65 protein-coding genes (2 of these 65 cut by a window edge) are annotated in these 54,032 nt (G+C 64.1%); 54 read left to right on the top strand and 11 right to left on the bottom strand.

The annotated features are described in order from the left end of the window. The 7 genes from fghA to rpoS form a co-directional block, all read left to right on the top strand. Positions 1-94 carry the 3' portion of an S-formylglutathione hydrolase gene (gene fghA / locus NGM28_RS14535; RefSeq protein WP_252090576.1) on the top strand. The gene continues 755 nt to the left of window position 1, outside the view, so the window shows 94 of its 849 coding nt (coding positions 756-849); its start codon lies beyond the left edge, outside the window; its stop codon occupies positions 92-94. Positions 95-300: 206 nt separating this feature from the next. Then, positions 301-774: a 2-C-methyl-D-erythritol 2,4-cyclodiphosphate synthase gene (gene ispF / locus NGM28_RS14540; RefSeq protein ID WP_240063827.1), complete on the top strand. Its 474-nt coding sequence runs from the start codon at positions 301-303 to the stop codon at positions 772-774. Next, on the top strand, positions 771-1,829 hold the full coding sequence (gene truD, locus NGM28_RS14545) for a tRNA pseudouridine(13) synthase TruD (RefSeq protein WP_252090577.1): 1,059 nt from the start codon (positions 771-773) through the stop codon (positions 1,827-1,829). Before ispF ends, truD begins: the two co-directional genes overlap by 4 nt. After that, positions 1,817-2,566: a 5'/3'-nucleotidase SurE gene (gene surE / locus NGM28_RS14550; RefSeq protein ID WP_252090578.1), complete on the top strand. Its 750-nt coding sequence runs from the start codon at positions 1,817-1,819 to the stop codon at positions 2,564-2,566. The genes truD and surE overlap by 13 nt, the downstream gene beginning before the upstream one ends. A 38-nt stretch (positions 2,567-2,604) precedes the next feature. Beyond that, positions 2,605-3,243, top strand: a complete 639-nt coding sequence (locus tag NGM28_RS14555; RefSeq protein WP_162042960.1) for a protein-L-isoaspartate(D-aspartate) O-methyltransferase — start codon at positions 2,605-2,607, stop codon at positions 3,241-3,243. Between the two features lie 179 nt (positions 3,244-3,422). Then, the gene (locus tag NGM28_RS14560) at positions 3,423-4,277 is read left to right on the top strand and encodes a peptidoglycan DD-metalloendopeptidase family protein (RefSeq protein ID WP_240063865.1); all 855 of its coding nucleotides are present in this window, start codon (positions 3,423-3,425) and stop codon (positions 4,275-4,277) included. A 105-nt stretch (positions 4,278-4,382) separates the two neighbouring features. Continuing rightward, entirely contained in the window at positions 4,383-5,390 is a 1,008-nt protein-coding gene (gene rpoS / locus NGM28_RS14565) for an RNA polymerase sigma factor RpoS (protein ID WP_011535249.1), read from the top strand. Positions 5,391-5,862: 472 nt separating this feature from the next. On the opposite strand, the gene fdxA is transcribed toward rpoS, so the two are convergent. Continuing rightward, positions 5,863-6,186: a ferredoxin FdxA gene (gene fdxA / locus NGM28_RS14570; RefSeq protein ID WP_213657984.1), complete on the bottom strand. Its 324-nt coding sequence runs from the start codon at positions 6,184-6,186 to the stop codon at positions 5,863-5,865. 139 nt (positions 6,187-6,325) lie between these two features. Next, entirely contained in the window at positions 6,326-8,899 is a 2,574-nt protein-coding gene (gene mutS / locus NGM28_RS14575) for a DNA mismatch repair protein MutS (protein ID WP_240063824.1), read from the bottom strand. A gap of 177 nt (positions 8,900-9,076) precedes the next feature. Between mutS and NGM28_RS14580 the strand changes: the two genes are divergently transcribed. From NGM28_RS14580 to recX, 41 genes are all read left to right on the top strand, one after another. Beyond that, on the top strand, positions 9,077-9,823 hold the full coding sequence (locus NGM28_RS14580) for a LexA family transcriptional regulator (protein ID WP_213661231.1): 747 nt from the start codon (positions 9,077-9,079) through the stop codon (positions 9,821-9,823). A 467-nt stretch (positions 9,824-10,290) separates the two neighbouring features. Then, complete coding sequence (locus NGM28_RS14585; RefSeq protein ID WP_240063823.1) at positions 10,291-10,644, top strand: phage holin family protein; 354 nt, start codon at positions 10,291-10,293, stop codon at positions 10,642-10,644. Positions 10,645-10,658: 14 nt separating this feature from the next. After that, a complete protein-coding gene (locus NGM28_RS14590) occupies positions 10,659-10,841 on the top strand; it encodes a hypothetical protein (protein ID WP_217849496.1) in 183 nt (60 codons plus the stop codon). 86 nt (positions 10,842-10,927) lie between these two features. Next, positions 10,928-11,419: a phage tail tube protein gene (locus NGM28_RS14595; protein ID WP_240063821.1), complete on the top strand. Its 492-nt coding sequence runs from the start codon at positions 10,928-10,930 to the stop codon at positions 11,417-11,419. Positions 11,420-11,433: 14 nt separating this feature from the next. Next, the gene (locus NGM28_RS14600; protein WP_240063820.1) at positions 11,434-11,784 is read left to right on the top strand and encodes a phage tail assembly chaperone family protein, TAC; all 351 of its coding nucleotides are present in this window, start codon (positions 11,434-11,436) and stop codon (positions 11,782-11,784) included. Between the two features lie 29 nt (positions 11,785-11,813). Further along, a complete protein-coding gene (locus NGM28_RS14605; protein ID WP_213657980.1) occupies positions 11,814-12,068 on the top strand; it encodes a hypothetical protein in 255 nt (84 codons plus the stop codon). Between the two features lie 65 nt (positions 12,069-12,133). Beyond that, positions 12,134-13,384, top strand: coding sequence for a phage tail tape measure protein (locus NGM28_RS14610; protein WP_252090579.1), 1,251 nt, complete (start codon positions 12,134-12,136; stop codon positions 13,382-13,384). A 15-nt stretch (positions 13,385-13,399) separates the two neighbouring features. Further along, a complete protein-coding gene (locus NGM28_RS14615; protein WP_240063818.1) occupies positions 13,400-13,732 on the top strand; it encodes a phage tail protein in 333 nt (110 codons plus the stop codon). 18 nt (positions 13,733-13,750) lie between these two features. Continuing rightward, positions 13,751-14,500: a phage minor tail protein L gene (locus NGM28_RS14620; protein ID WP_252090580.1), complete on the top strand. Its 750-nt coding sequence runs from the start codon at positions 13,751-13,753 to the stop codon at positions 14,498-14,500. 3 nt (positions 14,501-14,503) lie between these two features. Further along, positions 14,504-15,268, top strand: a complete 765-nt coding sequence (locus tag NGM28_RS14625; RefSeq protein WP_240063816.1) for a C40 family peptidase — start codon at positions 14,504-14,506, stop codon at positions 15,266-15,268. A 65-nt stretch (positions 15,269-15,333) separates the two neighbouring features. Further along, positions 15,334-15,945 (top strand): tail assembly protein, encoded by a 612-nt coding sequence (locus NGM28_RS14630; protein ID WP_240063815.1) that lies wholly within the window; start codon positions 15,334-15,336, stop codon positions 15,943-15,945. 22 nt (positions 15,946-15,967) lie between these two features. Then, positions 15,968-16,978, top strand: coding sequence for a hypothetical protein (locus NGM28_RS14635; protein WP_240063814.1), 1,011 nt, complete (start codon positions 15,968-15,970; stop codon positions 16,976-16,978). Beyond that, a complete protein-coding gene (locus NGM28_RS14640) occupies positions 16,978-17,310 on the top strand; it encodes a hypothetical protein (RefSeq protein WP_240063813.1) in 333 nt (110 codons plus the stop codon). Before NGM28_RS14635 ends, NGM28_RS14640 begins: the two co-directional genes overlap by 1 nt. Continuing rightward, positions 17,300-17,512 carry a hypothetical protein gene (locus NGM28_RS14645; protein ID WP_252090581.1) on the top strand — a complete coding sequence of 71 codons (213 nt, stop codon included), beginning with the start codon at positions 17,300-17,302 and terminating at the stop codon, positions 17,510-17,512. Before NGM28_RS14640 ends, NGM28_RS14645 begins: the two co-directional genes overlap by 11 nt. A 58-nt stretch (positions 17,513-17,570) precedes the next feature. Beyond that, positions 17,571-21,548: a TipJ family phage tail tip protein gene (locus NGM28_RS14650; protein ID WP_252090582.1), complete on the top strand. Its 3,978-nt coding sequence runs from the start codon at positions 17,571-17,573 to the stop codon at positions 21,546-21,548. Further along, complete coding sequence (locus NGM28_RS14655; RefSeq protein ID WP_252090583.1) at positions 21,548-21,931, top strand: hypothetical protein; 384 nt, start codon at positions 21,548-21,550, stop codon at positions 21,929-21,931. The genes NGM28_RS14650 and NGM28_RS14655 overlap by 1 nt, the downstream gene beginning before the upstream one ends. A gap of 13 nt (positions 21,932-21,944) precedes the next feature. Beyond that, on the top strand, positions 21,945-22,103 hold the full coding sequence (locus NGM28_RS14660) for a hypothetical protein (RefSeq protein ID WP_252090584.1): 159 nt from the start codon (positions 21,945-21,947) through the stop codon (positions 22,101-22,103). Between the two features lie 48 nt (positions 22,104-22,151). Next, positions 22,152-23,141, top strand: coding sequence for a hypothetical protein (locus NGM28_RS14665; protein WP_252090585.1), 990 nt, complete (start codon positions 22,152-22,154; stop codon positions 23,139-23,141). 7 nt (positions 23,142-23,148) lie between these two features. Next, on the top strand, positions 23,149-23,493 hold the full coding sequence (locus NGM28_RS14670; RefSeq protein WP_252090586.1) for a hypothetical protein: 345 nt from the start codon (positions 23,149-23,151) through the stop codon (positions 23,491-23,493). Between the two features lie 119 nt (positions 23,494-23,612). Beyond that, positions 23,613-24,110, top strand: a complete 498-nt coding sequence (locus NGM28_RS14675; protein WP_252090587.1) for a hypothetical protein — start codon at positions 23,613-23,615, stop codon at positions 24,108-24,110. Beyond that, positions 24,107-24,664 (top strand): phage baseplate assembly protein V, encoded by a 558-nt coding sequence (locus NGM28_RS14680; protein ID WP_252090588.1) that lies wholly within the window; start codon positions 24,107-24,109, stop codon positions 24,662-24,664. Before NGM28_RS14675 ends, NGM28_RS14680 begins: the two co-directional genes overlap by 4 nt. An 82-nt stretch (positions 24,665-24,746) precedes the next feature. After that, positions 24,747-25,073, top strand: coding sequence for a GPW/gp25 family protein (locus tag NGM28_RS14685; RefSeq protein ID WP_240063804.1), 327 nt, complete (start codon positions 24,747-24,749; stop codon positions 25,071-25,073). After that, positions 25,070-25,951 (top strand): baseplate assembly protein, encoded by an 882-nt coding sequence (locus NGM28_RS14690; protein WP_240063803.1) that lies wholly within the window; start codon positions 25,070-25,072, stop codon positions 25,949-25,951. Before NGM28_RS14685 ends, NGM28_RS14690 begins: the two co-directional genes overlap by 4 nt. Position 25,952: 1 nt before the next feature. Next, positions 25,953-26,564, top strand: a complete 612-nt coding sequence (locus NGM28_RS14695; protein ID WP_011535220.1) for a phage tail protein I — start codon at positions 25,953-25,955, stop codon at positions 26,562-26,564. Beyond that, positions 26,557-29,106 carry a phage tail protein gene (locus NGM28_RS14700; protein ID WP_252090589.1) on the top strand — a complete coding sequence of 850 codons (2,550 nt, stop codon included), beginning with the start codon at positions 26,557-26,559 and terminating at the stop codon, positions 29,104-29,106. The genes NGM28_RS14695 and NGM28_RS14700 overlap by 8 nt, the downstream gene beginning before the upstream one ends. After that, positions 29,103-29,489: a phage tail assembly chaperone gene (locus NGM28_RS14705; protein WP_252090590.1), complete on the top strand. Its 387-nt coding sequence runs from the start codon at positions 29,103-29,105 to the stop codon at positions 29,487-29,489. The genes NGM28_RS14700 and NGM28_RS14705 overlap by 4 nt, the downstream gene beginning before the upstream one ends. After that, entirely contained in the window at positions 29,486-30,445 is a 960-nt protein-coding gene (locus NGM28_RS14710; RefSeq protein WP_252090591.1) for a glycine-rich domain-containing protein, read from the top strand. Before NGM28_RS14705 ends, NGM28_RS14710 begins: the two co-directional genes overlap by 4 nt. Positions 30,446-30,455: 10 nt before the next feature. Next, positions 30,456-30,848: a tail fiber assembly protein gene (locus tag NGM28_RS14715; protein ID WP_252090592.1), complete on the top strand. Its 393-nt coding sequence runs from the start codon at positions 30,456-30,458 to the stop codon at positions 30,846-30,848. A 97-nt stretch (positions 30,849-30,945) separates the two neighbouring features. After that, a complete protein-coding gene (locus NGM28_RS14720; RefSeq protein WP_240063798.1) occupies positions 30,946-32,112 on the top strand; it encodes a phage tail sheath subtilisin-like domain-containing protein in 1,167 nt (388 codons plus the stop codon). Positions 32,113-32,125: 13 nt separating this feature from the next. Further along, positions 32,126-32,635 carry a phage major tail tube protein gene (locus tag NGM28_RS14725; RefSeq protein WP_213657961.1) on the top strand — a complete coding sequence of 170 codons (510 nt, stop codon included), beginning with the start codon at positions 32,126-32,128 and terminating at the stop codon, positions 32,633-32,635. Positions 32,636-32,647: 12 nt separating this feature from the next. Then, positions 32,648-32,950, top strand: coding sequence for a phage tail assembly protein (locus NGM28_RS14730; RefSeq protein WP_213657960.1), 303 nt, complete (start codon positions 32,648-32,650; stop codon positions 32,948-32,950). Positions 32,951-33,075: 125 nt separating this feature from the next. Then, positions 33,076-35,385: a hypothetical protein gene (locus NGM28_RS14735; RefSeq protein WP_252090593.1), complete on the top strand. Its 2,310-nt coding sequence runs from the start codon at positions 33,076-33,078 to the stop codon at positions 35,383-35,385. 9 nt (positions 35,386-35,394) lie between these two features. Beyond that, complete coding sequence (locus tag NGM28_RS14740) at positions 35,395-36,240, top strand: phage tail protein (RefSeq protein WP_213657958.1); 846 nt, start codon at positions 35,395-35,397, stop codon at positions 36,238-36,240. Further along, the gene (locus NGM28_RS14745) at positions 36,215-36,421 is read left to right on the top strand and encodes a tail protein X (protein ID WP_252090594.1); all 207 of its coding nucleotides are present in this window, start codon (positions 36,215-36,217) and stop codon (positions 36,419-36,421) included. Before NGM28_RS14740 ends, NGM28_RS14745 begins: the two co-directional genes overlap by 26 nt. Positions 36,422-36,440: 19 nt before the next feature. After that, positions 36,441-37,475 (top strand): phage late control D family protein, encoded by a 1,035-nt coding sequence (locus tag NGM28_RS14750; RefSeq protein WP_252090595.1) that lies wholly within the window; start codon positions 36,441-36,443, stop codon positions 37,473-37,475. A gap of 136 nt (positions 37,476-37,611) precedes the next feature. Next, positions 37,612-37,821: a zinc finger domain-containing protein gene (locus NGM28_RS14755; protein ID WP_240063795.1), complete on the top strand. Its 210-nt coding sequence runs from the start codon at positions 37,612-37,614 to the stop codon at positions 37,819-37,821. Then, positions 37,808-38,359 carry a glycoside hydrolase family 19 protein gene (locus NGM28_RS14760; RefSeq protein ID WP_252090596.1) on the top strand — a complete coding sequence of 184 codons (552 nt, stop codon included), beginning with the start codon at positions 37,808-37,810 and terminating at the stop codon, positions 38,357-38,359. Before NGM28_RS14755 ends, NGM28_RS14760 begins: the two co-directional genes overlap by 14 nt. Next, a complete protein-coding gene (locus NGM28_RS14765) occupies positions 38,353-38,853 on the top strand; it encodes a lysis system i-spanin subunit Rz (RefSeq protein ID WP_240063793.1) in 501 nt (166 codons plus the stop codon). Before NGM28_RS14760 ends, NGM28_RS14765 begins: the two co-directional genes overlap by 7 nt. A gap of 41 nt (positions 38,854-38,894) precedes the next feature. Further along, entirely contained in the window at positions 38,895-39,377 is a 483-nt protein-coding gene (locus NGM28_RS14770; protein ID WP_252090597.1) for a CinA family protein, read from the top strand. Positions 39,378-39,481: 104 nt separating this feature from the next. Continuing rightward, positions 39,482-40,549, top strand: coding sequence for a recombinase RecA (recA, locus tag NGM28_RS14775; protein WP_240063791.1), 1,068 nt, complete (start codon positions 39,482-39,484; stop codon positions 40,547-40,549). A gap of 8 nt (positions 40,550-40,557) precedes the next feature. After that, a complete protein-coding gene (gene recX / locus NGM28_RS14780; protein ID WP_240063790.1) occupies positions 40,558-41,025 on the top strand; it encodes a recombination regulator RecX in 468 nt (155 codons plus the stop codon). Positions 41,026-41,076: 51 nt separating this feature from the next. Here the strand turns inward: recX and NGM28_RS14785 are convergent, their stop codons facing one another. Beyond that, a complete protein-coding gene (locus tag NGM28_RS14785) occupies positions 41,077-42,195 on the bottom strand; it encodes an LOG family protein (protein WP_252090598.1) in 1,119 nt (372 codons plus the stop codon). Positions 42,196-42,501: 306 nt separating this feature from the next. Here NGM28_RS14785 and NGM28_RS14790 point away from each other — a divergent pair, with 306 nt between their 5' ends. Then, positions 42,502-42,708: a hypothetical protein gene (locus tag NGM28_RS14790; RefSeq protein ID WP_240063788.1), complete on the top strand. Its 207-nt coding sequence runs from the start codon at positions 42,502-42,504 to the stop codon at positions 42,706-42,708. Between the two features lies 1 nt (position 42,709). Here the strand turns inward: NGM28_RS14790 and NGM28_RS14795 are convergent, their stop codons facing one another. After that, positions 42,710-43,132 (bottom strand): quorum-sensing-regulated virulence factor family protein, encoded by a 423-nt coding sequence (locus NGM28_RS14795; RefSeq protein WP_240063787.1) that lies wholly within the window; start codon positions 43,130-43,132, stop codon positions 42,710-42,712. 214 nt (positions 43,133-43,346) lie between these two features. Here NGM28_RS14795 and NGM28_RS14800 point away from each other — a divergent pair, with 214 nt between their 5' ends. The 3 genes from NGM28_RS14800 (at position 43,347) to NGM28_RS14810 (ending at position 45,406) form a co-directional block, all read left to right on the top strand. Next, positions 43,347-44,057 (top strand): tRNA-uridine aminocarboxypropyltransferase, encoded by a 711-nt coding sequence (locus NGM28_RS14800; RefSeq protein WP_252090599.1) that lies wholly within the window; start codon positions 43,347-43,349, stop codon positions 44,055-44,057. A gap of 257 nt (positions 44,058-44,314) precedes the next feature. Then, positions 44,315-44,965, top strand: a complete 651-nt coding sequence (erdR, locus tag NGM28_RS14805; protein WP_213657945.1) for a response regulator transcription factor ErdR — start codon at positions 44,315-44,317, stop codon at positions 44,963-44,965. 75 nt (positions 44,966-45,040) lie between these two features. Then, entirely contained in the window at positions 45,041-45,406 is a 366-nt protein-coding gene (locus NGM28_RS14810; RefSeq protein ID WP_011535182.1) for a diacylglycerol kinase, read from the top strand. A 3-nt stretch (positions 45,407-45,409) separates the two neighbouring features. Here the strand turns inward: NGM28_RS14810 and finR are convergent, their stop codons facing one another. Next, the gene (gene finR / locus NGM28_RS14815; protein WP_252090600.1) at positions 45,410-46,336 is read right to left on the bottom strand and encodes a LysR family transcriptional regulator FinR; all 927 of its coding nucleotides are present in this window, start codon (positions 46,334-46,336) and stop codon (positions 45,410-45,412) included. A 120-nt stretch (positions 46,337-46,456) separates the two neighbouring features. Here finR and fpr point away from each other — a divergent pair, with 120 nt between their 5' ends. Beyond that, positions 46,457-47,236 carry a ferredoxin-NADP reductase gene (fpr, locus tag NGM28_RS14820; RefSeq protein ID WP_110738446.1) on the top strand — a complete coding sequence of 260 codons (780 nt, stop codon included), beginning with the start codon at positions 46,457-46,459 and terminating at the stop codon, positions 47,234-47,236. A gap of 135 nt (positions 47,237-47,371) precedes the next feature. Here the strand turns inward: fpr and tsaA are convergent, their stop codons facing one another. The 5 genes from tsaA to rimO all read right to left on the bottom strand — a co-directional run bounded on the left by tsaA (position 47,372) and on the right by rimO (position 51,293). Next, positions 47,372-48,067, bottom strand: a complete 696-nt coding sequence (tsaA, locus tag NGM28_RS14825; RefSeq protein WP_240063784.1) for a tRNA (N6-threonylcarbamoyladenosine(37)-N6)-methyltransferase TrmO — start codon at positions 48,065-48,067, stop codon at positions 47,372-47,374. 6 nt (positions 48,068-48,073) lie between these two features. Further along, on the bottom strand, positions 48,074-48,535 hold the full coding sequence (locus tag NGM28_RS14830; protein WP_240063783.1) for a YehS family protein: 462 nt from the start codon (positions 48,533-48,535) through the stop codon (positions 48,074-48,076). A gap of 50 nt (positions 48,536-48,585) precedes the next feature. Then, positions 48,586-49,296, bottom strand: a complete 711-nt coding sequence (locus NGM28_RS14835; RefSeq protein ID WP_252090601.1) for an rRNA pseudouridine synthase — start codon at positions 49,294-49,296, stop codon at positions 48,586-48,588. A 121-nt stretch (positions 49,297-49,417) separates the two neighbouring features. After that, positions 49,418-49,876 carry a GNAT family N-acetyltransferase gene (locus tag NGM28_RS14840; RefSeq protein ID WP_240063781.1) on the bottom strand — a complete coding sequence of 153 codons (459 nt, stop codon included), beginning with the start codon at positions 49,874-49,876 and terminating at the stop codon, positions 49,418-49,420. Positions 49,877-49,961: 85 nt separating this feature from the next. After that, on the bottom strand, positions 49,962-51,293 hold the full coding sequence (rimO, locus tag NGM28_RS14845) for a 30S ribosomal protein S12 methylthiotransferase RimO (protein WP_240063780.1): 1,332 nt from the start codon (positions 51,291-51,293) through the stop codon (positions 49,962-49,964). 235 nt (positions 51,294-51,528) lie between these two features. Between rimO and NGM28_RS14850 the strand changes: the two genes are divergently transcribed. Further along, on the top strand, positions 51,529-53,439 hold the full coding sequence (locus NGM28_RS14850; RefSeq protein ID WP_213657938.1) for a potassium transporter Kup: 1,911 nt from the start codon (positions 51,529-51,531) through the stop codon (positions 53,437-53,439). 85 nt (positions 53,440-53,524) lie between these two features. Here NGM28_RS14850 and NGM28_RS14855 read toward each other — a convergent pair whose 3' ends face one another. Continuing rightward, positions 53,525-54,032: the end of a virulence factor family protein gene (locus NGM28_RS14855; RefSeq protein ID WP_252090602.1), read on the bottom strand. 785 nt of this gene lie beyond the right edge of the window; 508 of the gene's 1,293 nt are visible here — the last part of the coding sequence; its start codon lies beyond the right edge, outside the window; the stop codon is at positions 53,525-53,527.

The following is a 54,032-nucleotide window of genomic DNA, read 5'->3' on the forward strand; positions in this document are numbered from 1 at the left end:
GCTGCAACCGGGGTATGACCACAGCTACTACTTCATCGCCAGCTTTATCGATGAGCACCTGCGTCATCATGCGGTGGCATTGGGCAGGCTGTAGCCCAAGGCCGAGGCGTGCCACGGCCCCGTAGGAGCCAGCCTTGCTGGCGAAGCCGGCGACGCGGTGGCTGGCACCGGCTCTGCCGGTGTTCGCCGGCAAGGCCGGCTCCTACGGGATCCAGTCGTCATCGACAGCCCCAAACACATCCGCCCAAGCCCCTGCAAAGCAGGTAGAATCACGCCCTGACTCAATCAGGGCGATTTTCTATGCGTATTGGCCACGGCTACGATGTCCACCGCTTCTGCGACGGTGATTTCATTACCCTGGGCGGGGTGCGTATCCCCCACAAATACGGCCTGCTGGCCCATTCCGACGGCGACGTGCTGCTGCACGCCCTGAGCGACGCCCTGCTCGGTGCCGCGGCGCTGGGTGACATCGGCAAGCATTTCCCCGACACCGACCCGCAGTTCAAGGGCGCCGACAGCCGCGCGTTGCTGCGTCACGTGGTCGGTATCGTCCGCGACAAGGGCTGGAAGGTCGGCAACGTCGACGCCACCATCGTCGCCCAGGCGCCGAAAATGGCCCCGCATATCGAGACCATGCGCCAGCAGATTGCCGCCGACCTGCAGGTCGAGCTCGATCAGGTCAACGTCAAGGCTACCACCGAAGAGAAACTGGGCTTCACCGGTCGCGAGGAGGGCATCGCCGTGCATGCGGTCGCCCTGTTGCTGCCAGCATGACCGAATTGGAACTGCTGGGGCCGCGCGCCTCGGGCGAAGCGTTGGGTACTGCGGTGCTCAAGGCGGTTGCCGAGGATTTCCAGGTCGATGAAGTCCTCGACATTCCGCTGTCCGGCCAGGGCGAGCACCTGTGGCTGTGGGTCGAGAAGCGCGACCTCAACACCGAGGAAGCCGCCCGCCGCCTGGCCCGTGCCGCCGGTGTGCCGGTGCGCTCGATCAGCTATGCCGGCCTGAAGGATCGCCAGGCCCTGACCCGGCAGTGGTTCAGCCTGCATCTGCCAGGCAAGGCCGACCCCGACTTGTCCCGCGCTGAAGACGAAACCTTGCGGGTGCTCAAGCAGGTGCGCCACCAGCGCAAGCTGCAACGCGGCGCGCACTCGGCCAACGGTTTCACCTTGCGTCTGACCGGGCTGCAGGCCGACCACTCGGCGCTCGATGCGCGTCTTGAACAGCTCAAGCAGCACGGTGTGCCCAACTACTTCGGTGCCCAGCGCTTCGGCCACGGCGGCGGCAATGTCCACGACGCCCACGACTGGGCGGCGCGCCAGGCCCTGCCGGAGCAACGCAATGTCCGCTCGCGGCTGCTCTCCGCCGCGCGCAGCTACCTGTTCAACCAGGTGCTGGCGGCGCGTGTCGCCGATGGCTCCTGGCAACGCGCCCTGGTCGGCGACCTGCTGGCCTTCACCGATAGTCGCAGCTTCTTTACGGCGGGGGAGGCCGAGTGCAGCGATCCGCGCCTGGCGATCCTCGACCTGCACCCCACCGGCCCGCTATGGGGCGAGGGGGCGGCGCCTGGTGGCGGAACGCCGCAGGCGCTCGAGAGTGAGGTCGGTGCCCGCCACCCACAACTGTGCCAATGGCTGGCACGAGCGGGCATGGATCACGAACGGCGCATCCTGCGGCTCCCTATTGGGCGGCTGACGTGGCATTATCCCGAGCCTGATATCCTGCAACTGGAATTCGTCCTTCCGGCCGGATGCTTCGCCACCGTGGTGGTGCGCGAACTCGTCGATCTGGTGCCGGCAGGGCAGACGGACAGCCCATGCGTATTCTGATTTCGAATGACGACGGTGTTACCGCACCAGGCATCGCCGCGCTGCATGCAGCGCTGGCGGACCATGCCGAGTGCGTGGTGATTGCCCCGGATCAAGACAAGAGCGGTGCCGGCAGCTCGCTGACGCTGGACCGGCCGCTGCATCCGCAGACGCTGGCCAACGGCTTCATCAGCCTCAATGGCACCCCCACCGACTGTGTGCACCTGGGGCTCAACGGCCTGCTCGAGCACACCCCCGACATGGTGGTGTCGGGCATCAACCTGGGCGCCAACCTGGGCGATGACGTGCTGTACTCCGGCACGGTCGCCGCCGCGCTCGAAGGCCGCTTCCTCGGTGGCACTTCGCTGGCGTTCTCGTTGCTCTCGCGCTTGCCGGACAACCTGCCCACCGCCGCCTACATCGCCCGCCGGCTGGTCGAGGCGCAATCGTGCCTGGAGCTGCCACCGCGCACAGTGTTGAACATCAACATCCCCAACCTGCCGCTGGAGCACATCCGTGGTATCCAGCTCACCCGCCTGGGCCATCGCGCACGCGCGGCGGCACCGACCAAGGTGGTCAACCCACGGGGCAAGGAAGGTTACTGGATCGCAGTGGCCGGCGATGCCGAGGATGGCGGGCCGGGCACCGATTTCCATGCGGTGATGCAAGGTTATGTCTCGATCACCCCGCTGCAGCTGGATCGCACCTTCAATGATGCCTTCGAGCGCTTCGACGGCTGGCTGGAGGGCGTGCTCTGATGCGCGAACAGGACGATCTGATGCGCCGTGGCATTGGCATGACTTCCCAGCGTACGCGGGAGCGGTTGATCCAGCGCCTGTATGAAGAGGGCGTGTCAAACGCCAAGGTGCTCGAGGTAATTCGCAAAACGCCACGTCACCTGTTCGTCGACGAGGCCCTGGCGCATCGCGCCTATGAAGATACCGCATTGCCGATCGGCCATAACCAGACCATCTCGCAACCCTTCATGGTCGCCCACATGAGTGAACTGTTGCTCGAGGCGGGCCCCCTGGACAAAGTGCTGGAGATCGGCACGGGTTCCGGCTACCAGACCGCGATCCTCGCGCAACTGGTGGAGCGGGTGTTCTCGGTGGAGCGCATCAAGGTCCTGCAAGACCGTGCCAAGGAGCGCCTGGTGGAGCTCAACCTGCGCAACGTGGTGTTCCGTTGGGGCGATGGTTGCGAAGGCTGGCCAGCGCTGGCGCCCTACAATGGCATCATCGTCACCGCGGTGGCGCCGGAGGTCCCCCAGGCGCTGCTGGACCAGCTGGCTCCGGGCGGGCGCATGGTGATTCCGGTCGGGCCGGCAGGGGAAACCCAGCAACTGATGCTGATCGTCCGGGAAGAGCAGGGTTTTTCCCGGCGCGTGCTGGGCGCGGTGCGCTTCGTGCCATTGCTGAACGGCCCACTGGCCTGAGGCCGCCACGGGAATATTTACGCCGCCAGCGAATTCCTGTGCCTGGCTTCGGTCTATCTGGCGTGGCGCCCGTGGGTGTCGTGTTCAAACCGGGTCACCTCAAGCATGGAGGCTCGGTTATAATTGCAACAATATTGCATTTCATTTTTACGTTAAAAGGCACCATGAGGGGAGCGCGGGTGGGTCACACAGTCATTCGGCAGCGCAAGGATCGATCGGGTTTGAAGCTTCTGGTGATTGCGTTGGCCATGGGCACCCTGCTGGCTGGCTGCTCCAGCACCGGATCGAGCGGCGCGCGTGTGGTCGACCGCAACAACGCGCCACCCAAGCGCGCGGCTGTGACCTCGGGGCAATACATCGTCAAGCCGGGTGACACCCTGTTCTCCATCGCCTTCCGTTATGGCTGGGACTACAAGGAACTCGCTGCGCGCAACAATATTCCTGCCCCCTACACCATTCGCCCCGGTCAGCCGATCCGCTTCAGTAGCGCCTCGGGCGGCACCACCACGGTGGTGACCAGTCCGTCGTCGTCGAGCAAGACCACCGTCATTCGCCGCCCGGTCACTTCCACCGTGCCGCCTGCCGAAAACGGAAAAACCTCGACCACGCCGCCATCCTCCACCTCGCAAACGGTTGCCCAGGTGCCCGCCGCAGAGCGCGCCGTGGGCGGTTGGACGTGGCCGGCGAACGGCGTATTGATTGGAAAATTCGCTTCAAACGGTAGTTTGAATAAAGGCATTGATATCGCCGGTGATTTGGGACAGCCTGTTTTTGCTGCGTCTGATGGTGCGGTGGTTTACGCCGGCAGTGGCTTGAGGGGCTACGGCGAACTGGTCATCATCAAGCACAGTGATACCTACGTCAGTGCCTACGGTCACAACCGCAGGCTTTTGGTTCGGGAGGGGCAGCAGGTCAAGGCAGGGCAGACGATCGCAGAAATGGGGTCCACGGGCACTGATCGGGTGAAGCTGCATTTCGAGATTCGCCGCCAGGGCAAACCCGTAGATCCTCTCCAGTTCCTGCCACGCCGTTGATCATTGTCCCGGCCTGTTCCTTGGATGTAGAGGGGACAGGCTCCAGCGCTGCCATGGAAGGGTGACGCTCGAGTCTGAGTTCGAACTCAGCAAAGGACTATAACAATGGCTCTCAGTAAAGAAGTGCCGGAGTTTGACATCGACGATGACCTGCTTCTGATGGAAACGGGCATCGTTTTGGAAACGGATGTGGTGTCAGACGAACCTGCTGTACCGTCGGTTCGGACCAAGTCGAAACAAGGCGCATCGCTAAAACAGCACAAGTACATCGATTACAGCCGGGCGCTCGATGCCACTCAGCTGTACCTCAACGAAATCGGCTTCTCGCCTCTGCTGTCGCCGGAGGAGGAAGTGCATTTCGCGCGCCTGTCGCAAAAAGGCGACCCCGCAGGTCGCAAGCGCATGATCGAGAGCAACTTGCGCCTGGTGGTCAAGATCGCTCGCCGTTACGTCAATCGTGGCCTGTCGCTGCTCGACCTGATCGAGGAGGGCAACCTGGGCTTGATCCGTGCGGTAGAGAAGTTCGACCCCGAGCGTGGTTTCCGCTTCTCGACCTACGCCACCTGGTGGATCCGCCAGACCATCGAGCGGGCGATCATGAACCAGACCCGCACCATCCGCCTGCCCATTCACGTGGTCAAGGAGCTCAACGTTTACCTGCGCGCCGCCCGTGAGCTGACGCAGAAGCTCGATCACGAGCCGTCTCCCGAGGAAATCGCCAGCCTGCTCGAGAAGCCGGTTGCCGAGGTCAAGCGCATGCTCGGGCTCAACGAGCGGGTGTCTTCGGTGGATGTCTCGCTTGGGCCAGACTCCGACAAGACGCTGCTGGACACGCTCACCGATGACCGCCCAACGGACCCCTGCGAACTGCTGCAGGACGACGACCTGTCGCAAAGCATCGATCAGTGGCTGGGCGAACTGACCGACAAGCAGCGAGAAGTAGTGGTGCGCCGCTTCGGGTTGCGTGGTCATGAAAGCAGTACCCTGGAGGATGTGGGGCTGGAAATCGGCCTGACCCGTGAGCGGGTGCGGCAGATCCAGGTCGAGGGGCTCAAGCGCCTGCGCGAGATCCTCGAGAAGAACGGCCTGTCGAGCGAATCGCTGTTCCAATAGCAATCGACGCGACAAGCAGAACGCCCCGATGACCTCGGGGCGTTTTCGTTGATGCGATTGAAATGTTTCCCTGGCTACCTCTGTTACTTTGCGTGTAAGCATTCACTTACAGGTGTTGTAAGCGATCGCTGCAAGGGGCAGTAAATCAAAGTCGTTTTCAGTGCCGTACTTTTTCTATCTTATTGAAATATAAGAATTTTATTTTTATTGAAAGATGTGTCGATGGAAACGTCTGGAGAGATTTGCTGCTTGTCCGGCGCGCTGGAATCGCTAGTATTCGAACTGTGTCTACGGACAGACACAGGCTTTCAAGGATGGAGGCCAAGGACATCGCGGGATGCGATTCATCAGGATGATGATTGGGACAAACAGGGACTACGGAAAAAATGTGGGCGGGTGAAACCGCCCCTTTTTTTTGCCCGTTGGAAATGAAAAAAGGCCCGTTGCGGGCCTTTTTCACATCGGGGCGCTATCAGCGTTCCAGATCAGCAATCTTGCCAGCCTTGCCATCCCACTCTTCGGCGTCCGGCAGGGCGTCTTTTTTCTCGGTAATGTTCGGCCAGATCTCCGCCAGCTCGGCGTTCAGCTCGATGAAGTTCTCCATGCCGGCAGGCACTTCGTCTTCCGAGAAAATGGCCTGCGCCGGACATTCAGGCTCGCACAGGGCGCAGTCGATGCACTCATCCGGGTGAATGACCAGGAAGTTCGGGCCTTCGTAGAAGCAGTCCACCGGACAGACTTCCACGCAGTCGGTGTACTTGCATTTGATGCAGTTGTCGGTGACGACGAAGGTCATTTCTAGTTCTCTCCTCAGGCGACGGCAGCTTGCCCTTCCTTCCAGGGCAGCGCGGTTCACGGTTGTGGCTGCAGGCCAGGCTAATAACCTGCAGCGCTCGCGAACCGCGCCGGATTCTACCAGCTTGCGCGGTTGGCCGTTATAACAGGTTTTTTAGTTGATATAGCGTTTCGATAGCTTGGCGCGGCGTCATGTCGTCCAGGTCAAGCTTGCCCAGCTTCTCGATGGCCGGGTGGGGCAGGCTGGCGAACAGGTCGCTCTGGTGCGGCACGTCAGGCTCGCCTTTGCTCTTGCTGGCAATCGGCGTTTCATGGGGCAGGCTGGTGGTTTCCAGCCGGCCGAGGTGTTCGCGGGCACGCTGGATCACTACCGCCGGCACGCCGGCCAGTTGCGCGACGGCCAGGCCGTAGCTCTGGCTGGCGGGGCCTGGCAGTACGTGGTGCAGGAAGACGATGCGCTCGTTGTGTTCGGTGGCGTTCAGGTGCACGTTGGCCACCAGCGGTTCACTCTCCGGCAGTACGGTCAGCTCGAAGTAGTGGGTGGCGAACAGCGTGTAGGCGCGCAGCTGGGCCAGGCGCTCGGCGGCGGCCCAGGCCAGCGACAGGCCGTCGAAGGTACTGGTGCCGCGGCCGACCTCGTCCATCAGCACCAGGCTGCGGTCGGTGGCGTTGTGCAGGATGTTGGCGGTCTCGCTCATCTCGACCATGAAGGTCGAGCGCCCGCCGGCCAGGTCGTCGCTGGAGCCGATACGGGTGAAGATGCGGTCGACCAGCGACAGCTCGCAGCGGGCAGCTGGTACGAAGCTGCCGATATGGGCCATCAGCACGATCAGTGCGGTCTGGCGCATGTAGGTCGATTTACCGCCCATGTTCGGGCCGGTGATGATCAGCATGCGCGTGCTGTCGTCCAGGCCCAGGTCGTTGGCCACGAACGGCGTGGTCAGCACCTGCTCGACCACCGGGTGGCGGCCTTGCTCGATACGCAGGCAGGGCTCGTCGACGAAGCTTGGGCAGTTCAGGTCGAGGTTGAGCGCGCGTTCGGCCAGGTTGCTCAGCACGTCCAGTTCGGCCAGGGCGGCGGCACTGTCCTGCAGCGGCGCCAGGTGGCCGATCAACGTCTCGAGCAGTGCGTCGTAGAGCATCTTCTCGCGGGCCAGGGCGCGGCTCTTGGCCGACAGTGCCTTGTCCTCGAAGGCTTTGAGCTCCGGGGTGATGAAGCGCTCGGCGCCCTTGAGCGTCTGGCGGCGGATATAGTCGCCAGGCGCCTGTTCAGCCTGCTTGGTCGGCAGCTCGATGTAGTAGCCGTGTACGCGGTTGTAGCCGACCTTGAGGTTGGCCAGGCCCGTGCGGGCTTTTTCGCGCGCTTCCAGGTCGATGAGGAACTGGCCGGCGTTCTCGCTCATGGCCAGCAGCTCGTCGAGCTCGCTGTCGTAACCGGTCTTGAGCACGCCGCCATCGCGGATCACCGCCGGCGGGTTATCGATGATCGCCCGCTCCAGCAGGCCGGCCAGTTCCGGATAGGTGCCGGTGATGGCGGCCAGGCGCGCCAGGTGCGGCGCCTCCAGCTCGGCCATGGCGTTCTGCAGTTCAGGCAGGGCGCCGAGCGCGTCGCGCAGGCGCGCCAGGTCGCGTGGGCGGGCATTGCGCAGGCCGATCCGCGCGAGGATGCGCTCGAGGTCGCCGATCTCCTTGAGCTGCGGTTGCAGCTTTTCGAAGCGGTAGCCGTCGAGCAGGCAGCGGATCGAGTCCTGGCGTGCCTTGAGCACTTTCAGGTCGCGCAGCGGGCGGTTCAACCAGCGGGTCAGCAGGCGGCTGGCCATGGCGGTCTGGCAACGGTCGATGACCGATTGCAATGTGTTGTCGCGACCACCGGCCAGGTTGATGTCCAGCTCCAGGTTGCGGCGGCTGGCGGCGTCGAGGATGACCGTGTCGTCCATGCGCTCATGGCGCAGGCTGCGCAGGTGGGGCAGGGCGGTGCGTTGCGTCTCCTTGGCGTAGCCCAGCAGGCAGCCGGCGGCGCCGATGGCCAGCGTGAGCTTGTCGCAGCCGAAGCCCTTGAGATCTTGCGTGGCGAACTGCTGGCACAGGCTCTTGCGTGCCGTGTCGCGGTCGAAGTCCCACGGTGCGCGGCGACGGGCCCCGGGGCGCTTCTCTGCAGGCAGCCCTTGCGGCCAGTCGTCGGGTATCAGCAGCTCCACCGGATTGATGCGTTCGAGCTCGGCGAGCAGGTTTTCCCAGCCCTTGATCTCCTGCACGGTGAAGTTGCCGCTGGTGATGTCCAGCACCGCCAGGCCGAACAGGCGCTCGTCACCGAGCAGGGCGGCGATCAGGTTGTCGCGGCGCTCGTCAAGCAGCGCTTCGTCGCTGATCGTGCCGGGAGTGATGATGCGCACCACCTGGCGTTCCACCGGACCCTTGCTGGTGGCCGGGTCGCCGATCTGCTCGCAGATCACCACCGACTCGCCGAGCTTGACCAGCTTGGCCAGGTAGCCTTCCAGCGAGTGGAACGGAATCCCGCACATGGGGATCGACTGGCCCGCCGACTGGCCGCGGGCGGTCAGGGTGATATCCAGCAGTTTCGCGGCCTTCTTCGCATCTTCGTAGAAGATCTCGTAGAAGTCGCCCATGCGGTAGAACATCAGCTGGTCCGGGTGCTGGTGCTTCAGCTTCCAGTACTGCTGCATCATCGGGGTGTGTGCGGAGAGATCAGACATTCAGGGCCTTACAGCGGGTGGTCTGGTGGCAAATTTCGAAACCGCTAATAGTACAGGCTTTTTGCACCCGGCGCAGGGCGGATGGGTGGGGCAAATCTGCGCAGTCTGGCAGGTGAGCGGGCCATACGGGTTCAAGGCTGCATGACGCCATTGCATTTCATGCGTCACGGCTGCATTATGCACGCTATGCAAAAACGCAACGTAGCCTCCGTACTCAGAGCACTGCTCGATCGCCACGGCCTGTCCCCGACAGAGCTGCACCGGCGCACGGGCGTCCCTCAATCCACCCTGTCGCGGATTCTCAGCGAGAAGATCGTCGACCCGTCGGACAAACACGTGTCGAAGATCGCCGAGTATTTTGGCGTGAGCACCGACCAGTTGCGCGGCCGCGCGGAGCTTGGCGAGTCGCGTGAAGCGGCGCTGCTTACGCCGGCACACGCGGCTCTGAGCGATATCAGCCTGTGGGACGATGAAACACCCGTCGAGGACGACGAGGTGTCCGTTCCTTTTCTTCGTGAGGTCGAATTGGCAGCAGGATCAGGAAGATTCGTCATCGAGGAGAGCGAGAACGCCCGTTTACGCTTCGGCAAGCGCAGCTTGCGGCATAACGGCGTTCAGTTCGACCACGCCAAGTGCGTGACGGTGCGCGGCAACAGCATGTTGCCCGTGCTGCGCGATGGCGCCACGGTCGGGGTCAACACTGGCAAGTGCACCATTGGCGACATCATCGATGGTGACCTCTACGCCATCAACCACAATGGCCAGCTGCGGGTGAAGCAGGTCTATCGCCTGCCCACCGGCATTCGTCTGCGCAGCTTCAACCGTGATGAGCACCCCGACGAGGACTATAGCTTCCAGCAGATGCAGGAAGAGCAGATCAGCCTGTTGGGCCATGTCTTCTGGTGGGGCATGTACGCCCGCTGATCCCATCCCCAGCCAACGAAAACCCGCCTCGGCGGGTTTTTTTTCGCCTGCAGAAAAGCCCTACACGCCAGACAGGACAAAGCCTTCATGCATTTCAGCAAAATCCAATGCATAAATATTTTGCAAAATGCATTGACTGCATATGCATGGATGCATAATCTGTGTCTCAAGCCGGTCAGCAACCGGTTGTTACACAGGCAGCGATGAACAGGCCTCGACTGTTCAGAGGGTTGGCAACTGGCCCGGGTGTGCAGCGTAAAGCACCACGATCAGTTATCCGGCGGGCAGGCGGCCGCGGTCGGAGTCACCAATTTGAAGCGCAACCGCACGGCGTCACCAGTCGTGGCCGGCGGTCAGACAGCGCATTACTGGAAAGCCTGCGACGCGGGCTTTCTGGAATGCCGAGTCATACGACAAACAACGCTCGTCGGCATTCCGCCGGCGGGTATCACACAGGAGACAGGACAGTGACGAACGAGCAACAGACGTTGCTGGAGATGCCGCTCTGGCTGGTGATCGTCCTGGCATTGCTGGGCGGTCTTTCCGGCGAGATGTGGCGGGCCGACAAGGCCGGGGCCAGGGGCTGGGGGCTGTTGAGGCGCCTGGTGCTGCGCTCCGGGGCCTGCATGGTCTGCGGTGTCTCGACGGTCATGCTGTTGTATGCCAGCGGCATGTCGATCTGGAGCGCCAGCGCCTTTGGTTGCCTGACGGCCATGGCGGGCGCCGATGTCGCCATCGGCCTTTATGAGCGCTGGGCACTGCGCCGCCTGGGCATCGAGCAACCGGTCAGCGGCGCGGACGCCGATGACCGTGGGCATTGAGCGAGGAGCGAAGCATGAACGAAGCACAACTTGACGAACTGCTGGCTGCCTTGCGCAACCAGGCCTCCGTACAGACTGCCCTGGGCCAGTCGATCGAACGGTTGGCCCTGAGCAACGAGCAGTTGGTGGCCTACCTGAAGAGCCGCGAGCCGGACCCGGACGCGCCTCCCTATCTGGACGGCTCCAAACCAGCCTGATCGTCCCCCTGCAACGCAACACCTGAAGCACCCGACCGTCCGGGATTCCCCGCGACGGCTTTCAACATGTTCAAGGAGAACACCCCATGTCGATTCTTACCCAAGGCACCCAGATCTACGCACTGGTCCCACCGGTCTCCGGCACCGGCCCGTTCAGCGTGCTGGAAGTCGAGCACGTGACCTCGTTCGAACCGGGCGGCGCGCCCGCCGAGCAGATCGAGGACACCACCCTCGATGCCGCTGAACGTACTTACAAGAAAGGCCTGCGTACCCCTGGCACCGCGACCCTCGGCCTCAACGCCGATCCGACCAATGCCAGCCACATCCGCCTGCACCAGCTCTCCGAAGCCAAGGGCAACACCACCGTCAAGTGGGTGGTGGGCTGGTCCGATGGCAAGGACCTGGCGCCGACCGTCAACAGCAAGGGCGACGACTTCGAGCTACCGGCCACCCGTACCTGGTTCGCCTTCGAAGGCTACGTGGCCGACTTCCCGTTCAACTTCGCGCTCAACGCGGTGGTCACCACCTCGGTGAGCATCCAGCGCACCGGTGGCTCCACCTGGGTGAAAAAGGCCTGAGCCGGAGAACCTGAATGAATATCCATCAACTCAAGGCGCTGGGCGGCATCGTCGACAGCCAGAAAGTGCGCAAGGAAATCGTCTGGAACCGGCCTGATCCGCAGGGCGGCGAGATGGTCGAGCAGACCCTGGTGGTGCATGTGCGCCGTCATTCGTTCGGCGTGATCGAACGCCTGTTCGCCGAACAGGAATCGTCCCACAGCCGCAATGCCCACTACCTCGCCGCGTCGATCAGCCTCGGTGAGGAGGGCGACGAGGCACTGGGCGTCGAAGACGCCTTCAACCTCGAGCCGTCGCTGGGCTTCCTGTTGCTCAACGCCATCAACGAAGTCAACGGCACCGGTAACACCCCGGCAAAGCGCTGACGGCCGCCGATGAGTTCTGGCACGAACTGGTGCTCAACGGCATCGGCGGCCGCACGATCAGCGAAGCCAAGGAACGGCTGAGCTACGCAGAAGCCCGGGCCTGGGCGCAGTACATCCAGCGCCACGGCTCATTGCACGGCGGTCGCCGGCTGGAGGCCAGCATCGCCATGCTGGCGCTGCAGGCCAACCACCAGGTCGGTGGCAGCGCCGAGTTGATCGATTTCATGCCTCACGCGCGGCGCCAGGGGGTGTCGCTCGAGAGTGCCATGCAGCAGTGGTGCTGATGATCGGCACCACCTTCTTCACGAAACCCGCCCCGGCGGGTTCTCAATGATCAGGGAGTAGGCCCATGGCAACCAGCATTGCCAGTTTCAGCCCGTCGATCGATCTCTCCAGCCTCGAACGGGCACTGGCCAGGGCATCCGCCCTCAGTGACCGCACCCTGCGCGAGATGCAGAAGAACGTCGAGGCTTTCAACAAGCAGTACCTCAAGAACGCGGGCGCCGTTGCCGATTCGAGCCTGAACATTTCGAAAAAGGCGCTCGACCGCTTCCAGACGGCATACCAGCCGCCGGATTGGGCGCAAGCCCAGCAGCCTGATCCCGTCAGGCCTTACAGCGACGCGCTGCGTGCCCAGCACAATGCCACCGAGCTCGCGGTGGCGAAGATGGGCATGGGGGCGCGCAAGGGCGCACTGGCGGACAAGCTCAACCAGGTGGATGAGTCGTACTACACCGCCCGGACCCAGTTCGAACAGGCCAATCCAATGGGCGCCGATGGCGTCGATGGTGAAGGCTACCAGCAACAGCTGGAGGCCATGCGTGCCGGTCACACCGACATGACCAACCAGGTGCTCAATGACTACGAGATGATGAACCAGGCCCGTGGCGACTGGATGGTCGGCGCGTCTGCAGCGTGGGACGAGTACCTGGACAAGTCCAGTAACGTCGCGGCGCAATCGCAGGCGGTGTTTGCCGGCGTGTTCGAGCGCATGGGCACTGCGGTGCAGACCTTCGCCACCACTGGCAAGTTCTCATTCTCGGACTTCACCAAGTCGGTGCTCGCCGACATGGCCGCATTGGCGGCCAAGACTGCCGCGTCCAAGGCCTTGAGCAGCCTGTTCGGGCTCGGCATGAACCTGGTCGGATCGTGGTTCGGCAGTGGCTCGACGCCGACGCCGACCACCCTGTCCGTCGGTGGAGCCAGTACCACCTTTACCCCCCAGCTCGATGTCAGCAACCTGAAGTTCGCCAAGGGCGGCGCCTTCACCAACAGCGTCGCCAGCGGCCCGACCCTGGCGCCGATGGCACTGTTCGGCGAAGCCGGCCCCGAAGCGATCATGCCGCTGACTCGCGGCGCCGACGGTGCCTTGGGTGTGCGTGCATTGGGTGGTGGCACGGGCAACAGCCACAGCAGCGAAGTGGTGATCCAGCAGACCATCAACGTGGCAGCCGCGGACGGCAGTGCCGCACCTGGCGAGGCCAATACCCAGCGCGTGGCCAACGCCTACGCCGGTGCCGCCCGCCAGGGCGCCAGCGAACAGATTTCCCGCGAGCTGATGCCCGGTGGGCAGATCTGGGCCGCGATCCACGGTCGCTGATCAAGGAGAACTTTCATGGAAACCTTTACCTGGACCCCCAGGACCGAGCCCACCGGCACTGTCGAGTACCGCGTGCGCACGGTGCAATTCGGCGATGGCTATCAGCAGGCGGTAGGCGATGGCCTGAACAACCGCAGCCAATCCTGGCCGCTGGTGTTTCTTGGTGACGAGGCGAAGATTCGCGCCATCGCCACCTTCCTCGACCGCCACGCAGGCAGCCGGGCGTTCCGCTGGACCGCGCCCTTGGGCGAGCCGGGGCTGTTCCGATGCAAGGGCTACCAGCCGACCGCCAAGGGCGGCGGCCTGTACAGCCTCAGCGCCACCTTCGAGCAGGCGTTCCAACCATGACCCTGGAGGCCTTCAAGCATGGCATTGATCACTGACATCCAGACCCTGGAGCCGGGCGCGGAGATCACCCTGTTCGAGATCGACGGCAGCGAGTTCGGGGCCGACACCTTGCGCTTCCACGGCCACGCCATCGCCCATGAGCCTGGCGAGGTGGCTGCGGCGGGTGAGGCGGCTACCTTGCCCGCCCGCTCGATCTGGTGGCAGGGCCAGGAGTATGCGGCCTGGCCGGTGCAGATCGAGGGCATCGGCGCCAACAGCAATGGTCGGGCGACCCGGCCGAAATTCAGTGCGGGCAACGTCGATGGTCGTGTCACCGCGTTGTGCCTGGCCTTCGAGGACCTGCTCAAGTTCAAGCTGACCGTGCGCCAGACGCTGGGCCAGTACCTGGATGCGCGCAATTACGCCGCGGGCAACGCCCAGGCGGACCCGACCCAGGAAGCGCTGGAAATCTGGTTCCTCGACCAGAAGACCCAGGAAGACGACGAGCAGGTGCAGTGGGAGCTGTCGTCCCCTGGCGAGATCGATAGCCATGGCTTGCCAGGGCGGCAGATGACCACCTACTGCCATTGGGCGATGACCAATGGCTATCGTGGCTCCAACTGTGGCTACACCGGCAACCGGCTGTTCGACGACGAGGATCGCCCGGTGGACGACCCGGCGAAGGATCGCTGCAAAGGTGGGCTGGCGTCCTGCAAGCTGCGTTTCGGCGCAGCGGCGGAGCTGCCCCACGGCGGTTTCCCGGCCGTCTCGCTGATTGCCCGGAACTGAGCCATGGCGCCGCACCTGCTTGAGGCGATCCGCTGCCACGCGGCCGCTGACTATCCGCGCGAGGCCTGCGGCCTGGTCATCGACCGGGCGGGAGGGCTCGATTACCAACGCTGTCGCAACACCGCCTCCGAGCCTGGCGAAGAATTCCGCATCGACCCGCGCGACTATGCGGCGGCGGAAGACCTGGGCGAGATCGTGGCGGTGGTGCACTCGCACCCCGACGCCAGCAGCCGGCCGTCCAGCCGCGACCTGGCGATGTGCGAAGCCACTGGCTTGCCCTGGCACATCCTGTCCTGGCCCGAGGGTGACCTGCGCACTGTGCTGCCCCAGGGTGACACGCCATTGCTCGGCCGGCCGTTCGTGCATGGGCTGTGGGACTGCTGGCAGGTCTGCGCCGACTGGTATCGCCGCGAGTGGGGCCTGACGTTTCCCGCCTATGCCCGCGAGGATGGCTGGTGGGAGGACCCGCAAGGGCCAAGCCTGTACGAACAGGCCTATGCCGATGCCGGATTCGTCAGGGTGCAGGCGCCTCGCCACGGCGACCTGGTCGTCATGGCCATCGGGCGCACCGCCCACCCCAACCATGCCGGGATCTTCCTCGGCCATGAACCACGCCTGCCGGGCGAGTCTTGGTCCCCTTGTGGGGCCGGGCCGTTCCTGCTGCACCACCTTTATGGCCGACCCTCGGAGGTCATCGTCTTCGGTGGCCCCTGGTTGGATCGCACACGGCTGGTCCTGCGCCATCGCGACGCCGCTGCGGCGGACTGAGCGCAGGCGGCCAGTTTCCTTGTACCGCGACCTCGAGGCGGTCGCCCCCAGCAGAAGGAGTTGCAATGTCAGCTGCCATCATTCATCCACCGCTGACCACCGTCAGGCTCAGCGGCCAACTGCGCCAGTTCGGCAAGGCGTTCGAACTGGCGGTGCGTACCCCGCGCGAAGCGATCAAGGCGTTGTGCGTACAACTGCCGGGGTTCGAGCGCTTTCTGGCCAACGCCAGTTCCCGGGGCCTGGAGTTCGCCGTCTACAGCGACAAGCGCAATGTCGGCGAGGCCGAACTGGATTTCCAGGCCCGTGACGAGATCCGCATCGTGCCTGTGGTTGCCGGCAGCAAGCGCGCCGGGGGCCTGCAGACCATCATCGGTGTCGTCCTGATCGCCGTGGCGGCGATCGCCACCAACGGCGCTTCGCTGCCGTTCACAGCCGGAGGCTGGGGCGCGGTGGCCACCTTCGGGTTCTCCATGGCCATGGGGGGCGTGATGCAGCTGCTCAGCCCGCAGCCCAAGGGCCTGAACATGAGTGCCGGCCCGGAAAACACCCCCGGCTATGCCTTTGGCAGCGCCCGCAACACGACGGCCTCCGGCAACCCGGTGGCCTTGTGCGTGGGCAAGCGGCGATGGGGCGGGGCGATCATCAGCGCGGCGATCTATGCCGAGGATCGGTTGTGAGTCCAGTTATCCAGGAGGCGACATGCCCATGCAGCAAGTGAACCTGGGCACACCGCCCAGTGCCGTGGATGGCGATAGCGCACGCACGGCGTTTACCCGTATCAATGACAACTTCAAGGCCCTGGATGCCATGGGGGTGAGTGGGCCTGCCGCCGGCAATCGCGCCATCCAGGACTGCAACCTGGCGCTGGCGCCGGGTCTGTGGCTGGCGACCTCCGGTATCGCCAGCAACCGCCCCCCGGGCCTGACCTACGTGGTGTTGCGGGTCAGCACCACTGAATACGGCGCGATCCTTCAGGAGGCGGTCGACATCGTCTACGGCGATCGGGCCGTGCGTACCTTCAACCCCAACAACAATGCCTGGGGGCACTGGATCAGTAGCTCCAGCCAAGGCGGCAAGACCCTGCCTGGCGGTGGCAACATCGGTGGCCCTGGTATCGACACCCAAAAGCTGCACTCCGGCTTTTATGGTTACTACCAGGGGCCGGGTGAACCAGGTGGCGCGCTGAGCGTGCTTGAGACCTTGTGGCACGCCGACCCGCAGTGGAGCACCCAGCTGGCGATGGGGGTGTCGACCAACGAGCTGTTCTACCGCTCGATCAGCAAGAATTCTACCGTTCCGCCAGCCTTTGCTCGCGTGTACACCAGCCAGAACATCCTCGGCGCGGTGTCCGGCGTCGCGGCAGGGGGGATCATCGAGTCCGGCAGCAACGCCAATGGCAACTACACCAAGTTCGCCGATGGCACCCTGATGTGTACGGGCAGTTGCGTGTTGCCGGCTGCCGCCCTGAATGCCGAAGCTGCAGTGAACGTGGTGTTCGCCGCGACTTTCGCCCAGGCGCCAAAGGTGGTCGCCTCTGCGATGGCTTCGGCTGCGGGGACGGGGTCACAGGCTGACGTTGGTCTGGTCAACATGAATGGCACCTACATGACGATCACCGCCAGCGGCATGGTGTTTCGCTCCTGGACCTACCGCTATGCGGTGGCTGCGGGCGTAGTCTTCCACTACATGGCCACGGGGAGGTGGCGCTGATGATCATCAATCTGGTTCCGGTTCGCTACGATCAACCGCTGGCGCTGTCGGTCAAGGGGGACGTCCTCACACTCAATGGCGAGGCTTTCGACTTCCGCGCCCTGGGTGAAGGCGCCTTGCTGCCCAGCGAGGCTATCGCCGCGCCGTGGTTCATGGGCGATGTGCGTCGCATCGAGGGGCGCCTGCACCTGACCCTGATGCTGCCCCATGGCGTGCATGCACCATGGTCCACGCGCTTTCCCGAAGCCCTGGCAGTGGCCGAAGACGGCCCCGTTGCGTTGCCACCCTACGAGACGCCGATGAGCGAGGAGAACCGCCGCGATGAACATTGATTTCAGCCAGGCCTTGACCGCCGAGGCGCTGCAGGCGCGGCAGGACGAGGCCATGCGCAACAGCCGCCGGGCCGAGGATGTTCGCCTGTTGCAGGACACTGACTGGTACGTGGTGCGCCTGCTTGAAACCGGCAAGGCCATCCCCGAGGAGATCACCCGTCAACGCGCCGAGGCCCGTGAGCGAATCGACGCCTTGGCGTGATGCCGCCGGTGCACAGCAAACCGCCATGAAGGCGGTTTTTTTACGCCTGGAGGAACCCATGGGCGAAACCAACAGACCCGTGATCACCGGTCGCAAAGGTGGTCAGAAACAGCCAAAGGCACCGGTCGAGGCCCCCGACAGCCTGCGCTCCGTCGCCATCGCCAAGATGCTCATCGCCGTCGGTGAGGGCGAATTCGCCGGTACACCGAGCGCCCAGGACATCTACCTGGACGGCACGCCGCTGATGGATGCCAATGGCAGCTACAACTTCCCGGGCGTCAAGTGGGAGTGGCGCCCTGGCTCGCTGGAGCAGCCGCATATCCCCGGTATCCCGTCGGTGGACAACGAAATCACCCAGGGCGTGGAACTGCGCAACGACAAGCCTTGGGTGCGCGCGCTCGATGACACCCGCCTGTCGGCGGTGCGCCTGCGCTTCGCCTGGCCCGCGTTGCAGGCCATGGACAGCAACGGCAACGTCAACGGCTACCGCATCGAATACGCCGTGGACGTGGCCACCGATGGCGGCGCCTACGTGGAGGTGCTCAAGGATGCCGTGCATGGCAAGAGCACCAGCACCTACGAGCGTACCCGGCGTATCGACCTGCCCAAGGCCGAGCACGGTTGGAGCCTGCGCGTACGCCGCCTGACGCCCAACCAGAGCACCGGCAAGATCGCCGACACCATGCAGATCGCCGGCATCACCGAGGTCATCGACGCCAAACTGCGCTACCCCAACACCGCGCTGCTGTATATCGAGTTCTCCGCCGAGCAGTTCCGCAACATCCCGGCGGTGACAGTCGAGTGCAAGGGACGCAAATGGCCGGTGCCGAGCAACTACGACCCGGAGACCCGCCGCTACGTGGGCGTCTGGGACGGTACCTTCAAGCAGGCCTGGACCGACAACCCGGCCTGGGTCACCTATGGCATCACCACCAATGATCGCTTCGGCCTGGGCCGGCGGATCAAGCCGTGGATGGTCGACAAGTGGGAGCTGTACCGGATCGCCCAGTATTGCGACCAGCTGGTGCCCGATGGCCGGGGTGGCCAGGAGCCGCGCTTCACCTGCAACCTCAACCTGCAGGGCAAGGCCGAGGCCTGGTCGCTGTTGCGCGACATCGCCGGCATCTACCGCGGCATGACCTACTGGGCCCAGGGCCAGCTGTACAGCCTGGCCGACATGCCCCGGGCAACCGATTTCGACTTTGCCTACACCCGCGCCAACGTGGTCGACGGCAAGTTCATCTATTCCAGTGGTTCCGAGCGCAGCCGCTACAGCCGCGTGCTGGTCAGCTACGACAACCCACTGAACAACTATGACACCGATGTCACCGTGGTCGCCGACGACAAGCTGTTGCGCCGCTATGGCGACAACCCGCTGGAACTCAGTGCCATTGGCTGTACCCGCGAGTCCGAAGCGCAGCGCCGCGGAAAATGGGCGCTGCTGACCAACTCGCGCGACCGCGGCATCAGCTTCCGGGTCGGTATGGACGGGCGTATTCCCTTGCCCGGCTACGTCATCCCGGTGGCCGACGAACTGCTGGCCGGTCGCCCGGTCGGCGGACGCCTCGTCACAGGCTTTGCCCGGCAGGTCACCCTGGATCGCGACACCCAGGCCAAGCCTGGGGACCGGTTGATTCTCAACCTGCCGAATGGCACCTGCGAAGGGCGCACCATCGAGTCGGTCGTCGGGCGGCGGATAACCCTCACCACCGCGTATTCCCGCAAACCGCGGGCCGAGCTGGTCTGGGCCCTGGATGCACCGGAGCTGGCCATCCCGCTGTACCGCGTCACCAGTGTTTCGCGCCCTGAACCGGGCATCTACGAAATCAACGCGGTGCAGTACGACCCGAGCAAGTTCGACCACATCGACACCGGTGCGCGCCTGGAGGAGCGGCCGATCAGTGTCACGCCGATGAACCTCGTGCCGCCTCCGGCCAGCGTCAGTCTCTCCAGCAGCCATGCCATCAGCCAGGGCCTGGCGGTCAGTACCCTGACCATCGCCTGGCCGGCGGTTTCCGGCGCGGTGGCCTACGAGGTGGAATGGCGCAAGGATGACGGCAACTGGATCAGCCTGCCGCGCACCGGGGCCACCAGTGTCGATGTCGTCGGCATCTATGCTGGCGCCTATCTGGCCCGGGTGCGCTCGATCAGCGTGAGCGAGATCACCTCGATCTGGCGCTTGTCCATGTTGACCGCGCTCAAGGGCAAGGAAGGCGCGCCGCCTGCGCTGGCGTTCTTGCGGCCATCGTCGGAAATCTTCGCCATTCGATTGGCGTGGGGCTTCCCCGAAGGTGCCGAGGATACGGCGTACACACAGATCGAGATGGCGTCCGAAAGCACCGGTCAGAATCCGATCGCTCTTGGCCGGTTTGCCTACCCGACTTCGACCTACCTGCATTCGGGCATGGCCGCGGCGGTGGTGCGTTACTTCCGTGCGCGGCTGGTGGACCGCACGGGCAACGTCGGGCCATGGTCCGGGTGGGAGTACGGGCAGTCGAGCGCGGATGCCTCGGCGGTGCTCGAGTACCTGGACGGCAAGATCGGCGAGAGCCATCTGGGTAAGCAGCTACTCAGTGAAATCGGCAAGGTCAGCGGCGATGGCCCAGGCTCTGTGAACGAGCGGTTCAAGGCCGCAGATGCCGCCTTGCAAGGCCAGCTCAACACGTTGTCCACGCAACTTACCGACCTGGCTGGCGCACCGGACTGGAAAGCCGACACGGTCTATCTGGCCGGGTCGCTGGTCAAGCACGAAGGCCAGTTGTATCGGGCCAAGAGCGATGTGCCGGTAGGTACGCCCGTTGCCAACGCCACGTACTGGGAAAACAGGGGGGCCTATGTCTCCCTGGGCGACCAGGTGAAGGCGCTGGCCGTGCGCGTCGATGGCGTGCAGACCAGCGTCGAGGAGATCAATGGCGAACTGACGTCCATGGCCAGCCGTGTACTGGGTGTTGAAAGCGCAGTGAGCCCATCGATGGCCGGCACCACGGGTGGCTGGCGCGCCGGGGAAACCGGCAGCCATGCCGGGGCCTGGTCGGTGTATGCCGCGCTCAGCGAGGGCGACCGGGCGATCGCCAGGCAGGTTACCGAAGTCAAGGCCCAGGTGGACGGCAACCTGGCCCAAGTCACCCGCACGTTGGACACGCTGACCGACAATGTATCGGCGTTGGCGCGCGACAACCAGACCTTGACCGCGCGAGTGGGTGAAACCAAGGCCATGGTCGAGGACACGTCCGAGGCGGTGGTCAAGTTGGATGGTGATGTGCGGGCGAGCCGCAGCATCAAGGTCGGTGTGGATGCGAACGGGCGTTACTACAGCGCCGGCATGGCAATCGGTGTCGAGAACACGCCGGATGGGATGCAGTCCCAGGTGCTGTTCCTGGCTGATCGGTTCGCGGTGATGCATCAGCCGGGGGGCGCGCCGAAGTCGGTGTTCGCGGTCAACAACGGCCAGGTCTTCATGAACAACGCGATCATCGGTGCCGCCAGCATCGGTAACGCTCAGATCACCGATGCATCGATCACCCAGGCGAAGATCGCGGACTTGTCTGTCACCACCGGCAAGATCGCCGACCTGTCGGTCAACACCGGCAAGATCACCGACCTGTCGGTGAGTACGCTCAAGATTGCCGGGCGCTCGGTCACTTTGCCTTACTCGGCCTACACCGCCGCCCAGATCAACAGCCCTCCCAACCACGGCTCGCCCAACTGGGTCGAAGTCCAGGCGCTTGGCTTCACCAGCAATGGCTGGGAGAAGCTGTGCACGTTTTCAGCCCAGGTCGGGATGATGTCGACGGGCTGGTGCTTCTGGCGGGTGTTGCTCAACGGAGCGGTCTGGTTGCAGGGACGCTGCAGTTCGGCGGGCCGGGATTCGGCCATGAGCCCGAACTCCAGCTTCAATACCACGGCCTTGCTGACCGGGTACGGCGGCTACAACGAGCTGCGGCTGCAGTTCTCCGCGCCTAACGGCAGCCAGATGACGGGGTTGTCGATGAGTTGTGACAACCGCTCCATCACCGTTCTCGAGGTACAGCGCTGATGCTGCTTTCAACTATCAAGATCGTCGATTACGACAAGGCGACCGGCCAGATCCTGCGGGTGATCGCCTGGCCGGACCCCATGGATGCCGCCAGGCACTACCCCGGCTGCCTTTATCTTCCCGAACACACCGACACCGATGACGTGCGCCGTTATGTCAGGGATCGCGAGGTGGTCGATCGGCCCGAGATGCCGGTCACGTTCGATGGCGGTGCCCTGAAGGGGGTGCCCAAGGGCGCCACGATTTCCATTGACGGAGTCGAGTACACCGCCGATGGCTCACCGGTCATCGAGGTTGAGTTCGAGTACCCGGCACGGTACGAGATCGTCGTCAGCCAATGGCCTTACTTGGACGCGAGGTTCATCCATGAAGATTTCGCATAGGCCAGACCACAGGATGCTGCGCGCCGCCGACTACCCCTCGATGGCGGACCAGCTCGACGCGTTGTGGCATGCAATGGACAGCGGGCAACTCCCGGTTGTCGACGCCTTCTACTCCAGCATCAAGCGAGTGAAGGAAAAGTATCCGAAGCCGGAGAGTCGCGATGAGGAATAGACCTATTTTGTTGGCCCTGGCCAACCTGACTGGCAACAAGGAGGCTGCATGGCTCTCGATCCCGTAAAACTGGGCACGCCACCGAGCGGTATTGACGGTGACGACGCTCGCACGGCTTTTTCCCGTATCAATGCCAACTTCGCCGTGCTGGATAACACCGGCCTTACCGGACAGATGGCGGCAACGCGTAACGTCCTGGATTGCAATGACGCTACCGGCCCCGGTTGGTGGTCGGCACTCAGCGGCGCAGCGGGGCATCTGCCTCCGGGCATCACCTACCCGTTCATCCATACCTCGGCGAACGTGGGCGGATTCGTGACCCAGCTCGCCATCGAAGTCGTAAGTGGCAAGTCCGCGACACGGGCGTACAACGTCAACAGTTCGAGTTGGACCGCGTGGACCGTCCATGCCAACGCAACTAACCTCGGCACGGCGGCGGCGGCCAATCTGACGACCAGCACTTTCGATACAACACTGGGTCGTGCGCTCAAGGTGGGTGACCACGGTATCGGTGCCGACACCCAGACAGTTCCTGACCTCAATGGACTGGTGGGCAAGGGCGGCGCCTACAGGTTCAACAACGACACCCTCAACCGTCCACCAGGCATTGCCTACGGTGCGGTGTTGCACCTGGGCCGAACTGGCAGCGTCGAGGCCATTCAGGTCGCGTACTCCGTCACCGGGTATGAAGCAGCGGTTCGCTTCCTCGTCGGGGGTACCTGGCGCGCCTGGGCCAACACCACGCCGTCGTGGTTGGGGCAGACCTGGCAGAACATGACCGCATCCCGTGCCGCCGGGGTCAACTACACGAATGACACCGGCAGGCCCATTCAGGTCTCGGCGCTTTTCGGTCCGGCCAGTGTCATCAATACGACTGCGATCTTGTACATCAACGGTGTCCCGATCTATGGGCAGTACGCGGGCGTTGCCGGTGCGTACATCAACACGGCCACCTGCGTGATTCCTCCGGGGGCGGCCTATTCGGTTGCTGCGGCCAACGGCACTGCCAACCTTGCCTATTTCTACGAACTGAGGTGAAGCCGCCATGCTTTATTACAAGGACCCAGCCACCAACTACATCTACGCCTACAACGAAGACACTCTGGGCCTGCATCTTCAGGAGGGGTTCGTCAGGCTTTCCGATGACGAGTACCAGGCTTTCGTCGAGGCTCAGGCATTGGCTGTGCGCAAGGGCGAGGAAGGGTTGTGGGCCGCCGATCAGATGCAATTGGTCGCCGATCAGTTGCTGATGCTCGATGACGACGACCCGACCGCCATCCCAGGCATGACCACCGCCGACTGGCGCGCCTACCGAATTGCCTTGCGGGCATGGAAGGACGGCGCCGAGGGGTTCCCCGAGCAGCTGCACCGCCCGCGGCGCCTGGCATAGTGCCCATCGACCTAAGTGAACGACCGCCGCCAGGCGGTATTTTTTTGCCCGGAGAAAGCCAATGGCTCGATGTTCAGCAGCTGTATTCGACAGCCCGAAGCGGGTCGCAAGGGGCCGGCATGAGTGAACTATCAACCTTGCAGGCGACCTTGACGGCGTCCATCCGCAAGGCGATGCCTGACCTGGCCACGGTCGATGCCGACAGGGGCGTGGCGGGCAACCCGGCGCTGCCGGCCCTGCGTCACGGCATCGTCAGCATGGTCGCCGATGCAGCGCCCCGCGATGGGCGCTCGGTGCTGGTCGTGACGTTCGAGGCGATCATCACGCCGGATGCGAGCAACACCGATACCCGGCTGCAAGGCATTGAGCTGGCCGCGCAACTGATGGACCTGTTGCGCCAGCAGTTGTGGGGCCTGGACTTCGTCGAGGCAGTCCGCAATGTCCAGGCCCAGTACCAGGGCGCGCTCTGGAAGGTGACCTGGGAGCAGCCAGTGCTGTTGGGCGAGCCCCACTGGCAGTGGCCTGACCAGCCGCCGGGCAGCCTGGTGCTGGGCTTCGCCCCTGATACCGGGCCAGGCAACCAGGACAAGTACCTGGCCCCGGAGGACCTGGCATGAGCTACGCCACGGCGATGCACGACCGCATGCTGGCCAGCCTGGTCATCCCTTGTTCGGTGGTGGCGGTGGACCTCGCCGCGGCCCGTGTTCGAGTCTCCGACGGCGACTGGACCAGCGCCTGGGTGCGCTGGCACAGCCAGGCCGCCGGCAAGGCGCGTCACTGGCGAGCACCGAGCCTGGGCGAGCAGGGCGTGCTGGTCAGCCCCAGTGGCGAGCCGGCCCAGGGCACCTTCGTGCCTGGCCTTTATGGCAATGCCGGCGCCGCGCCGGACAACCGCGACCACGTGGAGGTCTGGCGTTTCGATGACGGCGGTTCGTTGAGCTACGACTGGCGGGCCAAGCGCTACGACATTCAGCTGCCCAGTGGCAACGCGACCATCAAGGTCGGTGCCAGCACCCTGGTGGTCAACGACGGCGCCATCACCCTCGATGCCACGGCCATCACCCTGACCGGCAAGGTCACGGTCAATGGCCCGCTGCTGGTCAGCGGCGACATCAATGGCGGCGGGCGGATCATCGATACCGCTGGCAACACCGCCAATCACAAGCACTGAGCCCGCGCCTGCGGGCTCTTTCATATCAGGAGAACGCCATGCATACCCAAGCACGGGGTGCGCCTGCCGCAGGAGGTGCCCCATGATCGGCATGGACCGCCGCACCGGCCAGCCCCTGACGGGCATCGCCCACCTGCGCCAATCCATCGAGGACATCCTCACCACCCCGCTGGGCAGCCGGCGCATGCGCCCCGAGTACGGCAGCCAACTACGCCGCTACGTCGACCTGCCGGTCAACGAAGGTTGGAAAAGTGCGGTGCAGGCCGAGGTGGCCCGCGCCCTCGGGCGCTGGGAACCGCGCCTGAAGCTGGACCGGGTCAAGGTCGTGGCCGTGCTCGACGGCCAGGTCAGCCTGGCCTTGAGTGGCCGCTACCTGGGCGACGACGCCCTGGTGGAGGTGACCGTATGAGCCAGGTCGACCTATCGAAACTGCCGGCCCCGCAACTGCTCGAGGACCTCGATTTCGAGGCGCTGTACCAGGAAGACCTGGCCAGCTTCCGCGCCCAGCTGGGCGATGGCTGGACCGCCAACCTGGAAAGCGACCCGGTGACCAAGCTGCTGGAGGTCGGCGCCTACCGCAAGCTGCTCAACCGGGCGCGCATCAACGATGCCGCCAAGGCGTTGCTGCTGGCCTATGCCGAGGGCCGCGACCTTGACCAGCTGGCCGCCAACGTCAACCTGCAACGCCTGGTGATCCAGGCCGCCGACCCGAGCACGATCCCGCCGACCGAAGCCATCCTCGAAGCCGACGATGCCTTGCGCGAGCGGGTGCAGCTGGTCTACGAAGGCCTGACCACCGCCGGCCCGCGCAACAGCTACATCCTCCACGCCCGCAACGCCTCGGGCCGGGTCGCTGACGCGACCGCCGAGAGCCCGTCGCCCGCCGTGGTAGACATCACCGTACTGAGCCTGGACGGCGATGGCGTCGCCAGCCCCGAGCTGCTGGCGCAGGTGCAGGCCTACCTCAACGACGACGACATCCGCCCGGTCGCCGACCGCGTCAACGTGCGCAGCGCCGAAGTGCTGCCCTACCGCGTCGAGGCCGTGCTGCACATGGCCGACAACGGCCCGGAGTACGAGACGGTCCTCGGCGAGTGCCGGCGCCGCCTGCAAGCCTGGATCAACCCACGGCGCAGGCTGGGCCTGGAAGTGGCCCGCTCCGGCATCGACGCCCAACTGCACATCGACGGCGTGAGCCGGGTCGAGCTGATCGGCTGGAGCGACATCCGCCCGAGCAAGGCCCAGGCGGCCTGGTGCACCGGCATCGACCTCAAGCGCGGAGGCTGACATGCACAGCCTCTTGCCGCTCAACCGCACGCCGCTGGAGCGCGCCCTGGAAGTGGCCGCCGACGAAGACCTCAAGGCCGGCCTGCGCACCCTCTACAACCCCGACACCTGCCCGGCGCACCTGCTCTACCAGTTGGCCTGGGCCTGGTCGGTGGACCGCTGGGACGACAGCTGGAGCGAGGCGATCAAGCGCTCGGTGATCCGCTCGGCGTTCTTCGTCCACGCCCACAAGGGCACCCTCGGCGCCCTCAGGCGGGTGGTCGAGCCATTCGGCTACCTGATCGAGGTGCAGGAATGGTGGCAGGCCAAGCCTGCCGGGGTGCCGGGGACGTTCGCCCTGAAGGTCGGGGTGGCGGACAGCGGCATCGACGAACAGACCTACCAGGAGCTGACCCGCCTGATCGAGGACGCCAAGCCGGTCAGCCGGCACCTGGTTGGCCTGGACATCAGCCTGGAAAGCCTGATCCCCGCGTACCAGGCGGTGGGCCTCTACGACGGTGAGCTGCTGGAGGTACATCCCTGGCAGGCATCGGACATCGATGTGCATGTGGGCGCCTGCAACCTGGTGAACGAGCAAACCCTGGACATACTGGACATCTACCTCAATGGCTAACGCAACCACCCAATTCGGTGGGTTCCTGACCAACACCGGCATCGCCCAGCAGGCCAATACCGCCATGCTGGGGCTGCCCTGGAACATCACCCACATGCTGATCGGCGATGCCGGCGGCGACCCGTCGCAGACCCCCGACCCCACCCCGAAACCCACCCAGACCGCGCTGGTGCGCCAGGTCTACCGGGCACAACTGAACGCCCTCTACCAATCGCCTGCCGACCCCGGCGTGCTGGTCGCCGAGCTGGTCCTGCCACCTGAGACCGGTGGCTGGTGGATCCGCGAGCTGGCGCTGGAGGACGCCAACGGCAACTTCATCGCCGTGGCCAAGCCGGCGCCCAGCTACAAGCCGCTGCTGGCGCAAGGCTCCGGGCGTACCCAGACCATCCGCATGCACGTGGTGTTCGGCAACCTCGCCAATGTCACGCTGAAAGTCGACCCGAGCATCGTCCTGGCGACACGCGACTATGTGGACAAGGCCCGCGAAGCGGCCGAGCTGTACGCCCGCAACCAGCTCAAGGCCCACGTGGAGGCCGCCGACCCACACCCGCAGTACCTGCGTCGCGCCGATGCGGCCAAGGACGTCGGGCCGCTGGCCTGGCTGGGTGTCGCCACCGGCACCGCCGATGCCCTGACGCTGAAGCTCAAGAGTAGCGAGTCGGCCCTGGCGGCCTACGCCGCTGGCCAGCGCTTCCAGTTCCAGGCCAGTGCCACCAACACCGGCGCCGTGACGGCACGTATCAACGGGCTGGCCGCCGTGGCGGTGAAGAAGTCCGGCAATGCCGGCCTGATCGACCTGGTGGGCGGCGATATCCGCGCTGGCGCCTTGTACGACCTGAACTACGACGGCACCTACTTCCAGCTCGGTGGTGGCGTTGGGGCCAACAAGGCATTCGAGCGTTACTCGTTCGAGGCATCGGTCGGCCAGACTGTCTTCAGTCTGGCCCACACCATCGGCAGCACCATCGTGCTGCGCAATGGTCGCGAGATCACCGACTACCTGTCCGATGGCCAGAAGATCACCTTCAAGGCGCCGTGCAGCTTGGGTGAGGCGGTGGAGATCCTGGCCTTCAGTTCGTTCCAAGCCGCGAACAGCTATACCAAGGCCGAGACCCAGGCGCTGCTGAACACGGCGTCGGCGTTGCCGGTGGGCACCATGCTGCCGTTCCCAAGAGGTACGGTGCCGGCGGGCTTCCTCGAAGTCGATGGTAGTACCCAGAGTGCGGCGGTGTATCCGGACCTGGCGGCTTACCTGGGTGGGGCTTTCAACAAGGGCAATGAGGCAGCAGGATTCTTCCGCCTGCCGGATACCCGCGGTGAGTTCTTGCGAGGTTGGGATCATGGACGCGGTGTAGATCCAGGGCGAGGAGTGGGGACATGGGCAGACGAATCCCTGAAGTCTCACTACCACAAGGATGTGAGCTTCGTGGACAACGTCGGTGGTGGGCAAGGTGCGAGTGGAGTCACCGGCGCGGTGGCTATCGCTTCCACCGTCTTCGGCAAGGCTTACGGCAGCGCCTCGTCGACGGCCAAGGGCTACATGGAAACTTCGCCAGGATCTATGTCTGGCGCAATTGGTGGCCTGGTCTCTGGCTCTACTGGCGGTGCGGAGACGAGGCCCCGAAGCATTGCCGTAATGTGGTGTATCAAGGCCTGGAGCGCGCCGGTGAACCAGGGGCAGATCGACGTCGCTGCCCTCGTTGCCGAACTGACGGCATTGCGCTCCTCGACACCTCTCGGAGCGATCCTGCCGTTTCCGAAGGCTGAGGTGCCGGCCGGTTACCTCGAGCTCGATGGCAGCCTGCAAAGCGTGGCGACCTATCCGGATCTGGCGGCCTACCTGGGTACTACCTACAACAAAGGTGGTGAGCCGGCAGGGTTCTTCCGCTTGCCGGACGCACGCGGTGAGTTCCTGCGTGGCTGGGATCATGGGCGAGATGTGGATCCCGGTCGGGATCTGGGAAAATGGCAAAAAGGTTCTCTGGCAATCGCGGACATGCCCGCCAGCGGTCAAGGCGTTGCTGCCCTGGCGCCAACTGCGGCCCAGACGGCTAGTGACTATGGGTACGACACTGTTTCGGATGCGGCCTGGGGCGGACTGACAGTGGTCAACACCGGCTCTTTCACGCCAGTTACTCCGAGTAGCAGTACCTGGATGCTGGGCATGAGCCGCCCACGCAACCTGGCCGTCATGTGGTGCATCAAAGCCTGGAGTGTGGCCGTTAATCAGGGAAGCGTCGATGTTGCATCCCTTCCAGCTGCGGTCGGCCTACTGGAGGCAAGGCCTCGGGGGCTGGGCGATGGCCAGAAATGGCAGAACCTCACGGCGAGTCGGGTGTCCGGCACGGTCTACACCAACACCACCGGGCGCCCGATCCAGGTCCAGGTTTCCATTCAGACTGGCTCTGTCACCGCCATATGCGCGGGCGTGGTGGTAACCACCACTGCGTATCACACCTCCTTTGTGGTCCCGGCCGGTGCGACCTATTCCGTGTCCCTCATCAATCCCGTCAGTGCGGTCTGGTCGGAGCTACGTACATGAAGTATTTCAACAACCCGGAAACAGGCATGGTGCATGCCTATGATGATGATGTGCCAAGTAGCTTCGTGCCCCGTGAACTGGTACCGATGTCCGATGTGCAAGTCACGGAATACATCGAGGGTCAGGCTATATCCCAGGCTTCGCCTGAAAAAATCGAGCGTGATTGGCGTGATAGGGAGCTTGCTTCGACCATCTGGTTGCGTGACCGCCATCGAGATCAATCGGAGATCGGGACACAGTCAAATCTGGGCACCGAGCAGTTTCATGCACTCTTGACCTACCTCCAGGCCCTGCGTGATTGGCCCCAATCCGACGAATTCCCCGATGCCGGAAAACGGCCGGTAGCGCCTGACTTCATCAACGAATCCGGAGACGGACAATGAGCCAGGCAAGCTTACATTCGCAGTTGGATATGGTCCTACTGCGTTCACTGACCATGCAGGCGGATGCCATCGTGGCTTCGACGTCCTTGTCAGCCGAGCGTCTCGGGCATGTCGTCATTGATGCAAGTGCTGGAAACCTTACCGTCACGCTCCCTGCCGCTGACAAGCCCTTGGGTGCGGTAGAAGTGATTTTGCGCAGACGCGATACATCGGCCAACACGCTGTCGATCAAGGCAACCGGCAATGACCGGATCATGCTCGACACCCTGATCTCCAACGAAGGGCTCGCTTCGACGGAACTCATCTTTGCGGGCGACTTCCTGGCCCTCAGGGCTGATGGCGCGGGCAAATGGTGGTGTGTCGGGCAGGCTCAACTGCCTGCGAGCCTGGCAACCGGATACATCGTCTGGCAAACCCCAGGTACCAGCGACCCAGTAGTACCACCGGTTTTGCGCAGTGGTCGAAAACTGGCACGTGTTCGCGTGACTGCCGGAGGTGGTGGCGGTGCCCGGAGTACTGTTGCTCCAGGGCCTGGCGGCGGCGGCGGCGGTGGCGTCTCGGAAAAGCTGGTCAGCCTTGCTGGTTTGTCCACCGTGAACATTGCTGTTGGCGCGGGTGGGGCAGGTGCAGCGATTGATGGCCAACCTGGTCAACCAGGTGGTAGCTCGTCGTTCGTGACGTTTTGCTCCGCCAGCGGCGGCCTGGGTGGCACCAATGATGGTAATTCCTCGTACTCCGGTGGGGGGTATGGGGGCGACCTCAATACCTCGATGGGCGATGGTGGTGTTCCCATGTCGATACCGAACGGTGCGCTGTTTGGCGGGCACGGTGGTGGCGCAGTCAGTATCGCTGCCGCAGTCGACAGTTCCCGTCCTCGAAAGCCTGGATGTGGCGGGGGCGGACGTTTTGGGCCGGGTGCACCGGGTGCCCATGGCTGTATCGAACTTTGGTGGTGATGGAGGACCTATGTGGGCACTTTTAGTAGACGACACCGTTGTAGAAACAACCGATATCGACCCGCGAGGCCGCTTCCACGCCTCGATGAAATGGCTTGAATGCCCGGCCGGTGCACAACCCGGTGATGTGATGGTTGAAGGAAACTTCACCACTCCCGAGCCTCTTGGCCGGGCGATAGCCGAGCGTGCATGGCGAGACGGTCAATTGCACGCCAGCCAATGGCTGACATCGCGTCATCGCGAGGAGCTGGATCTGGGGATCCAGCCGTCGTTGACCCCCACGCAGTATGCGGAACTGCTCGATTTTCGGCAGGCCTTGCGGGTGTGGCCACAAGCCGAGCTGTTCCCCGAACTGGCCAAACGCCCGAATGCGCCGCATTGGATCAGTTCACTGACCCCCTGACGCCCCGCACCGCCGGGGCGTTTTCTTACCTGAAGCAAACCCTTCCAGGCCCCGCACCCGCGGGGCCTTTTCACACCTGTACCTGGAGTAAACCTACATGAGTGGATTCTTCCACGGCGTCACCGTGACCAACGTCGACACCGGCGCGCGCAGCATCGCGCTGCCGTCGTCCTCGATCATCGGCCTGGTCGACACCTTCACCGAAGGCCCGGGCGTCACCGCCAAAGCCAACGACCTGATCCTGATCACCAGCGAGCGCGAAGCGGTCGCGGCGTTCGGCCAGGACGCGGCCATCACCAAGGCCTGCCGCGCCATCTACAGCCGCGCCAAGGCGGTCATCGTCGCCTGCGGCGTGGCCAAGCTCGAAGACGGCGCCGAGCAGACCGCGGCGATCATCGGCAACGTGTTGGCCGACGGCAAGCGCACCGGCCTGCAGGCGCTGCTCGACGGCAAGAGCCGCTTCAACGCCCAGCCACGCCTGCTGGTGGCACCCAAGCACAGCGCCACCCAGGCCGTCGGTACCGCGCTGGTGGCCCTGGCCGACAAGCTGCGCGCCATCGCCATCATCGACGGCCCGAACAGCACCGATGAAGCGGCCATCGCCTACGCCAAGAACTTCGGCGCCAAGCGCGCCTTCCTGGTCGACCCGGGCGTGCGCTACTGGGACAACGCCGCCGAGGCCACCGTCGACGCGCCGGGCTCGGCCTGGGTTGCCGGCCTGTTCGCCTACACCGACCGCGAGTACGGCTTCTGGGCCTCGCCTTCGAACAAGGAGTTCGTCGGCATCACCGGCACCACCCGCGCGGTGGAGTTCCTCGATGGCGACGACACCTGCCGCGCCAACCTGCTGAACAACGCCAACATCGCCACCATCATCCGTGACGACGGCTTCCGCCTGTGGGGCAACCGCACCCTGTCGAGCGACCCGAAATGGGCCTTCGTCACCCGCGTGCGCACCATGGACATCGTCATGGACGCGATCCTCTACGGCCACAAGTGGGCCGTGGACCGCTCCATCACCGCCACTTACGTCAAGGACGTCACCGAAGGCCTGCAGGCCTTCATGCGCGACCTGAAGAACCAGGGCGCGATCATCAACTTCGAAGTCTTCGCCGACCCGGAGCTGAACACCGCCAGCCAGCTGGAGCAGGGCAAGGTGTACTGGAACATCCGCTTCACCGATGTGCCGCCTGCCGAAAACCCCAATTTCCGCGTCGAAGTCACCAACCAGTGGCTGACCGAAGTCCTCGATACCGCCGCTTAAGGAGCGCATCTGCATGGCAATGATTCCCGAAACCCTGGCCAACCTGAACCTGTTCGTCGATGGCGTCAGCTTCCAGGGTGATGTACCCAGCCTGACCCTGCCCAAGCTCACCCTGAAGATGGAAGAGCACCGCCCCGGCGGCATGGACATGCCGGTCGAGATGGACCAGGGCATGGAAAAACAGGAAGCCGCTTTCACCACCACCGGCGTGCGCCGCGAGTCGCTCAAGTTCTTCGGCCTGGCCGACGGCACCGCCTTCAACGGCACCTTCCGCGGCGCCTTCAAGGGCCTGAAGGGCAAGATCAACCCGGTGATCGTCACCCTGCGTGGCGCGCTGAAAGAGATCGACATGGGCGACTGGAAGTCCGGCGACAAGGCCGAGATCAAGCACAGCGTCGCTGTCACCTACTACAAGCTCGAAGTCGATGGCCGCCTGGTCTACGAAATCGATGCATTGGGCATGAAGCGGGTGATCGACGGCGTCGACCAACTGGCCGCCCAGCGCGCTGCCCTGGGTCTTTAAGGAGAACACTCGATGGCTCAAGCGAAAAAGCTTCCGCAATGGCTGACCGTCACCGCCGAGCGTGTGACCGTGCGCCTGTCGCGCCCCAGCGAGGCCAACGGCGTGCAGGTCGACAGCCTGTCGCTGCGCGCGCCCACTGTGCGTGACATCCGCAATGCCCAGGCCGGTGGTACGAGCGACGACGAGCAGCGCGAACTGAACCTGTTCGCCTCGCTCGCCGAAGTCGGCGTCAAGGACCTCGAGGGCCTGGCCCTGAAGGACTACAGCCGCCTGCAGACTGGCTACTTTCGCCTGGTGCAGGACGACGAGCTTTGACCCTGCCCGGCAGAAGGCCGCCGCCAGGCGGCTGGCCAAGGAGCTGAACTTTTCCGCGAGCGAAATCATGACCATGTCGTTCAGCGACATGGTCTGGTGGCTGGCGGAGTGACAAGGAGGAACCTATGGCGAACACACAGGTGTTCACCCTCGGCGTCACCAGCAGCCAGGCTTTGGGTCGGTCCTTCGATACCGTGCGTGCGCGGCTGGAACGGCTGCGCAGGCAGGCCGATGGTACCCGGCTCGGGCGGTTGATCGGCGAGGTCATTCGCCTGGGGCTGGAGCTGGACAAGGTTGGCGAGGCAGAAAGACGGCTGGGGACCGACCAGGCGTTGGCGCACGAGGAGCAGATTGACCGGTTGCGCGTTGAAGGGGATGAGGTCGAGCGCTTGCGCAGGCTTTATCTTTCGCTAGGGCGCAAACCGTTGGTGCTGCGTGCGGTGACAGTAGTTGCCAGCACGGCAGCCACCACCGCGCCCGGCCCCACGCTGGAGCAGCGCAAGGCGGCCCTGCTGGAGGGCGTGACCCCGGCGGCGCCTCCCACCCGCGGGGACCCACCCGAAACGCGAGGCGCGGAGCAGGGGCGCGTGCCTTTGGAGTCGGCGAACGCTGGCCTGGCAGTGCTGAACGCGGGCGTGATAGGTGTCGGCGCCGCCGTCGGTACTGTGGCGGTCGCAGCAGGCGGACGTGCGGTGTACCAGGGGTATCAAAGCCAAACCCCCGAGCGACGCAGCGAGATCACCAGCGGCATCAGGAAGAATGGTGTCAAGGCAGGCGCCAAGGCGATTACCAACCTGGGGTTGGCCACGCTCAAGGACACCGGCGAGGACCAGGCCGAGGCGGTTGGCGCGGCCCTTGGCGGCGTGCTGGGGAACCTGGGGGCGGAACTGCTGGGTGGCCTGACCAAGAACAAGCAAATCCAGGCGTACGGCGGTGAAATCGGCGAGATGATCGGCGAAGGCATCGGCGGGTTCTTCGGCAAGACGGTGTACGGATGGTTCTCTGATACGCCAGCCGCCAACGAAGCATCAGGCAAGAGCACTGCCCCTTTTCAGCGTGATGTGTCGGAGCAAGGCAAGGCTGTTGCGTCCGAGGATGCAGGTTCGCAGCCGGGGGACGCACCGGATAAAGCGGCCGATACGCCAAGCGCGGAGCCTCAGGGGCCGGCAAAGGGTGGCCGCGACGTCGCGAAAGGGGCGCTATACGCAGGGGGCGCGCTTGCCGTTGGGGCTGCCATCACCGTGGGCGGGAGGGCGATGTACAACCGTCACACTCCCGAGCGGCGAAATGAAATCACCAGCGGCGTCAGGGAGAACGCTGGTAAGGCAGGCGCCAAGGCAGTTGCCAATCTTGGCTTGGCCACGCTCAAGGAAAGCGGCGAGGACAAGGCCGAGGCTGTGGGGTCTGCCCTTGGGGGCGCGCTGGGCAACATGGGCGCGGAGCTGCTGGGGGGCTGGACCAAGAACAAGCAGATCCAGAAGTACGGTGGTGAAATTGGCGAGCTGATCGGTGAAGGTGTCGGCGGTTTCTTAGGCAAGGCGTTCTATGGGTTGTTCTCTGATACGCCAGCCGCCAACGATGCTTCCGCCAAGGATGCCAAAGCCCCTGCGTCTTCCTCTGGCCGGCCAGCCACCCGCTTGGCACGCCAGGGCGATGAGGAGGAAATAGAGGAAGAGGAAGAGGAAGAGGAGATCGGCGAGGCCGAAGAAGAAGCGGCAATGTTCGAGGCGCAAGAGCAAGCCTCGGCCAGTTCCGTGGCCACGCCATCGCAGAGTTCCAGCACTTCCGTCGGGCTCGCCAGCACAGCCTTCGCGGGCTTGTTGGGCAAGGCTGGGAGCGGCGGTGCCGAAGCCTCCATGGCAAGGCGAGTGTTCAAGCGCATTCCGGGCGCAGCCTTGCTCGACACAGGCCTGCAGCTTGCCGAAACCTACAGCAGCGACGCCACGGCGGACCAGAAACTCGAAGGCTACGGTACCGCCGCTGGCGGCCTGGGTGGCGGTTTGGCCGGTGCTGCGGCGGGCGCGGCCATCGGTTCGGTGGTGCCGGTGATCGGCACGGCGATCGGCGGCCTGATAGGAGGTGTGCTGGGTAGCATGGGAGGGGAGAGCATCGGTGGCTGGTTGGGCAAGGCACTGGGCTCAGGCAAGGATGAACCTTCCGGCAAGCCAGGGTTGGGTGAAGCTGCGCGAGCGGTGGATAGCGCGCCGGTGCAGCCAGCGGTCATGCCCACGTCACCTGTATCGGCGGCAACTCCACCGGCCCCTATCAACCAGCAATTCACCTTCACCGCCAACATGCCGGTCACCTTCAGCAACAGCCTGGACGATCCCTCTGTGCTCCAGCAACTGGAGGCCATCGCCCGTCGCCAGTTGGAAGAGCTGATGCGCCAGGCCCGCTCGGTGCAACTGGCCGACACCCCACATATCGCACTTTAAGGAGGATCCATGACCTACCTGGAGCAGCTGCAAGCCACGCTGCACGCCCTGGTCAAGGCGGGAGAGGCGGGGCGTCGGCGTGCCGACGCCATGCTCGATCCCATGAACGACGCGATCGGCCACATACAAGGCGCGGTGGGCGAGCTGGAAGGGTTGCCGGTGGTCGGCCCGATCATCGGTGCCAAGCTGCAGCGCACGATGCGCGCAATCACCAATGCCCAGGCCCGGGTCGCCAAGGTGGTGGCCAAGTACGACCAGGCGGTGGCCGTGGTGCGTCAGGTGCGTGATCGCATCGACGGTTTCGCCGCCCACGCCGCCAAGGCCGGCGCAGCGATCGGTCGCGTGGTCGGGGCCGTGCGCTCGACCGTCAACGGCGTGCTGTCGACCCTGGGCTTCGCGCCTGAAGCGACCCCCGCCGCCGAAGCGGTCAAGCCGTTCCCGCACCTGCTGGTGCTGCAACCGCTCAAGGCGGGCGCCGCCCCCTACTACTTCAACCTCGACACCGCCGCCTTCGACCAACTGCGCCGGCAGACCCGCTTCCGCTGGGCCGGCCAGGAGCGGCTGAGCCGCGACACCGCGCAACAGGCGGTGAGCCTGGGTGAAGAGACCATCAGCATTCGCGGGGCGATCTTCCCCGGCTTCAAGGGCGGCCTGGGCCAGTTGCAGACACTGCGCAGCATCGGCCGCCAGCTGTCGCCGCTGTCGCTGACCACTGGCTACGGCGAGGTGCTCGGCACCTGGTGCCTGACCAGCATCGAGGAAGAGCAGGGCGCCCTGCTGGCCGGCGGCATTCCGCGCAAACAAGGGTTTTCACTGGAGTTCGTGAGCTATGGCCAGGATTTGTACAACGTCTGAGGGCGATGTGCTCGACACGCTCTGCCAGCACTACTACGGCCACCTTGATGGTTCGGTCGAAGCGGTGCTCGAAGCCAACCAGGGCCTGGCGGACGAGGTCCAGCCGTTTCGCGCCGGGGTGCGCATCGTGTTGCCGGTGCTGGCCGTGGTGGCCGCGAACACCGTGCAACTGTGGGACTGACCAGCAAGGAGCCTGAACCATGCAACCGATCTTCCGCATCCAGGCCGACGGCAAGGACATCACCGCGCTGATCAACGACCGCCTGCTGCTGCTGCGCACCACCGACAAGCCCGGCATGGAGTCGGACGACTTCGAGCTGCGCATCGATGCCCGTGACGGTGCCCTGGCGTTGCCCGCCCGCGGTGCGGTGCTACAGGTCCATCTGGGGTACGCCGGCCAGCCGCTGACGCGCCTGGGGCGCTACACCGTCGATGAGGTCGAGCTGTCGGGGCCTCCCGACACGCTGGTCATTCGCGGCAAGGCCAGTGACTTGCGCGGCACCGGCAAGACCATCCGCAGCGGCAGCTGGGAAGAGGCGACGCTGCAACGCATCGTCGCCGAGATCGGTGCGCGCAACGGCTGGCAGGCGGTCTGCCCGGTAACGGTGAAGTTGCTTCGGGTCGACCAGTACAGCGAGTCGGACTTCAACTTCATCACCCGCCTGGCCCGGCAGAACGACTGCACCGCCAAGCTTGCCGACGGCCAGTTGCTGGTATTGCCGCGCCAAGGCGGGCAGAGCGCCAGCGGCAAGGCGCTGGGCGTGGTGACCATCGCCCGCAACGAGGTCAGCCAGTGGCACTTTCGCCTGGCCGACAAGAGCACCCACAAGGCGGTGCGCACCCGTCACCAGGACCCGGCCACCGGTAAATTGAATGTGGTCGAACTCGGCAATGGCGACGCGCCGGAGGGCCTGCAGCCGGTGCATACCGACCGTCATCTGTACCCCAACCGTGCGGCCGCCGAACAGGCCGCCAAGGCGCGCCTGGCCAGCTTCAATCGCGACACGGCCTCTGTGCGCTTGGACATGCCGGGGCGCACCGACCTGTTCGCCGAGCGCAGCGTCGAGATCACCGGTTTCCTCATCGGGCTCGATGGGCCATACCTGGTCGAGTCGGTGGAGCAGGTATTCACCAGCAGTGGTTGGCGGACCACGGTGCAATGCAACGGTGGGCGCCAGGGCAAGGCCAAGGCAAAGGGCTCTGCGCCCAGGCGCGCGGGAGCGTTGAAGGCTTGAGCGCGGCATGGAGAAGGTTTCCCGGTGCCGGTTGGCGTGGGCGCTTTCTTATAGTCGGCCTTAATGGAGGCGCTACTTCGGAAAGTCGCCCTTTCCCACACTTTGAACGTGAAACCAGCCCGTCAGGAACTTCTCGATGTTCATCGACTTGCGCTGCGGCCAGTGCCGAAAGCTGCTGGCCCGCATCACCCCCGCTTCCGAGCTCCAGATCAAGTGCGGGCGTTGCCGCACCCTGAATCATGTGAAAGCCACGCGCTTCGAGCCATCGCCTGTGAGCGAACCGTTGGCGGCCCAGGCCGCCGTTCGATCAGACTGCAATGGAGAACACACCGATGCCGCTCACTGAACAGCAGCTCAAACAGATCTATCCGCTTGCCGGCCAGCGCGCTACGACCTTCCTGCCGGCTCTCAACGAGGCCATGGAGCATTGGGAAATCGACCACCCCAAGCGCGTTGCCGCGTTCCTCGCCCAGGTCGGGCACGAGTCCGGCCAATTGCGCTATGTCAAGGAGCTTGGTGGCGACCGCTATCTGGCGCGCTATGACACCGGCAGCCTGGCCTTGCGCCTGGGCAACACACCGGAGGCTGACGGCGATGGCCAGCTCTATTGCGGGCGCGGCCTGATCCAGGTGACCGGGCGCAACAACTACCAGGCCTGCAGCCGGGCATTGTTCGGCGACGAGCGTTTGCTGGCGCAACCGCAGATGCTCGAGCAGCCGCGCTGGGCCTGTGAATCGGCGGCCTGGTTCTGGCATTCGCGGGGGCTCAATGCCTTGGCCGACCGCGGCGAGTTCAACCGCATCACGCGCCATATCAATGGTGGCCTGAACGGCTTGGCCGATCGCGTCGAACTCTGGGACAGGGCGCGTGAGGTGCTGTGTTGAGCCGCCTGCAACTGGGCCTTTGCGCCGTGCTGGTGCTGTCCAGCGCGGCACTGGCCTGGCAGGTCCAGGGCTGGCGCTACGAGCGGCTGCTGGCCGAGTCCGAGGGGCTGCAGGCGCAGCAGAAGGTCGAACAGGTCGAGGCGCTCAATGAGCAACTGCTTGCCGAGCGCGACCGGCGCCAGGCGCTCGAGCAACGCCTGCACAACGATGAAACCCGTCATTTCCAGGAGCTTACCGATGCCCAACAGACTCAGGCTCGCCTGCGTGATCGCCTTGCTACTGCCGATCTTCGGCTGTCGGTCCTGGTCGAGCGCGACACCGGCTGCGCCGCAGTGCCTGCCACCACCGCCACCGGCAGCGTGGATCATGGCGCCGTACGCGCCCGACTTGACCCGGCGCATGCTCGACGAATTATCGCCATCACCGACGACGGCGACCGCGGACTGATTGCCCTGCGCGCCTGCCAGGCCTATGTGCGCGCGCTGGCGCCGTGAAGGGTGGTAGGGTAGGGCGCAGTCTTGCCAGGAGCTAGAAAATGGACCCGATCACCGCGCTTTCCACCCGCCTGGGCGAACACCTGCGTCGCTTGAACGCCCAGGTGACCACCGCCGAATCCTGCACCGGCGGCGGCATCGCCGAGGCCATCACCCGCATCCCCGGCAGTTCGGCCTGGTTCGAGGCTGGCTATGTCACCTACTCCAACACCCAGAAAACCCGTCAGTTGGGAGTGCCCGAACCGTTGTTCGCCCAGGTGGGGGCGGTCAGCCGGGAAGTGGTCGAAGCGATGGTGCGCGGAGCCCAGGCTGCCAGTGGTGCGCGCTTCGCCGTGGCGGTCAGCGGCGTGGCCGGGCCCGACGGCGGCTCGCCGGCCAAGCCAGTGGGCACGGTATGGCTGGCCTGGGCCGATGCAGAACACGTAATCAGCGAGCGCCGCCACTTCGACGGCGACCGCGAAGCGGTGCGCCGACAGACGGTGATCGCCGCGCTAGACGGCTTGTTACAGCTTGGCGCGGAGTAAATCGCCCGGTGGGGGTTTGCGGAAACGAATCCCTGTGGAATAATACTGGCTACTTATACAGTTGTTCCGGCCATCAGGGCCAAGTCGATCACGTGAGGATTTCAATGGACGACAACAAGAAGCGCGCCTTGGCTGCGGCCCTGGGTCAAATCGAACGCCAATTCGGCAAGGGCGCTGTCATGCGCATGGGCGATCACGAGCGCCAGGCCATCCCCGCCATCTCCACCGGTTCCCTGGGCCTGGACATCGCCCTTGGCATCGGCGGCCTGCCCAAGGGCCGTATCGTCGAGATCTACGGCCCGGAATCCTCCGGTAAAACCACGCTGACGCTGTCGGTCATCGCCGAAGCCCAGAAGAACGGCGCCACCTGCGCCTTCGTCGACGCCGAACACGCCCTCGACCCTGAATACGCCGGCAAGCTGGGCGTCAACGTCGACGACCTGCTGGTCTCCCAGCCGGACACCGGCGAACAGGCCCTGGAAATCACCGACATGCTGGTGCGCTCGAACGCGGTCGACGTGATCATCGTCGACTCCGTGGCCGCACTGGTACCGAAGGCCGAGATCGAAGGCGAGATGGGCGACATGCACGTCGGCCTGCAGGCCCGCCTGATGTCCCAAGCGCTGCGCAAGATCACCGGCAACATCAAGAATGCCAACTGCCTGGTCATCTTCATCAACCAGATCCGTATGAAGATCGGCGTGATGTTCGGCAGCCCGGAAACCACCACCGGCGGTAACGCCCTGAAGTTCTACGCCTCGGTGCGTCTGGACATCCGCCGTACCGGCGCGGTCAAGGAAGGCGACGAGGTGGTCGGTAGCGAAACTCGCGTCAAGATCGTCAAGAACAAGGTCTCGCCTCCGTTCCGCCAGGCCGAATTCCAGATCCTCTACGGCAAGGGCATCTACCGCAATGGCGAGATCATCGACCTGGGCGTGACTCAAGGCCTGGTGGAAAAATCCGGTGCCTGGTACAGCTACCAGGGCAACAAGATCGGTCAGGGCAAGGCCAACGCCGCCAAGTACCTGCAAGAGAACCCGGCCATTGGCGCCGAGATCGAGAAGCAGATCCGCGAGAAGCTGCTGACCTCTGGCGCCGTAGCTGCAGCCGCCAAGGCCGCTGCAGCCGAAGCCGATGCCGACGACATGGCTGACGCCGACGCCGGTTATTGATCTGCCCCATGTCCGCCGTACTCGACACCCCCGTCGCCGTTCGGCGGACCGCCATGGACCTGCTCGCCAGACGCGAGCATGGTCGTGTCGAGCTGACCCGCAAGTTGCGACAGCGCGGCGCACCGGATGAGCTGATCGAGCCCGCGCTCGATCGGCTTGCCGAAGAAGGGCTGCTCAGTGAAGCCCGCTATCTCGAGAGTTTCATCCGTTATCGTTCCAGTGCTGGTTATGGCCCCGCGCGTATTCGCGAAGAGCTTGGCCAGCGCGGCCTCGACCGTGGCGATATCGACCAGGCGCTGCGCGAAAGCGAGGTGGACTGGGCAGTTCGGTTGGAGGACGTCTGGCAACGCAAGTTCGCCGGGCAACGCCCGCAAGACCCGCGCAGCCGCGCACAGCAGACCCGCTTTCTCGCCTACCGTGGTTTTTCCATGGAGATGATCGGGCGCCTGCTCAGCGGCCGCGACCTCTACGACTGATGGCCCGCAGGGCTGCCCTTGAACCGGGCAGCGCTGCGGGCCATTTTGCGTTCAGCTGACTTTCAAGGCTTCCCGTGCCCGCTGGGTGGTGTGCATGGGCTGGGGCTTGGCCCAGTTTTCCGGCAGGTTGATGAAGTCTACCAGCTCACGCAAGCGCCCCTGGTCGCGACCGTTGAAGGCGAAGGTCAGGCGTGTCAGGTGGCTGTAGCTGCCTTCCTCGTGTTCGGCGCCACTGTCTGCTTGCTGGTGGAACCTGCCGCTCAGGCGCAGGTCGGCGAACCCTTCCTCGATGTCGTGCAGCGCCGCTTCGCTCAGGCGGTGGAGCATGCGAATCACGAATTGGTTCTTCAGCCAGCGGCTGGAGTGGTAGTTGCTGTAGAACTGATTGATTTCCTCCACCGCCTCATCGGCGCTGTGTGCCAGGCGCAGCAGCTTCAGGTCGCTGGGCAGGATGTAGCGGTTTTCTTCCAGCTGTTTGCTGATGAAATCAAGACAGTCTCGCCAGAAGCTGCCACCGGGCGAATCCAGCAGCACCACGGGCACCAGCGGGCTCTTGCCGGTCTGGATGAGCGTGAGCACTTCAAGGGCTTCGTCGAGGGTGCCGAATCCACCTGGGCACAGCACCAGGGCGTCGGCTTCCTTGACGAAGAACAGCTTGCGAATGAAGAAGAAATGGAACGGCAGCAGCTTGTCGGTGCCGTCGACCGTGGCGTTGGCGTGTTGTTCGAAGGGCAGGGTGATGTTGAACCCCAGGCTGTGTTCGGTACCCGCGCCTTCATGGGCAGCGGCCATGATGCCGCCCCCGGCGCCGGTGATGACCATCAGGTCCGAGCGCGCCAGGGTTGCTCCCAGTTCACGGGCCAGGGCATACATCGGGTGTTCGAGCGGGGTGCGTGCCGAGCCGAACACGGTGACCTTGCGCCGCCCTTTGTAGCGCTCCAGCGTGCGGAACGAATGATCGAGTTCGCGCAGGGCCTGCAGGGTGATCTTGGCATTCCAGCGGTTACTGTCGTCGTGGGCCATGCGCAGGATGGTCAGCATCATGTCGCGGTACAGCGGCAGGTTGGGGCTGTTCGGCGCGACCAGTTGCAACTGTGTGTCGATATGGCCCAGGTCGATACCGTTGTCCCTGAAATGGTTGAACAGGCGTTCGTTCGTTTGGTAGGGCATTCAACGTCTCCTTCTGCAGCAAAACCTCTGACCGGGTCGATGACGGTTTCCCGGCCGCGACACTGCGTGTGTCGCTGGCTGCTGTGGCCCGAGTGTGCGCCTCGGGCATTGCAGTAGGCCTTCAAGGCCATGTTGCAGTGGCAAGTCCATCTTGTTGTCGTTGTGAGGTGCTCGCTTTCAATCTAGACGCTGGCACGGCTTCGTGCCGCCTCGGACGTGAGCAAGCCGTCGGTCGGCCTGGAATCCGTTCGGCAGGGGCTTTGGTTTACTGGAAGGGCTGTTGCACGCGATGCGGGGAGGTGCGGTATGCATCGGCTGGTGATCGAGGTGGATGGGCAACTGTTGCAGTGCTTGGCGCGGGAAGCCCGGGCTCATCATTTGAGCCTGGAGGGTGAGTGCCTGCGCCGTCTGCAGGGCGGCGAGCCCCATTCGCGCTATGTGCAGGCGTTGCTGGCGGAGCTGCGTGCCGATGAGGAGCCGCTACGCGCCAGCCACAGTGATCAGACCGCCTGAATCACTTCTTCTTGTTACCTGCTGCGCAACTGGCGGCATCGAAGGCCTGGTCCATGACCGGCTGGTTGGTCTTGTAGACAGTGAAACGGTAGACCAGCACCGCGCCCTTGGACATCAGCTGGCGGTAGCCATTGTTGCGGCAGACGCTGTCACCCAGTTGGCTGCGGACCTGTTGCGGATTCGCAAGCATGCGTTCGGCATGGCTTTCACGCACGCTCAGATGATTGACCAGGGCCTTGCCCTTCTCGACGGTGTAGCCCTGGTCGAGGATGTCTTCGTTGATGGCCCGTGGGGTACCGACGCTGCTTTCCTTGGCGACCTTCTCCAGCATCTGGGTCAGCTCGTATTCCTGCTTGGACGCCGCCTGGGCAGCCAGAGGCAGGGCGAGCAGCAGGCTCAGGGTCGGGGCAATAACACGCAGCATGGATCTCTCCTGGTTCGATGACTGGCGCTTTGACCTGCGCCGGTGGGCGGCGTTCCATGGAACTGCAGGGTTTCCCGGCCGCCAAAGGTTGCGATTATAAAGGACCCCTCGGCACGCCTGCACGGCAAATGACGCACCGTCTGGTAGACTGGGGCCTTGTTACCCGCCGAGTCGTACCCGTGTTCGTCCTCTTTCAATACCAAGGCCTGCAGCCATGAGCCACGCGGTAGCGCGCTTGCGCGCCGAGCGCCTGGCGCGCAGCGTCAAACCCTTCGTCGCCCGTGGCTCCCGGGCCGAACGCTGCCCGGATTGCCGGGTGATCGCCACCCATTGCCTGTGCGCCTGGAGACCGCGGGTGCAGGCCGAGTCCGGCGTGTGCCTGCTGATGCATGACACCGAGCCGTTGAAACCGACCAATACCGGCTGGCTGATCGCCGACCTGATCGAGGACACCTCGGCCTTTGGCTGGCTGCGCACGTCGGTGGACGAAGGGCTGCTGGCATTGCTGGAGCACCCCCAGTGGCAGCCGTACATCGTCTTTCCCGGCGAGTTCGTGGTTGAGGAACGGGTGGTCAACGAGGTCGTGCGCCAGCCAGGCAAGCGCCCATTGTTCATCCTGCTCGACGCCACCTGGACCGAAGCGCGCAAGATGTTCCGCAAGAGCCCCTACCTGGACCGTTTCCCGGTGCTGAGCCTTGAAGCCGAGCAGATGTCACGCTATCGCCTGCGCCGCTCCAAGCGCGATGACCATTTCTGCACTGCGGAAGTGGCGGCCATGTGCCTGGACCTGGCCGGCGACAATCAGGCCTCCCAGGCCCTGGACGCCTACCTGGATGTGTTCAGCCTGCACTACCTCAGCGGCAAGCGCCGCCTGCCGCTGGACGAGCAGGACGAGGTGCATCGGCGTTTGCATACCTTCCTATAGTCCAAGGGGCAGGCGCGACGGATTGGTACATACTGTCCGGGCTGGCAGCCAGGGTAGGCGGGGACGACCGGGCAATTGGCTTGACCACCCGGGGCGTGCTCGGCATCCTTGGCGCCGCTTCAGGCATGACGAAGCTGCCGTTACCCCCGGACTTCGCCGTGCCATCCCGGCCGGCGGCCTTGCCGCTCGTGCCTTGAGTTGCCCGCCAGGCGTATTCCGTACCCCCGAGCCTGGCACAGAACAGGATCCCTAGATCGATGGCCACATACGAAATCCTGATTGCCGATGACCACCCGCTGTTTCGCAGCGCACTGCGCCAGGCCGTTACCCTCGGCCTGGGCCCGGATGTGCGCCTGGTCGAGGTGGCGAGCATCGCCGAACTGGAAACCAGCCTGACCGAGAAAGCCGACTGGGACCTGGTCCTGCTGGACCTGAACATGCCCGGTGCCTATGGTTTTTCTGGCCTGGTCCTGTTGCGCGGGCAGTACCCGCAGATCCCTGTGGTGATGGTTTCGGCCCAGGAAGAGGCGGCGGTCGTGGTGAAGTCCCGCGAGTTCGGCGCCAGTGGTTTCATTCCCAAGTCCAGCGAGCTCAGCAAGATCCAGGAAGCGGTGCGCAATGTGCTCGACGGTGATGTCTGGTGGCCGCCACAGGCATTCGAAAAGGTCGACGTTTCAGCCGAAGCCAAGGCCGCCAGTGAAGGCCTGGCAAGCCTCACGCCCCAGCAGTTCCGTGTGCTGACCATGGTCTGTGAGGGCCTGTTGAACAAGCAGATCGCCTACGAACTGAATGTGTCGGAGGCGACCATCAAGGCCCACGTGACGGCGATCTTCCGTAAGCTGGGCGTGCGCACGCGAACCCAGGCGGCGTTGCTGCTGCAACAACTTGAATCGGTTTCGGGCAGCTAAGTGCCCGAACGTTCACGCTTTTTTGACTCGAACTGAACTAGCCTTCAGGCCTTTCAACGGTGAAGTGACGCACCCATGTCGCCATTCAAGGGCCAGACCGGCCTCAAACGCATCTTCAACGCCGCCGGCTACTCGCTGGACGGCCTGCGCACCGCCTTCAAGGGCGAGGCCGCCTTCCGCCAGCTGGTACTGCTCAATGTGCTGCTGATCCCGACGGCCTTCTGGCTGCCGGTCAGCCGCGTTGAGCGGGCCATCCTCATTGCCGTGTGCTTGCTGGGGCTGATCGTGGAATTGTTGAACTCCGCCGTCGAGGCGGCCATCGACCGCATCTCCCTGGAGCGCCACCCCTTGTCGAAGAACGCCAAGGACATGGGCAGCGCTGCGCAACTGGTGGCCATGAGCATGGTGGCCGTGGTCTGGGGTGTGATCCTGTTGGGCTAGCGCTCAGGCGATCGGCGGCAGAACGATTTCGTCACTGCGCCGTACGCCTGCTGTGAAGCTGCGACACAGTTCAAGAAACTCACGCATGGCTGAAGTCTGGTACTTCTGCTTGTGCCAGATGAAGTAGAACTGCCGCAACAGGTCCAGTGCCGGGGTTTCCACCGGCACCAGGCTGCCGCGTCGGAAGGCGTCACGCAGCGCCAGGCGCGAAATGCAACCAATCCCCAGGCCAGATTCGACCGCGCGCTTGATCGCTTCGGTGTGTTCCAGCTCCAGGCGGATGTTCAGGTTGGCGCGGTGATGGCGCATGGCTTGGTCGAAGGTCAGACGCGTTCCCGACCCTTGTTCGCGAAGAATCCAAGCTTCCTGGGTGAGCTGTTCCAGGTCGGCATGTCCAACCTTGGCCAGTGGATGCTGCGGGGCGCAGAACACCACCAGCTCATCCTCCACCCAAGGCTGTACTTCGAGGTCGGGGTGGTTGCAGTCGCCTTCGATTAGACCCAGGTCAATTTCGTAGTGGGCAACCTGATGCACGATATGCGCGGTGTTCTGCACGTGCAGCTTGACCTGGCTTTCCGGGTGCACCTGCATGAAGCTGCCGATCAGCAAGGTGGCCAGGTAATTGCCGATGGTCAGGGTGGCGCCGACCGCCAACGAGCCAAACCCCGACTTGCCATTGAGCAGGTCCTCGATTTCCTTGGCCTGGTCGAGCAGGGCGACGGCCTGGGGCAGCAGTTGGTGGCCCAGGGCGTTCAGGCTCAGGCGCTTGCCTGCGCGGTCGAACAGTTGGCAGCTGGATTGCCGCTCCAGCTCGGTGATAGAGGTGCTGGCGGCCGATTGCGACAAGGCCAGCACGCTGGCGGCCCGGGACACGCTCTGGTGCTGGGCGACGGCGACGAAGACCTGGAGTTGACGGAGTGTGAATCGCATATCTATATAACCGATAACACATATCTTGATAATTCAGTTAACAGATATTGTCGCTGCCCCTAAACTATCGCGCAACTGCGCGTCTTGCGCGCGCCGCGTCTTTCTTCAGGAGCCCCTTAGATGAGCAACATGAACCACGAACGTGTCCTCAGTGTGCACCACTGGAACGACACCCTGTTCAGCTTCAAGTGCACCCGCGACCCGGGCCTGCGCTTCGAGAACGGTCAGTTCGTGATGATCGGCCTGCAGCAGGAAAGCGGCCGTCCGCTCATGCGCGCCTATTCGATCGCCTCGCCGAACTGGGAAGAGCACCTGGAGTTCTTCAGCATCAAGGTGCCAGACGGCCCGCTGACTTCCCAGCTGCAGCACCTGAAGGAAGGCGACGAGATCATCATCAGCAAGAAACCCACCGGTACCCTGGTGCTCGACGACCTGAACCCGGGCAAACACCTGTACCTGCTGAGCACTGGCACTGGCCTGGCGCCATTCATGAGCGTCATCCAGGACCCGGAAACCTACGAACGCTTCGAGAAAGTGATCCTGGTCCACGGCGTGCGCTACGTGAACGAAGTCGCCTACCGCGAGTTCATTACCGAGCACCTGCCGCAGAACGAGTTCTTCGGCGAGTCCGTGCGCGACAAGCTGATCTACTACCCGACCGTGACCCGCGAACCCTTCGAGAACCAGGGCCGCCTGACCGACCTGATGCGCAGTGGCAAGCTGTTCAGCGACATCGGCCTGCCACCGATCAATCCGCAGGACGACCGCGCCATGATCTGCGGCAGCCCGAGCATGCTCGACGAGACCAGCGAAGTGCTCGACAGCTTCGGCCTGAAGATTTCCGCGCGCATGCGTGAGCCGGGCGATTACCTGATCGAGCGTGCATTCGTCGAGAAGTAAGGCGAACCCCAGTAAACGCAAAAACGCAGGCCTGGGCCTGCGTTTTTTTATGCCTGCGGGATCGCGGTTGCCATACAGGTACCTTGTAGGAGCCGGCTTGCCGGCGAAAGGGCCGGGCCTGCAAACAGATGGGCGTCAGCCTTCCCGGACCACTTCCAACACCCTGATTCGATCCGGTTGTGGGTAATGCCACCTGACCTGCACATCCCAGAACTTCACCCCATAAACCCGTTCCGCCGGTGGCACTTGATAGGCCGGTCGAGGATCCTGTGCCAGGCACTGCTCGATCAGTTCCACCAGGGGTTCTTGCAGGCGCTGTGCCTGATCATGGGCCTGGGGCAGGGCGCTTTCGCTCCATTCGACGATGATCGCCTCTGGTGCATCGCTGGCCATCAGGTTGCTCGCGCCGGCAATGCTGTCCGCATAGGGCACATAGGGCTTGATATCCAGCACCGGCGTGCCATCCAGCAGGTCGATACCCGACAGCAGCAAGCGTCCGGGTTCGATACCCTCCAGGCGTACCACCGATTGCCCGATGCCATTGGGGCGGTGGGTGGCCCGGGTGGCAAACACCCCCATGCTCTTGTTGCCTCCCAGGCGGGGTGGTCGCACTTTCAGCCGTGGCTTTTCCTCCAGTGCCTCATGGAACAGGAACAACAGCCAGACATGGCTGACCTGTTCCAGGCCCGCCACCGCGTCGCCATTGTCGAACGGTGGCAACAATTCCAGCACGCCACGGGCAGCGGGTGCCAGCTGCGGCTGGCGGGGGATGGCGAACTTCTCCTTGAAGCAGGAGTGGACGATGCCGACCGGCGAGACCGTATGTTGCATCGCCAATCAGCCGCGCACGCGAAGCGTCAGGCCCTTGAGGAAGTTGCGCAGCAACTGGTCGCCGCAGGGGCGGTAGTTGTCATGGCCGACCTTGCGGAACAGGGCGCTGAGCTCGGGTTTCGAGACCGGGAAGTTCACCGACTTGAGTACCGCGTGCAGGTCGTCTTCCTTCAATTCAAAAGCCACCCGCAGTTTCTTCAATACGGTGTTGTTGGTTACCGGCACTTCGACGGGCTGCGGTGGACGGCTATCGTCACGCCCGCGACGGTGAATCACCAGGCCGTCGAGAAAATGCGCCATGACTTTTTCCGGGCAGCGCACGAAGCCAGGTTCTTCTTCCTTCTTCACGTAGCCGGCGATGGCCTCGGCGGTGACCTCAAGGCCGGAGAGCTTGATAATCTCGGCCATCTTCTGGTCGTTGGCCTTGAGCATGTAGCGCAGGCTGCGCAGTACATCGTTGTGGTTCATTGCAGCGAATCCTGTTCAGGTGCCGCGCCCTCAGGGGCACGGCGGTGAGGCTAGAAACGTTCGGTGGCGGCCAGGTAGCGCCACTGCCCCGCCGGCAGCTTGCCCATCGACACGCCGCCCAGGCGGATACGGCGCATGGCCAGTACCTTCAGGCCGGCGGTCTCGCACAGTTGCTCGATCAGCCCCGGTTGCGGGTTCTTCAGGACCATGCGCAGGTGCTGTTCGTTCTGCCAGCTGGCCTTGGCCCGTGGCAGTTCCACGCCCTTGCGTTCGACGCCGCGGGCAAGGCGTTCCAGTGCACCGGGCTTGGCTTCGCCACTCACCTGGACGATGTATTCCTGCTCCATGCGGCGCAGGTCGGCGTCGAGCTTGCGGGTTACCCGCCAGTCCTGGGTGAACAGCTGCAGGCCGGTGGCGCCGGGCAGCAGCGGGGCAATACAGGCCTGGTGGACGAAGTGCCCATGTAGCGGGCGCACGCCTTCGCGGTGCGCTTCACTGAGGCTGGCCATGGTCATGCTGGCCTGGGCGGCTGTTGTGCTCAGGCCAGCCTGCTGGTTGAGCAGTAGCGTCACCGGCTCCAGGGTTTCAGCGCGGGCCCCGGGCAACAGTTCGACGCGCTGGTCGGCGACTTTGAACTGCGGTTGCTCGACCACCACGCCATCGACCGTGACCCAACCGCCTTCTATGTACAGTTCGGCCTCTCGGCGGGAGCAGCCAAGCTGTTCGATGAGGCGTTTGGAAAGGCGAATGGGTTCGGACATGGACACGGGTTTCACGAGGCAGGGAAAGTTTCCATTGTACCTGCCCGCGCAGCTCCGCGGCTGCAAATCGATGTCATTTCCGCCTTTTAGGAGTGGGGAGACAGTTTCGTTGGTGAAGGTCCTAGGGCGTTGTACGAACAAGCTTCATGTGCAGTAGGGGGTAAGGCTGTCCAAGGCCGTCCGTTTCCGAGCGGCCATACACCTCGAAGCCCTCATGCAGGTAGAAGCCCAAGGCTTGTGGGTTTTGTTCGTTGACGTCCAGCCGTTCGGCGTTGAGTTCGTTTACCGCATGCCGCAGCAGGCGTCGGCCGATACCCTGCCCACGGTACTCCGGCGCGACGAACAACATGTCGACGCGGCCATTGGCCACGCCGGCGAAACCGAGGATGCGCCGCTTGCTGTCCTTGCAGCAGACCAGCATCACGGCGTCGAGGTATTTGCAGAGCACGTGCTCGCGCAGTAGCACGATGTAGGCATCTGGCAGAAAGTCGTGGGTAGCACGGACCGACGCCTCCCAGACCCGGACCAGCTCGGGGTAGTCGCTCAGGTGGGGCGTCTGCAGCGTGGCGGTGCTCGACATCCGATGATCCTCAGGGCCATTGAGGAAAACATAGATGCAAAAAAATACCCCGCCAGTGGGCGGGGTATCTTCAGGTGGACATCGTTCAGATAGGCTCGGCCCACATGTCGTATTCATCGGCATCGACGATGCGGCAACGGACCTTGTCACCTGGCTTGAAGCCATGGTCGCCATCGATGAACACACTGCCGTCGATCTCCGGCGCGTCGAAGAAGCTGCGGCCGACCGAGCCCTGCTCCTCGACTTCGTCGATCAGTACTTCGATCTCCTTGCCGATGCGCTGCTGCAGGCGCGCGGCACTGATCGCCTGCTGATGGGCCATGAAGCGGTCCCAACGTTCCTGCTTGACGTCATCCGGCACGTCTTCCAGGCCCAGGTCGTTGGCCGGGGCGCCTTCGACGGGCGAATACTGGAAGCAGCCGACGCGGTCGAGCTGGGCTTCGGTCAGCCAGTCGAGCAGATACTGGAAGTCTTCCTCGGTTTCGCCTGGGAAACCGACGATGAAGGTCGAGCGGATCACCAGTTCCGGGCACTGTTCGCGCCAGTTCTTGATGCGTGCCAGGGTACGGTCTTCGAAGGCCGGGCGCTTCATCGACTTGAGCACCTTGGGGCTGGCGTGCTGGAACGGGATGTCCAGGTACGGCAGGATCTTGCCGGCGGCCATCAACGGGATCACGTCGTCGACGTTCGGGTACGGGTAGACATAGTGCAGGCGCACCCAGGCGCCCAGGCTGCTCAGGGCCTCGCAGAGCTCGAGCATGCGGGTCTTGACCGGGCGGCCGTTCCAGAAGTCGGTCTTGTACTTGACGTCGACGCCGTAGGCGCTGGTGTCCTGGGAGATCACCAGGATCTCCTTGACGCCCGCCTTGACCAGGCGCTCGGCCTCGCTCAGCACCTCACCGACCGGGCGGCTGACCAGCTTGCCGCGCATCGACGGGATGATGCAGAAGCTGCAGCTGTGGTTGCAGCCTTCGGAAATCTTCAGGTAGGCGTAGTGGCGCGGGGTCAGTTTGACACCCTGTGGTGGCACCAGGTCGATCAGCGGGTTGTGGTCCTGGCGTGGCGGCACCACCTCGTGCACGGCGTTGACCACCTGCTCGTACTGCTGCGGGCCGGTGACCGACAGCACGCTCGGGTGCACGTCACGGATGCTGCCTTCCTCGACACCCATGCAGCCGGTGACGATGACCTTGCCATTCTCCTTGATCGCCTCGCCGATCACCTCCAGCGACTCGGCCTTGGCACTGTCGATGAAGCCGCAGGTGTTGACCACCACCACGTCGGCGTCTTCGTAGGTGGGCACGACTTCGTAGCCCTCCATGCGCAGCTGGGTCAGGATGCGTTCGGAATCGACCAGGGCCTTGGGGCAACCCAGGGAAACGAAGCCGACCTTCGGGGTGGCGGGAGTGGTGGACATGGCTAACCTCGGTATTGAATACAGGTCGCCCGGCCGGTAACGGGGGCGATCCTGGAGGGCGCTTTGGGCGCCTCTGATCAAAAAGTGCGCAATTCTAGCGAGCACAAGGTCGCTTTACCAGCAGAAAAGCGACGAACGCTGCGCTATGCTTCGCGCCGTTGCGTCCGGGTGGCTGGCATGCCCTGGCGTGGGTGAGGATTCTATTGGTCTGTTAGGGCCTTCTCGGGAGTGGTCGATGGTTCAGGCAAGCAGTCACGCCGAGGGCGGGCACGAGGGCAAGCAGGGGGCGGCGCGGTCGCTGGGCCTGCTCGTGGCAGCGGTTGGGGTGGTCTATGGCGATATCGGCACCAGCCCGTTGTATACCCTCAAAGAGGTCTTCACCGGTGGTTACGGCGTGCAGGTCAACCACGACGGGGTGCTGGGCATCCTGTCGCTGATCCTGTGGTCGCTGCTGTGGGTGGTGTCGTTCAAGTACGTGATGTTCATCCTGCGCGCCGACAACCAGGGCGAGGGTGGCACCATGGCGCTTACCGCGCTGGCGCGGCGGGCGACGGCGGAGTATCCGAAGCTGCGGGCGCTGATGGTCGGCTGCGGCCTGGTCGGCGCCTCATTGTTCTACGGCGACAGCATGATCACCCCGGCGGTGTCGGTGCTGTCGGCTGTGGAGGGCATGGGCCTGGCCTTCGAGGGCATCGACCACTGGGTGGTGCCGATCTCGCTGGTGGTGCTGGTGGCGCTGTTCCTGGTGCAGAAGCACGGCACCGAGAAGATCGGCAAGCTGTTCGGCCCGATCATGGTCACCTGGTTCGTGGTGCTGGGGGCGCTGGGTGTGCATGGCATCTCGCAGAGCCCGGAAGTGCTCAAGGCCTTCAATCCGGGCTGGGCGCTGAACTTCTTCATTGTCCACCCGGGCATGGGCGTGGCCATTCTCGGCGCGGTGGTGCTGGCGCTGACCGGTGCCGAGGCGCTGTACGCCGACATGGGCCACTTCGGTCGCAAGCCGATTGCCCGCGCCTGGTTCGCCCTGGTGCTGCCGGCCCTGGTGCTCAACTACTTCGGCCAGGGTGCGATCCTGCTGCAGAACCCGGAGGCCGCGCGCAACCCGTTCTACCTGCTGGCACCGAGCTGGGCGTTGCTGCCGCTGGTCGGCCTGGCCACCATGGCCACGGTGATCGCCTCGCAAGCGGTTATCTCCGGGGCCTTCTCCCTGACCCGCCAGGCCATCCAGCTGGGTTATGTGCCACGCATGCAGATCCAGCACACCTCCAGCGACGAGCAGGGGCAGATCTACATCGGCGCGGTGAACTGGACGCTGATGGTCGGCGTGGTGCTGCTGGTGATCGGTTTCGAATCCTCCGGCGCCCTGGCCGCCGCCTATGGCGTGGCGGTGACCGGCACCATGTTGATGACCACGATCCTGGTGTCGGCGGTCATGCTGCTGCTGTGGAAGTGGCCACCGGTGCTGGCGGTGCCGCTGCTGGTGGGCTTCCTGCTGGTCGACGGGCTGTTCTTCGCCGCCAACGTGCCGAAGATCGTCCAGGGCGGTGCCTTCCCTGTCTTGGCGGGGATCGTGCTGTTCGTGCTGATGAGTACCTGGAAGCGGGGCAAGCAGATTCTCGTCGACCGTATCGATGAAGGGGCTTTGCCACTGCCGGTCTTTATCAGCAGCATCCGGGTGCAGCCGCCGCACCGGGTCGAGGGAACGGCCGTGTTCCTCACCGCTCGGGCTGATGCCGTGCCTCACGCGTTGCTGCACAACATGCTGCATAACCAGGTGCTGCACAGTCAGGTGGTGCTGCTGACAGTGGTCAGCGAGGATCGACCACGGGTACCGGAGCATGAGCGGTTCGAGGTCGAAGCCTATGGCGACGGGTTCTTCCGGGTGCTGTTGCACTTCGGTTTCATGGATGAGCCGGACGTGCCGGCGGCGCTGAAGCTCTGCCACCTGGACGATCTGGACTTCAGCCCGATGCGTACCACCTACTTCCTCAGCCGCGAGACGGTGATCGCATCGCGTCTTGAAGGGATGTCGCGGTGGCGGGGGAACCTGTTCGCGTTCCTGCTGAAGAACGCCAACGGTAACCTGAGGTTCTTCAACTTGCCGTTGAACCGGGTGATCGAGCTGGGGACCCAGGTCGAAATTTGAGATCGGTTCGCCGGCAAGCCGGCTCCTACGGGAGCCGGGCTAGCAGGGCATAAAAAAGGGGCCGCTGATGCGGCCCCTTTTCATGTCACTTCTCAGCGACGCTGGACTTCCCCTGGCGCGTCTCGATCTCGTCGATCAGGCGCTTGGCCAGTGCCGGATAGTTCTCATCGAAGTGATGGCCGCCAGGCAGCTTCATGCGCTCGCCCACCGCGGTCTTGTCGGTGCAGCCGCTCTCGTCGGTCTCTTCCACGCCGTAGATGCACACGACCTTCGAAGCCGGCAGCTTGGCCATTTCCGGCCCGGTCGGGGCCTCTTGGCCTTCCTTGCCCAACCAGCCCTCGACTTCGATCTCGAAGCTGCCGCTGCGGGCGAAGGCCAGCAGGATCACGGCGTCGATGCGCTTCTGGTCTTCTGCGGAGAGGCGGTTGTAGATGGCCGGCAGCACGTCGGCGCCAAACGAGTAGCCAGTCAGCACGAAGCGCTTGGTGCCCCATTTCTGGCGGTAGTGCTGCATCAGCTCGGACAGGTCGGCGGCGCTCTGCTCCGGTGTCTTGTGCTGCCAGTAGTAGCGCAGGGTGTCGATGCCCACTACT

The organism is Pseudomonas sp. MWU13-3659 (assembly GCF_023757525.1).
Taxonomy (GTDB): Bacteria; Pseudomonadota; Gammaproteobacteria; order Pseudomonadales; family Pseudomonadaceae; genus Aquipseudomonas; species Aquipseudomonas entomophila_E.

What these genes read in the sequence shown, in the direction of transcription:
- ispF (WP_240063827.1), top strand. Translation starts at nt 301, where the DNA reads ATGCGTATTGGCCACGGCTACGATGTCCACCGCTTCTGCGACGGTGAT.
- truD (WP_252090577.1), top strand. Translation starts at nt 771, where the DNA reads ATGACCGAATTGGAACTGCTGGGGCCGCGCGCCTCGGGCGAAGCGTTG.
- surE (WP_252090578.1), top strand. Translation starts at nt 1,817, where the DNA reads ATGCGTATTCTGATTTCGAATGACGACGGTGTTACCGCACCAGGCATC.
- NGM28_RS14555 (WP_162042960.1), top strand. Translation starts at nt 2,605, where the DNA reads ATGACTTCCCAGCGTACGCGGGAGCGGTTGATCCAGCGCCTGTATGAA.
- rpoS (WP_011535249.1), top strand. Translation starts at nt 4,383, where the DNA reads ATGGCTCTCAGTAAAGAAGTGCCGGAGTTTGACATCGACGATGACCTG.
- fdxA (WP_213657984.1), bottom strand. Translation starts at nt 6,186, where the DNA reads ATGACCTTCGTCGTCACCGACAACTGCATCAAATGCAAGTACACCGAC.
- mutS (WP_240063824.1), bottom strand. Translation starts at nt 8,899, where the DNA reads ATGTCTGATCTCTCCGCACACACCCCGATGATGCAGCAGTACTGGAAG.
- NGM28_RS14580 (WP_213661231.1), top strand. Translation starts at nt 9,077, where the DNA reads ATGCACGCTATGCAAAAACGCAACGTAGCCTCCGTACTCAGAGCACTG.
- NGM28_RS14590 (WP_217849496.1), top strand. Translation starts at nt 10,659, where the DNA reads ATGAACGAAGCACAACTTGACGAACTGCTGGCTGCCTTGCGCAACCAG.
- NGM28_RS14595 (WP_240063821.1), top strand. Translation starts at nt 10,928, where the DNA reads ATGTCGATTCTTACCCAAGGCACCCAGATCTACGCACTGGTCCCACCG.
- NGM28_RS14600 (WP_240063820.1), top strand. Translation starts at nt 11,434, where the DNA reads ATGAATATCCATCAACTCAAGGCGCTGGGCGGCATCGTCGACAGCCAG.
- NGM28_RS14610 (WP_252090579.1), top strand. Translation starts at nt 12,134, where the DNA reads ATGGCAACCAGCATTGCCAGTTTCAGCCCGTCGATCGATCTCTCCAGC.
- NGM28_RS14615 (WP_240063818.1), top strand. Translation starts at nt 13,400, where the DNA reads ATGGAAACCTTTACCTGGACCCCCAGGACCGAGCCCACCGGCACTGTC.
- NGM28_RS14620 (WP_252090580.1), top strand. Translation starts at nt 13,751, where the DNA reads ATGGCATTGATCACTGACATCCAGACCCTGGAGCCGGGCGCGGAGATC.
- NGM28_RS14625 (WP_240063816.1), top strand. Translation starts at nt 14,504, where the DNA reads ATGGCGCCGCACCTGCTTGAGGCGATCCGCTGCCACGCGGCCGCTGAC.
- NGM28_RS14630 (WP_240063815.1), top strand. Translation starts at nt 15,334, where the DNA reads ATGTCAGCTGCCATCATTCATCCACCGCTGACCACCGTCAGGCTCAGC.
- NGM28_RS14635 (WP_240063814.1), top strand. Translation starts at nt 15,968, where the DNA reads ATGCCCATGCAGCAAGTGAACCTGGGCACACCGCCCAGTGCCGTGGAT.
- NGM28_RS14640 (WP_240063813.1), top strand. Translation starts at nt 16,978, where the DNA reads ATGATCATCAATCTGGTTCCGGTTCGCTACGATCAACCGCTGGCGCTG.
- NGM28_RS14645 (WP_252090581.1), top strand. Translation starts at nt 17,300, where the DNA reads ATGAACATTGATTTCAGCCAGGCCTTGACCGCCGAGGCGCTGCAGGCG.
- NGM28_RS14650 (WP_252090582.1), top strand. Translation starts at nt 17,571, where the DNA reads ATGGGCGAAACCAACAGACCCGTGATCACCGGTCGCAAAGGTGGTCAG.
- NGM28_RS14655 (WP_252090583.1), top strand. Translation starts at nt 21,548, where the DNA reads ATGCTGCTTTCAACTATCAAGATCGTCGATTACGACAAGGCGACCGGC.
- NGM28_RS14660 (WP_252090584.1), top strand. Translation starts at nt 21,945, where the DNA reads ATGCTGCGCGCCGCCGACTACCCCTCGATGGCGGACCAGCTCGACGCG.
- NGM28_RS14665 (WP_252090585.1), top strand. Translation starts at nt 22,152, where the DNA reads ATGGCTCTCGATCCCGTAAAACTGGGCACGCCACCGAGCGGTATTGAC.
- NGM28_RS14670 (WP_252090586.1), top strand. Translation starts at nt 23,149, where the DNA reads ATGCTTTATTACAAGGACCCAGCCACCAACTACATCTACGCCTACAAC.
- NGM28_RS14675 (WP_252090587.1), top strand. Translation starts at nt 23,613, where the DNA reads ATGAGTGAACTATCAACCTTGCAGGCGACCTTGACGGCGTCCATCCGC.
- NGM28_RS14680 (WP_252090588.1), top strand. Translation starts at nt 24,107, where the DNA reads ATGAGCTACGCCACGGCGATGCACGACCGCATGCTGGCCAGCCTGGTC.
- NGM28_RS14685 (WP_240063804.1), top strand. Translation starts at nt 24,747, where the DNA reads ATGATCGGCATGGACCGCCGCACCGGCCAGCCCCTGACGGGCATCGCC.
- NGM28_RS14690 (WP_240063803.1), top strand. Translation starts at nt 25,070, where the DNA reads ATGAGCCAGGTCGACCTATCGAAACTGCCGGCCCCGCAACTGCTCGAG.
- NGM28_RS14695 (WP_011535220.1), top strand. Translation starts at nt 25,953, where the DNA reads ATGCACAGCCTCTTGCCGCTCAACCGCACGCCGCTGGAGCGCGCCCTG.
- NGM28_RS14700 (WP_252090589.1), top strand. Translation starts at nt 26,557, where the DNA reads ATGGCTAACGCAACCACCCAATTCGGTGGGTTCCTGACCAACACCGGC.
- NGM28_RS14705 (WP_252090590.1), top strand. Translation starts at nt 29,103, where the DNA reads ATGAAGTATTTCAACAACCCGGAAACAGGCATGGTGCATGCCTATGAT.
- NGM28_RS14710 (WP_252090591.1), top strand. Translation starts at nt 29,486, where the DNA reads ATGAGCCAGGCAAGCTTACATTCGCAGTTGGATATGGTCCTACTGCGT.
- NGM28_RS14715 (WP_252090592.1), top strand. Translation starts at nt 30,456, where the DNA reads ATGTGGGCACTTTTAGTAGACGACACCGTTGTAGAAACAACCGATATC.
- NGM28_RS14720 (WP_240063798.1), top strand. Translation starts at nt 30,946, where the DNA reads ATGAGTGGATTCTTCCACGGCGTCACCGTGACCAACGTCGACACCGGC.
- NGM28_RS14725 (WP_213657961.1), top strand. Translation starts at nt 32,126, where the DNA reads ATGGCAATGATTCCCGAAACCCTGGCCAACCTGAACCTGTTCGTCGAT.
- NGM28_RS14730 (WP_213657960.1), top strand. Translation starts at nt 32,648, where the DNA reads ATGGCTCAAGCGAAAAAGCTTCCGCAATGGCTGACCGTCACCGCCGAG.
- NGM28_RS14735 (WP_252090593.1), top strand. Translation starts at nt 33,076, where the DNA reads ATGGCGAACACACAGGTGTTCACCCTCGGCGTCACCAGCAGCCAGGCT.
- NGM28_RS14740 (WP_213657958.1), top strand. Translation starts at nt 35,395, where the DNA reads ATGACCTACCTGGAGCAGCTGCAAGCCACGCTGCACGCCCTGGTCAAG.
- NGM28_RS14745 (WP_252090594.1), top strand. Translation starts at nt 36,215, where the DNA reads ATGGCCAGGATTTGTACAACGTCTGAGGGCGATGTGCTCGACACGCTC.
- NGM28_RS14750 (WP_252090595.1), top strand. Translation starts at nt 36,441, where the DNA reads ATGCAACCGATCTTCCGCATCCAGGCCGACGGCAAGGACATCACCGCG.
- NGM28_RS14755 (WP_240063795.1), top strand. Translation starts at nt 37,612, where the DNA reads ATGTTCATCGACTTGCGCTGCGGCCAGTGCCGAAAGCTGCTGGCCCGC.
- NGM28_RS14760 (WP_252090596.1), top strand. Translation starts at nt 37,808, where the DNA reads ATGCCGCTCACTGAACAGCAGCTCAAACAGATCTATCCGCTTGCCGGC.
- NGM28_RS14770 (WP_252090597.1), top strand. Translation starts at nt 38,895, where the DNA reads ATGGACCCGATCACCGCGCTTTCCACCCGCCTGGGCGAACACCTGCGT.
- recA (WP_240063791.1), top strand. Translation starts at nt 39,482, where the DNA reads ATGGACGACAACAAGAAGCGCGCCTTGGCTGCGGCCCTGGGTCAAATC.
- recX (WP_240063790.1), top strand. Translation starts at nt 40,558, where the DNA reads ATGTCCGCCGTACTCGACACCCCCGTCGCCGTTCGGCGGACCGCCATG.
- NGM28_RS14785 (WP_252090598.1), bottom strand. Translation starts at nt 42,195, where the DNA reads ATGCCCTACCAAACGAACGAACGCCTGTTCAACCATTTCAGGGACAAC.
- NGM28_RS14790 (WP_240063788.1), top strand. Translation starts at nt 42,502, where the DNA reads ATGCATCGGCTGGTGATCGAGGTGGATGGGCAACTGTTGCAGTGCTTG.
- NGM28_RS14795 (WP_240063787.1), bottom strand. Translation starts at nt 43,132, where the DNA reads ATGCTGCGTGTTATTGCCCCGACCCTGAGCCTGCTGCTCGCCCTGCCT.
- NGM28_RS14800 (WP_252090599.1), top strand. Translation starts at nt 43,347, where the DNA reads ATGAGCCACGCGGTAGCGCGCTTGCGCGCCGAGCGCCTGGCGCGCAGC.
- erdR (WP_213657945.1), top strand. Translation starts at nt 44,315, where the DNA reads ATGGCCACATACGAAATCCTGATTGCCGATGACCACCCGCTGTTTCGC.
- NGM28_RS14810 (WP_011535182.1), top strand. Translation starts at nt 45,041, where the DNA reads ATGTCGCCATTCAAGGGCCAGACCGGCCTCAAACGCATCTTCAACGCC.
- finR (WP_252090600.1), bottom strand. Translation starts at nt 46,336, where the DNA reads ATGCGATTCACACTCCGTCAACTCCAGGTCTTCGTCGCCGTCGCCCAG.
- fpr (WP_110738446.1), top strand. Translation starts at nt 46,457, where the DNA reads ATGAGCAACATGAACCACGAACGTGTCCTCAGTGTGCACCACTGGAAC.
- tsaA (WP_240063784.1), bottom strand. Translation starts at nt 48,067, where the DNA reads ATGCAACATACGGTCTCGCCGGTCGGCATCGTCCACTCCTGCTTCAAG.
- NGM28_RS14830 (WP_240063783.1), bottom strand. Translation starts at nt 48,535, where the DNA reads ATGAACCACAACGATGTACTGCGCAGCCTGCGCTACATGCTCAAGGCC.
- NGM28_RS14835 (WP_252090601.1), bottom strand. Translation starts at nt 49,296, where the DNA reads ATGTCCGAACCCATTCGCCTTTCCAAACGCCTCATCGAACAGCTTGGC.
- NGM28_RS14840 (WP_240063781.1), bottom strand. Translation starts at nt 49,876, where the DNA reads ATGTCGAGCACCGCCACGCTGCAGACGCCCCACCTGAGCGACTACCCC.
- rimO (WP_240063780.1), bottom strand. Translation starts at nt 51,293, where the DNA reads ATGTCCACCACTCCCGCCACCCCGAAGGTCGGCTTCGTTTCCCTGGGT.
- NGM28_RS14850 (WP_213657938.1), top strand. Translation starts at nt 51,529, where the DNA reads ATGGTTCAGGCAAGCAGTCACGCCGAGGGCGGGCACGAGGGCAAGCAG.